Annotated in this window: 43 protein-coding genes; 25 read left to right on the top strand and 18 right to left on the bottom strand. The window is 61.5% G+C overall.

Translation table 11 applies throughout. The features are described 5' to 3' along the window. The 4 genes from F2S13_RS25780 to fhuF all read left to right on the top strand — a co-directional run. On the top strand, nt 1–994 hold a 994-nt coding region (locus F2S13_RS25780; protein ID WP_246238004.1), incomplete at its 5' end, for a thioesterase domain-containing protein. A gap of 575 nt (nt 995–1,569) precedes the next feature. Next, nucleotides 1,570–2,781 carry a sodium/glutamate symporter gene (gene gltS, locus F2S13_RS25775; protein WP_166366239.1) on the top strand — a complete coding sequence of 404 codons (1,212 nt, stop codon included), beginning with the start codon at nt 1,570–1,572 and terminating at the stop codon, nt 2,779–2,781. 411 nt (nt 2,782–3,192) lie between these two features. Continuing rightward, nucleotides 3,193–3,729: a sigma-70 family RNA polymerase sigma factor gene (locus F2S13_RS25770; protein ID WP_166366237.1), complete on the top strand. Its 537-nt coding sequence runs from the start codon at nt 3,193–3,195 to the stop codon at nt 3,727–3,729. A 37-nt stretch (nt 3,730–3,766) separates the two neighbouring features. Then, entirely contained in the window at nt 3,767–4,537 is a 771-nt protein-coding gene (gene fhuF, locus F2S13_RS25765; protein WP_166366235.1) for a siderophore-iron reductase FhuF, read from the top strand. 9 nt (nt 4,538–4,546) lie between these two features. On the opposite strand, the gene fhuB is transcribed toward fhuF, so the two are convergent. The 6 genes from fhuB to F2S13_RS25735 all read right to left on the bottom strand — a co-directional run bounded on the left by fhuB (nt 4,547) and on the right by F2S13_RS25735 (nt 12,074). Then, a complete protein-coding gene (gene fhuB, locus F2S13_RS25760; protein ID WP_166366233.1) occupies nt 4,547–6,526 on the bottom strand; it encodes a Fe(3+)-hydroxamate ABC transporter permease FhuB in 1,980 nt (659 codons plus the stop codon). Continuing rightward, entirely contained in the window at nt 6,523–7,434 is a 912-nt protein-coding gene (locus F2S13_RS25755; protein WP_166366231.1) for an ABC transporter substrate-binding protein, read from the bottom strand. Before F2S13_RS25755 ends, fhuB begins: the two co-directional genes overlap by 4 nt. A 15-nt stretch (nt 7,435–7,449) precedes the next feature. After that, nucleotides 7,450–8,217: an ATP-binding cassette domain-containing protein gene (locus F2S13_RS25750; RefSeq protein ID WP_166366229.1), complete on the bottom strand. Its 768-nt coding sequence runs from the start codon at nt 8,215–8,217 to the stop codon at nt 7,450–7,452. 152 nt (nt 8,218–8,369) lie between these two features. Next, nucleotides 8,370–9,449: an ABC transporter ATP-binding protein gene (locus tag F2S13_RS25745; protein WP_166366227.1), complete on the bottom strand. Its 1,080-nt coding sequence runs from the start codon at nt 9,447–9,449 to the stop codon at nt 8,370–8,372. Further along, entirely contained in the window at nt 9,446–11,041 is a 1,596-nt protein-coding gene (locus tag F2S13_RS25740) for an ABC transporter permease (protein ID WP_166366225.1), read from the bottom strand. Before F2S13_RS25740 ends, F2S13_RS25745 begins: the two co-directional genes overlap by 4 nt. Before the next feature lie 19 nt (nt 11,042–11,060). Next, nucleotides 11,061–12,074: an iron ABC transporter substrate-binding protein gene (locus F2S13_RS25735; protein ID WP_166366223.1), complete on the bottom strand. Its 1,014-nt coding sequence runs from the start codon at nt 12,072–12,074 to the stop codon at nt 11,061–11,063. A 323-nt stretch (nt 12,075–12,397) separates the two neighbouring features. On the opposite strand from F2S13_RS25735, the gene F2S13_RS25730 reads away from it, so the two are divergent. After that, nucleotides 12,398–12,748 carry a hypothetical protein gene (locus tag F2S13_RS25730; RefSeq protein WP_166366221.1) on the top strand — a complete coding sequence of 117 codons (351 nt, stop codon included), beginning with the start codon at nt 12,398–12,400 and terminating at the stop codon, nt 12,746–12,748. A 488-nt stretch (nt 12,749–13,236) separates the two neighbouring features. Here the strand turns inward: F2S13_RS25730 and F2S13_RS25725 are convergent, their stop codons facing one another. The 5 genes from F2S13_RS25725 to F2S13_RS25705 all read right to left on the bottom strand — a co-directional run bounded on the left by F2S13_RS25725 (nt 13,237) and on the right by F2S13_RS25705 (nt 18,405). Further along, on the bottom strand, nt 13,237–14,364 hold the full coding sequence (locus F2S13_RS25725; protein WP_166366219.1) for a polymorphic toxin type 44 domain-containing protein: 1,128 nt from the start codon (nt 14,362–14,364) through the stop codon (nt 13,237–13,239). A 266-nt stretch (nt 14,365–14,630) separates the two neighbouring features. Then, on the bottom strand, nt 14,631–14,837 hold the full coding sequence (locus F2S13_RS25720; protein WP_166366217.1) for a hypothetical protein: 207 nt from the start codon (nt 14,835–14,837) through the stop codon (nt 14,631–14,633). 41 nt (nt 14,838–14,878) lie between these two features. Next, complete coding sequence (locus F2S13_RS25715) at nt 14,879–15,757, bottom strand: helix-turn-helix transcriptional regulator (protein WP_166366216.1); 879 nt, start codon at nt 15,755–15,757, stop codon at nt 14,879–14,881. 86 nt (nt 15,758–15,843) lie between these two features. Beyond that, complete coding sequence (locus F2S13_RS25710; protein WP_166366214.1) at nt 15,844–17,262, bottom strand: aminotransferase; 1,419 nt, start codon at nt 17,260–17,262, stop codon at nt 15,844–15,846. A gap of 42 nt (nt 17,263–17,304) precedes the next feature. Then, nucleotides 17,305–18,405, bottom strand: a complete 1,101-nt coding sequence (locus F2S13_RS25705; RefSeq protein ID WP_166366212.1) for a polyamine ABC transporter substrate-binding protein — start codon at nt 18,403–18,405, stop codon at nt 17,305–17,307. 217 nt (nt 18,406–18,622) lie between these two features. On the opposite strand from F2S13_RS25705, the gene F2S13_RS25700 reads away from it, so the two are divergent. The 3 genes from F2S13_RS25700 to F2S13_RS25690 all read left to right on the top strand — a co-directional run bounded on the left by F2S13_RS25700 (nt 18,623) and on the right by F2S13_RS25690 (nt 20,160). Beyond that, on the top strand, nt 18,623–19,069 hold the full coding sequence (locus F2S13_RS25700) for a hypothetical protein (RefSeq protein WP_166366210.1): 447 nt from the start codon (nt 18,623–18,625) through the stop codon (nt 19,067–19,069). Nucleotides 19,070–19,195: 126 nt separating this feature from the next. Next, nucleotides 19,196–19,633: a hypothetical protein gene (locus tag F2S13_RS25695; RefSeq protein ID WP_166366208.1), complete on the top strand. Its 438-nt coding sequence runs from the start codon at nt 19,196–19,198 to the stop codon at nt 19,631–19,633. An 83-nt stretch (nt 19,634–19,716) separates the two neighbouring features. Further along, nucleotides 19,717–20,160: a hypothetical protein gene (locus F2S13_RS25690; protein WP_166366206.1), complete on the top strand. Its 444-nt coding sequence runs from the start codon at nt 19,717–19,719 to the stop codon at nt 20,158–20,160. Between the two features lie 133 nt (nt 20,161–20,293). Here F2S13_RS25690 and F2S13_RS25685 read toward each other — a convergent pair whose 3' ends face one another. Continuing rightward, complete coding sequence (locus tag F2S13_RS25685; RefSeq protein WP_166366204.1) at nt 20,294–21,046, bottom strand: enoyl-CoA hydratase-related protein; 753 nt, start codon at nt 21,044–21,046, stop codon at nt 20,294–20,296. A 166-nt stretch (nt 21,047–21,212) separates the two neighbouring features. Here F2S13_RS25685 and F2S13_RS25680 point away from each other — a divergent pair, with 166 nt between their 5' ends. From F2S13_RS25680 to F2S13_RS25670, 3 genes are read left to right on the top strand one after another with little or no spacing between them, the layout of a single operon-like run. Continuing rightward, nucleotides 21,213–21,671: a MarR family winged helix-turn-helix transcriptional regulator gene (locus F2S13_RS25680; RefSeq protein ID WP_246238003.1), complete on the top strand. Its 459-nt coding sequence runs from the start codon at nt 21,213–21,215 to the stop codon at nt 21,669–21,671. Next, nucleotides 21,664–22,848: an HlyD family secretion protein gene (locus F2S13_RS25675; protein WP_166366202.1), complete on the top strand. Its 1,185-nt coding sequence runs from the start codon at nt 21,664–21,666 to the stop codon at nt 22,846–22,848. Before F2S13_RS25680 ends, F2S13_RS25675 begins: the two co-directional genes overlap by 8 nt. Then, complete coding sequence (locus tag F2S13_RS25670; protein ID WP_166366200.1) at nt 22,841–24,367, top strand: MDR family MFS transporter; 1,527 nt, start codon at nt 22,841–22,843, stop codon at nt 24,365–24,367. Before F2S13_RS25675 ends, F2S13_RS25670 begins: the two co-directional genes overlap by 8 nt. Before the next feature lie 13 nt (nt 24,368–24,380). On the opposite strand, the gene F2S13_RS25665 is transcribed toward F2S13_RS25670, so the two are convergent. The 4 genes from F2S13_RS25665 to F2S13_RS25650 all read right to left on the bottom strand — a co-directional run bounded on the left by F2S13_RS25665 (nt 24,381) and on the right by F2S13_RS25650 (nt 28,497). Further along, nucleotides 24,381–25,322, bottom strand: a complete 942-nt coding sequence (locus tag F2S13_RS25665; protein WP_166366198.1) for a LysR family transcriptional regulator — start codon at nt 25,320–25,322, stop codon at nt 24,381–24,383. A 70-nt stretch (nt 25,323–25,392) separates the two neighbouring features. Then, nucleotides 25,393–26,916, bottom strand: a complete 1,524-nt coding sequence (locus F2S13_RS25660) for a tripartite tricarboxylate transporter permease (protein WP_166366196.1) — start codon at nt 26,914–26,916, stop codon at nt 25,393–25,395. After that, the gene (locus tag F2S13_RS25655) at nt 26,913–27,440 is read right to left on the bottom strand and encodes a tripartite tricarboxylate transporter TctB family protein (protein ID WP_166366194.1); all 528 of its coding nucleotides are present in this window, start codon (nt 27,438–27,440) and stop codon (nt 26,913–26,915) included. The genes F2S13_RS25660 and F2S13_RS25655 overlap by 4 nt, the downstream gene beginning before the upstream one ends. Before the next feature lie 46 nt (nt 27,441–27,486). Beyond that, the gene (locus F2S13_RS25650; RefSeq protein ID WP_166366192.1) at nt 27,487–28,497 is read right to left on the bottom strand and encodes a Bug family tripartite tricarboxylate transporter substrate binding protein; all 1,011 of its coding nucleotides are present in this window, start codon (nt 28,495–28,497) and stop codon (nt 27,487–27,489) included. A 269-nt stretch (nt 28,498–28,766) separates the two neighbouring features. On the opposite strand from F2S13_RS25650, the gene F2S13_RS25645 reads away from it, so the two are divergent. From F2S13_RS25645 to F2S13_RS25615, 7 genes are all read left to right on the top strand, one after another. Beyond that, complete coding sequence (locus tag F2S13_RS25645) at nt 28,767–30,098, top strand: MFS transporter (RefSeq protein WP_166366190.1); 1,332 nt, start codon at nt 28,767–28,769, stop codon at nt 30,096–30,098. Continuing rightward, complete coding sequence (locus F2S13_RS25640) at nt 30,091–31,053, top strand: amidohydrolase family protein (protein ID WP_166366188.1); 963 nt, start codon at nt 30,091–30,093, stop codon at nt 31,051–31,053. Before F2S13_RS25645 ends, F2S13_RS25640 begins: the two co-directional genes overlap by 8 nt. Then, nucleotides 31,050–32,060: a 4-hydroxythreonine-4-phosphate dehydrogenase PdxA gene (locus tag F2S13_RS25635; protein ID WP_166366186.1), complete on the top strand. Its 1,011-nt coding sequence runs from the start codon at nt 31,050–31,052 to the stop codon at nt 32,058–32,060. The genes F2S13_RS25640 and F2S13_RS25635 overlap by 4 nt, the downstream gene beginning before the upstream one ends. Before the next feature lie 377 nt (nt 32,061–32,437). Then, the gene (locus tag F2S13_RS25630; protein WP_166366184.1) at nt 32,438–33,763 is read left to right on the top strand and encodes an MFS transporter; all 1,326 of its coding nucleotides are present in this window, start codon (nt 32,438–32,440) and stop codon (nt 33,761–33,763) included. 26 nt (nt 33,764–33,789) lie between these two features. Next, nucleotides 33,790–34,965 carry an L-rhamnonate dehydratase gene (locus F2S13_RS25625; RefSeq protein WP_166366182.1) on the top strand — a complete coding sequence of 392 codons (1,176 nt, stop codon included), beginning with the start codon at nt 33,790–33,792 and terminating at the stop codon, nt 34,963–34,965. A gap of 57 nt (nt 34,966–35,022) precedes the next feature. Further along, on the top strand, nt 35,023–36,018 hold the full coding sequence (gene araD1, locus F2S13_RS25620) for an AraD1 family protein (protein WP_166366180.1): 996 nt from the start codon (nt 35,023–35,025) through the stop codon (nt 36,016–36,018). 35 nt (nt 36,019–36,053) lie between these two features. Further along, nucleotides 36,054–37,637, top strand: coding sequence for an aldehyde dehydrogenase (NADP(+)) (locus F2S13_RS25615; RefSeq protein WP_166366178.1), 1,584 nt, complete (start codon nt 36,054–36,056; stop codon nt 37,635–37,637). 1 nt (nt 37,638) lies between these two features. Here F2S13_RS25615 and F2S13_RS25610 read toward each other — a convergent pair whose 3' ends face one another. Next, the gene (locus F2S13_RS25610; protein ID WP_166366176.1) at nt 37,639–38,247 is read right to left on the bottom strand and encodes a cupin domain-containing protein; all 609 of its coding nucleotides are present in this window, start codon (nt 38,245–38,247) and stop codon (nt 37,639–37,641) included. Nucleotides 38,248–38,296: 49 nt separating this feature from the next. Next, complete coding sequence (locus tag F2S13_RS25605) at nt 38,297–40,255, bottom strand: oxidoreductase (protein WP_166366175.1); 1,959 nt, start codon at nt 40,253–40,255, stop codon at nt 38,297–38,299. 188 nt (nt 40,256–40,443) lie between these two features. Here F2S13_RS25605 and F2S13_RS25600 point away from each other — a divergent pair, with 188 nt between their 5' ends. The 7 genes from F2S13_RS25600 to F2S13_RS25570 all read left to right on the top strand — a co-directional run bounded on the left by F2S13_RS25600 (nt 40,444) and on the right by F2S13_RS25570 (nt 48,680). Next, nucleotides 40,444–41,493, top strand: coding sequence for an ABC transporter substrate-binding protein (locus F2S13_RS25600; protein ID WP_166366173.1), 1,050 nt, complete (start codon nt 40,444–40,446; stop codon nt 41,491–41,493). A 69-nt stretch (nt 41,494–41,562) separates the two neighbouring features. Further along, nucleotides 41,563–42,339: a class II aldolase/adducin family protein gene (locus tag F2S13_RS25595; protein ID WP_166366171.1), complete on the top strand. Its 777-nt coding sequence runs from the start codon at nt 41,563–41,565 to the stop codon at nt 42,337–42,339. A gap of 185 nt (nt 42,340–42,524) precedes the next feature. Then, nucleotides 42,525–43,172, top strand: a complete 648-nt coding sequence (locus F2S13_RS25590) for a TetR family transcriptional regulator C-terminal domain-containing protein (protein ID WP_166366169.1) — start codon at nt 42,525–42,527, stop codon at nt 43,170–43,172. Nucleotides 43,173–43,286: 114 nt separating this feature from the next. After that, nucleotides 43,287–44,009: a response regulator gene (locus F2S13_RS25585; RefSeq protein WP_166366167.1), complete on the top strand. Its 723-nt coding sequence runs from the start codon at nt 43,287–43,289 to the stop codon at nt 44,007–44,009. Nucleotides 44,010–44,027: 18 nt separating this feature from the next. Next, a complete protein-coding gene (locus F2S13_RS25580) occupies nt 44,028–44,801 on the top strand; it encodes a substrate-binding periplasmic protein (RefSeq protein ID WP_166366165.1) in 774 nt (257 codons plus the stop codon). Continuing rightward, complete coding sequence (locus F2S13_RS25575) at nt 44,798–47,050, top strand: ATP-binding protein (protein ID WP_166366163.1); 2,253 nt, start codon at nt 44,798–44,800, stop codon at nt 47,048–47,050. The genes F2S13_RS25580 and F2S13_RS25575 overlap by 4 nt, the downstream gene beginning before the upstream one ends. A gap of 220 nt (nt 47,051–47,270) precedes the next feature. Then, a complete protein-coding gene (locus tag F2S13_RS25570; RefSeq protein WP_166366161.1) occupies nt 47,271–48,680 on the top strand; it encodes an amino acid permease in 1,410 nt (469 codons plus the stop codon). The last annotated feature ends 355 nt before the right edge of the window (nt 48,681–49,035 follow it).

The raw sequence follows: 49,035 nt of genomic DNA, 5'->3' as shown, positions 1-49,035 counted from the left end.
CCTCGATGACCACTTCTTCGATCTGGGCGGTCATTCCCTGCTGGCCTTGACCTTGACCGCTGCACTGCAGGACCGGTTGGGCCTCAAGGTCCGCCTCGATCAACTGATGCAGTACCCGCGCTTGAGCGATCTGTTGCAACGGGTACAGGCTACGTCTGCCGAAGTGTCGCCACGGGTGCCGCTCAATCAGGCCGCTGCCGGTGCGCCTCGGCTGTTCTGCGTGCACCCGGGCGGCGGCACGCTGTTCGGTTACTACCCGCTGGCGCGGGCACTGGAAGCGACCTGGCAGGTCGATGGCTTGCTGTGCCGCAGCTTCATCGAGCCGACCTGGCGCGACAGCTCGCTGGCGCAGATGGCGCACGATTACGTGCAGTCGATTCGTCAGGCACAACCGCAGGGGCCCTATCACCTGTTGGGCTGGTCCCTGGGAGGCGCATTGGCAGTGGAGATGGCACGGCTGCTGCGCGAAGCCGGCGAATCCGTGGCATTCCTCGGCCTGGTCGACCCTTTCGTGCCCGGGCTGGGTGATGCCGCAGGTGATGCGGGTGAGACGGACCTGGACAGCGGCTTTGCCCGTTATCTGGCGGAGTTGTTTGGTGATGTACCGCTGACCGCCATCGAGGACAGGATTGCCGAGGAACGTCTGGGCGGATGCAGCGACGCCGGGTTGATCGAGGCCGTGCTGGCCTGGGCGGTCGCGCAATCGCGGGGGGATGCGCCGCGTATCGAGCAGTCGGATATCGCTCAAGGATTCGCGGTGATGCGCCACCTCAACGGCCTGACCACAACGTGCACGTTGCAGTCTTGCGACGTGGCGCCGCTGTGCTGGTGGTCGAGCGAAGTGGCAGACGTGTCTATAGAAGCACAGAAGGTCCTGGAGCAGGGAGTCGGCGTGAAGGTACAGGCGCGGCTGGAGATTGCCGGTAGCCATGCCGGCATCATTCGTGAACCCGCATTTCTGCACAGTCTCGCGCAGTGTTTGCCTCGATCCTGAATGAAATGAAGTGAAGAAAGCCACGCGCACGGATCTATCCGTACGCGTGGTTTTTTTTGGGTTCTTCACGCAATTGCGGGAAAAAGGTGGCCGGTAACTATCGCTCGAAAGATCGCGAGCCTGCTCTATAACGCCATGCGTTTGGGCATGAATGATCAAGATCCTGATGGCATAGCAATGTTTTGTTACTTCATGGATTCAATAATCGGCAGTCGGCGGTAGCGCTTGAAAAATGTTACATATTAAACGTTTAGAGCGTTTGGAGAATGCGTAGTGAGTCGGGTAAGGTGCTGCGCTTTAGTGGCGGGTATCATTTTGAAAAAGAAGGCTGTCTATAGTTAAGAGTTTGATCAAGGAAAGTTCAAGCGCCCCGATGTTGTGCCTTTAAGTCGATCCCATTTTCAATTGCCAAGATTGCAGTCTGGGATTTTGTGCGCAAAAAAACTGTGTTAAAAGTGTGCCTCCTGATAAAGCTATGCCCCCTAAATAAAGCAGGATTAAGTACACTCAATCCTATCCATATGGCGGGACCAAGGAACGAATCCGCTTCTTCATGAATACAGAGGGCTGTTCCGATGTTTCAACTCGATTTTTATTCAACTCTAGTTGCCGCCTCTTTAGTGCTTTTGCTGGGGCGCGGGCTGGTCGCTCGAATCGGGTTTTTACGCACCTATAATATTCCGGAGCCGGTTGCCGGTGGATTATTGGTCGCCGTGTTGCTCTTGGCGTTGCGAGTGTTCGCTGATGTCGAGGTCCGATTCGATTCTTCGCTGCAGACCCCTTTGATGTTGGCGTTTTTTGCCACTATTGGCTTGAATGCAGACTTCACCAGCCTTAAAAAAGGCGGGCGGGTACTGGGTATTTTCCTGCTTGTGGTGACGGCGCTTTTGCTGGTGCAAAATGCCATGGGTATCGGGTTGGCCACGGCATTGGGACTTGATCCGCTAATGGGGTTGCTGGCCGGCTCTATTACGTTGTCGGGTGGGCACGGTACTGGCGCTGCGTGGGGGGTGGTATTCAGTGAGAAATATGGAGTGGCCTCTGCGTCCGAACTGGCCATTGCCTCCGCGACCTTTGGTCTGGTGCTGGGTGGTTTGATTGGTGGCCCGGTCGCTCGCTTGCTCATCAAGCGCGTCCAGACACCGGGCGTCGGGCAAGTGGATCCGCGTCTGCCAAAGGGTTTTGAACAGCCTAACCACCAGCGCATGATTACCTCTTTTTCGTTTATCGAGACCCTGGCGTTGCTCGCAATAAGCCTGCAGGTGGGGACATTCCTGAATGGGATTATTCAAGGCACGGCATTTGAGTTGCCAACGTTCGTGTGTGTTTTGTTCGTCGGTGTGATGTTGCGCAATGGGCTATCGGCACTTGGCTGGCATCAGGTATTTGAGCGTGAAGTTTCAGTGCTGGGTAACGTCAGTTTGTCGTTGTTTTTGGCCATTGCTCTGATGTCGCTCAAACTCTGGGATCTGGCCGCACTGGCGTTACCCATTTTCATCCTCTTGGCTGCGCAAGCGTTGATGATGGCCCTGTTTGCTATTTTCGTGACGTTCCGTGTCATGGGGAGCAACTATGATTCGGCGGTTCTGGCAGCGGGGCACTGCGGTTTCGGGCTCGGTGCTACGCCAACCGCTATTGCCAATATGCAAGCGGTGACGCAGCGCTACGGACCTTCGCAGATTGCATTTTTGGTTGTCCCGATGGTGGGGGCTTTTTTCATTGATATCACTAACGCAATCGTCATCAAGTTGTATTTGGCACTCCCTTTCCTGGGTGTTGCGGGCTGACAGGTATCAACCTGCTGCGGATGATCGTATTCCTGACTGAGGCTGTCATATTCAGGCTTTCAACAGGTTTCTTTCATCCGTAGGATGATATGAGCCCCGTTAAACGCGCGAGTCCGATCGGAATGCTTATTGGCATCCCGTCAAGACGAGCGCGACCCGGTCCTTTCCTCGCCTGTTTTCGCCTTGATCTGATCGCTGCTCGGCGACTTTTCGTACAGGTCATAGCCCATTGTTCCTGCCTCGTCCCTTCCTCCATGGGCATCGCGCATGCCTGGATTAGTGGAGGAGCCTCTTATTTCACCTCAAAAAATCTGTAGTAACACTTTGTCATCAATTGCTAATGATAATGGTTTGTAATAGCATTACGTCGCTCGGGTTCACCCCTTCTTATTTGCCTGAAGGTGCTTCGCCTTGAAGACTCATGGAACGAAAAACAATCCGGATCTGTTGAAGACTTTCTTCGAAAATCGCCAAGCCTTGATCGACAGAGCACACGCCATCCTAGGATGTCGCCAACAAGCAGATGACGTAGCACAGGATATCTACCTCAAATTGCGCGAGCAGCCGGTCGACCAGCCCGTGGCGCATACGCTCGGTTATCTCTACCGGATGGTTCGCAACCTGTCGATCGACCGCCTGCGCCGTCAGCAATGGGAAAACTGTCACAGCGTGGGTGAAGAGCAGGCGCACGTGTTGCTGTGTTCCAAACCTTCACCGGAGGCGGCGGTCATTCACCGGGCGATGCTGGAACAGGTACACAAAGCCTTGTTGGAGTTGCCTGAACGAACCCGGCGCATTTTCGAGATGACGCAACTGCAGGGGCATACTCAACGCGAAGCCGCGCGCCAGATGGAAGCTTCGCCGACCTTGATCAATTTCCTGCTGCGCGATGCCCTGACCCATTGCCGTCGGCGCCTGGGCATACCTGCTGCAACCCGGGCACAATGAACGCCTTCGATTTGCCTCTCACACGGATGTACACGCTTTGATCGATGTATTGGCCCCGTTGTTTTCCGGAGAACTGGCGGTATACGCCGAAGGTTTGAGCCTGAGTGCCGGTAACAAACCGGTGGTACCTGGACGACGTTTTGTCGAAGCACAGCAGCTTGAACGGTGCCTGGACCTCTATGGTCAGGGCTATCCCGGGGCCGATCGCCGGGCTCTGGCTTCCTTGTGGTCCAAGGACTATTTCCTGACCTTGCTGCCCGCGGCGGTAGCCGCAAGCCTGGCGCTGGGGCGAACCCTGCCGATAACGCTGGACGACATCGACGTGGTCATCGACGCCCAAGGGCTGCCCAGCTGCCTGGTGTTGCCCAATCGCGGCGACCTGGTGGCCCCCGAGGATGCATGGCAGCGTTTCCAACCCTTGATCGAGGGCAACCTGGAGCCCTTCATCGACGCCCTGGCGCGGCTGGTCAAGCTATCGCCGCGGGTGCTGTGGAACAATGCCGGCAATTACGTGGAAACCATAGTCGGGGTGCTGGCCAAGCGTGGCCTGCCGGCCGAGATCCTGGCCCACGGTGAGGCGCTGATCGCCATTCGCGAACGGCCGGACGGCAAGCGCAACCGGCTTTTCGAACCGGTGCGCTATGTGCAGATGCAAGGGCCACAAGGCCCACTGGAGATCCGCCAGCGCCGTCAGTGCTGCTTGCGTGACGGGCTGCCCGGTTATGAGTGCTGTAGCGATTGCCCGCTGATCAGCGATGAGCTGCTGCTGCGTTATGCCCTGGCCGAGCGTGGGCTCAGCGTCGACTGAGCCCGGGCCTCAACGCCGCCACAACTGCATCATCAGATAGGGGCCGGCGATCAGCGCCGCCAGCAAGCCGGCGGGCATCTGATAAGGGTAAAGCACATTGCGCCCCAGCCAGTCCGCCGCGACCATGACCAGCGCCCCCAGCAAAATCGCTCCCGCCAGTTGTGCTCGTGCCCGCACCAGCCCGAGCATGCGGGTCAGGTGGGGGGCCAGCAGGCCGATGAAGCTCAAGGGGCCGATGACCACAGTGGCGCAGGCCGTCATCAACGCGCTGAGCCCCAGCAAGGCCAGGCGACTGCCACGCAGGCTGACACCGAAACCGCGAGTTGCCGCTTCGCCCAGCGGCAGAATGTCCAGCCAGCGATGCAGCATCAGGCACAAACCGCCGAACAGCATCAGCGTCACGCCAAGCAGCCACGATGTCTGCTCATTGGCGCGATAGGTGGAACCGGCCATCCAGTTGAGCATCTGTTGGGCGCGGGAGTCGCCGTTGGCCAGGAGGATCTGCAGCAGCGCGTCGAACAGCGCGCCGACAGCGATGCCCACGAGCAACAGTTGGGTCGGGGAGAAGTTGTCGCGTCGGCTCAAGGCCAGCAAGGCGGCAAAGGTAATCACCGCGCCGAGGGTGCTGGCGCCGATCAGTGCGCCATTGCTGGCAGCGGGCAACAGAATCAGCGCCAGCAACATGCCCATGGCCGCACCGGAACTGATGCCGAGCAGTTCGGGGCTCGCCAGCGGGTTGCCGGTCAGGCGCTGGATCAGGCAGCCGGCCAGCGCCAGCAAGGCGCCGCAACCGATGGCGGCCAACACCCGCGGCGCACGCCAGGCCAGCAGTTCGTCCAGCATCGCCCCCTGGCTCCAGGTCCAGCCGTGGGGGCCAGCGCCGAAGGCCAGGGCGACCAGTACGGTCGCGGCCAGCAACAGCGCAAGCCCCAGCAACAGTGTGCGGCTCGAATGCCGAGGCAGGGTGCTGTTGTCGCTCGAGCGGGGTGCCTCGCCACGCAGGCGCAGGCCTTGCACCAACCAGATCAACAGCGGGGCGCCGACCAGTGCCGTCGCCGCGCCGGTGGGCAGGAAACCGCCGTCGAACCCTTCCAGGCGTTGGACCAGCAGATCGGTGAGCCACAACAGCAGCGCACCGAGCAGTGGCGACCACAGCAGGCGGTCGCGCAGCCGACGCGCCCCGAGCATGCTGCACAGGCTGGGCGCCGTGAGGCCGATAAAGCCGATCATGCCGACACTGGCCACCACGCAGCCGCTCAGCCACAGGGCCAAAAGCAAGGCGATCAAGCGGCTGCGATTGAGTGACAGCCCCAGGGCCCGGGCGCCGGAGTCTTCCAGGCCCAGCAGGGTCAGCGGGCGGATCAACAGCAGTATTCCCAACGCCGGCAGCAGTCGCGGCAGCAGGAATTGCACTTGCTGCCAGTCCTGTTGCACCAGTGAGCCCGCACCCCAGATGAACAGCGGGCCCAGTTCCTGACCGTGCAGAATCATCAGCCCGGCATTGACCGCACCGAAGTACAACGACACCAGGATGCCGCCGAGGATCAGCGCCAACGGGCTGAATGCCTTGCGCCAGGCCAGGGCGAATACCAGCAGCAGCGCCACGCCACCGCCGGCCAGCGCCAGCCATTCGCGGCCGTTGACCAGCAACCACGGCGCCCACAACGTGGCCATGCTCAATGCCAGTTGCGCGCCGGAAGCGATGCCCAGGGTGGCGGGCTCGGCCAGCGGGTTGCGCAACGCCTGCTGCAACACGCAGCCGGTCAGGGCCAGGGTCGCGCCACACAGCCAGGCCATGGTCATGCGTGGCAGCCAGCTGTAATGCACGAGTAATTGGTCAAGCTGCTCGTCCTGAGGGGCGCTGATCGCTTGCCACCACAGGTCTACAGGCAGGTGTGTGGCCAGGTTGCTGGCAGCCAGGGCGATGGCGCCGATCAGCAGCATGATCAGCAGCGGCGCGGGACGACGGTTGATGACGTGCAAAATCATGGCTGGGCGCTCGGGGCAAAGCGTTGCTGCAGCAACAGGGCAAGGCGTTCGGCACTGCTGACGCCGCCGTAGGGCCAGACGGCGGGCAGGCTGTCGACCCGCTGTTCTCGTACGGCGCTCAGGGCTTTCCAGATCGGATTGCGGTCCAGGACGGCGCGGTCCGGCAAGGGTTCGAACAGCACCAGGCGCGCATCGGCCGGTGTTGCCAGAGCAGACAGGGTGATGGTGGCAAAGCCCCAGGAACTGGTGGGGCCTTGCCACGCGTTGCGCAGGCCGAGCTGGTCGAGCACCGCCTGGTACAGGCCCTGTCCGCCGTTGACGCGCAAGTGGCGCTCATCGAGGAAGGTCACCAGGTACAAGGGTTCGCGGGCTTGTCCGGCAAGGGCCGCCCGGGCTTCGGCGAAACGCTTGTCGACCCGTTTCAGCAGGGCATCGGCCTGTGCTTCGTGACCCAGCATGCGGCCAAGCAGTGTGGTGATGTGTCGTGAGCGTTGCAGCGGTTGGCCGTGGTCATCGAAGGTGGCCAGGAGCATGGTCGGCGCCACCGCGTTTAACAGGGGCAAGATCGATGTGTATTCCGGCGTCGCCAGAATCAGGTCCGGGCGCAACTGGCTCATGGCTTCGAGGTTGGGTTCGCGACGGGCACCGACATCGGCCACGCTGGCCGGCAGTTCCGGGATCGATACCCAGCGGCGGTAACCGTCCGGCTCGCCGACTCCGACGGGAGTGACGCCAATGGCCAGCAATTGTTCGACCAGCCCCCAGTCCAGGACCACCACACGACGCGGCGGATGCTCGAAGGTGACCGGGCCGAAATCATCGTTCCAGGTGACAGGTTGTGCGAAGGCGACGGGCGTCAGCAGGTACAGCAGTATCGATAGAGCGGCACGCAGCGCGATGGCAGGCAACAGGGAAACTCCAGGTCAGTAGACGAAGCTGATCGGCGAACCGCCTTGAGGGTGGGGCAGCACGCCCATGGCGATGCCATAAATGTCTTCCAGGGTTTCGCTGCACATCAGCTCGGCCGGGCTGCCTTGCGCCAGCAAACGGCCCTGGTGCAGGGCGATCAGATGATCGCAATAGCGGGCGGCCATGTTCACGTCATGGAGCACCACCAGCACGCCCAGCCCCAGTTGCGCGCTCAGGTCCTTGACCAGCGCGAGCACTTCCACCTGGTGGGCGATGTCCAGGGCGGAGGTGGGTTCGTCCAGTAGCAGATAGCGGCTGTTTTGCGCCAGCAGCATCGCCAGCCAGACCCGCTGGCGTTCACCGCCGGACAAGTGATCGACCAGGCGCTCGGCGAAATCCAGGGTGTGGGTCAGCTCAAGGGCACGCTGCACCTGCTGGCGATCCTGGTCGCCGAAACGGCCGAGGGCGCCATGCCAGGGATAGCGGCCAAAGCCGACCAGCTCGCGCACGGTAAGGTTGTCGGCCGGTGGCAACTGTTGTGGCAGGTAAGCCACGTGACGGGCGAATTCGCGGTTCTGCCAGGTGGACAGGGGTTTGTCGTCCAGGCTGATCTGGCCGCTGGCCGGCAGTTGTTGCCGGGCCAGCAGCTTGATCAGTGTCGACTTGCCCGAGCCATTGTGGCCGATCAGGCCGACCATGCGGCCGTGGGGGATTTTCAGGTCCAGGGGGTGCAGCAGGGTTCGTCCGGGAACGCTGAAGCTGACTGATTGCAGTTCAAACATCGTGTTTCCGCAAGGGCCCCGGCAGTCAGGGCGGAAGGAGTAGGGCTGGCGACCTTAACACGAATAAGAATGCGTATCAATTGATGCGCTTCTTCGACGGAATCCGGTGGCTGCGGGATCTTTGCGACCCCTTCGGGCTCGCAAGGCTTCCCTTAAACCTTGGCAGCCATCAAAACATGCGCATGGCCCACGGTGGAAATGTGCACCGTGCTGCCGGTCATTGGCGCATTGATACCGGGGCTCCGGACCAGCAATGATCGGTTCGAAGGCAGTCCGTTCCTGGCAGGTGAGGGCGTCTTCAACTCCACCGTCAACGTGCAGGTATTGCCGCCGAAATCGCACTCTGTCACCACCCCCAGGCACCCCTCCACGCGCTCCTGGGGCTGGCTGGACAGCTGAAGCTGTTCGGGTCGCAACATGATCTGCGCGGCGCCGCGGTGCGAGGTATTGTGGACGTTGATCCGTCCCAGTTCACAGGTCGCGATGCCACCTTCGACCCAGGCGGGAATCACCACGGCATCGCCCAGGAACAGTGCGGTTTCTTCGTCATGGGGCCGCAGGTAAAGATCCATCGGCTGCCCGGCCTGAACCAGGCGGCCCTGGCGCATGACCGCCAACTGATCAGCGAAAGACAGGGCTTCGGCCTGGTCATGGGTCACCAGAATAGTGGTGATACCGGCGTCCGCCAGCAGGCGTGCCACGGCCTTGCGCATGGACGCGCGCAGGCCGGTGTCGAGTGCGGAAAAGGGTTCGTCCAGCAGCATCAGCCGCGGTTTTTGCGCCAGGGCGCGGGCCAGGGCGACGCGCTGTTGCTGACCGCCGGACAGCTCATGGGGCCAACGGCGCTTCATGTGCGAGTCCAGGGCGACCATGTCCAGCAACTCCTCGATCCGGTGCTGTTTCGACGCCGTCTTGCCCGGTAGCCCGAAACCGATGTTGTCGGCCACTGTCATGTGCGGGAACAGGGCGCCGTCCTGCGGCACATAGCCGATCAGGCGCTGGTGGGCCGGCACTTCGGTCGAGCCGTTGACCAGGGTCTGGCCATTGAGCGTGATGCTGCCCCGGTCGGGAAATTCGAACCCTGCAATCATCCGCAGCAAGGTGGTCTTGCCCGACCCCGAAGGGCCGACGATGGCCGTACGGCTACCGCTGGGAACCGACAGGCTGACGTTTTCCAGGGCCGGTCGCGAGCCGAAGGATTTGTAGAGCGAATTCAATTCCAGAGCGTTCATCGGCCTGCCGTGCGTTTGGATTGATGGTAGAGAAGGCCGGTCAACGGCAGCGACAACAGAATCATCAGCAGCGCATAGGGGGCCGCCGCGGCGTAGTCGATCTCGCTGGTCATGGCCCAGAAGCCGGTGGCCAGTGTGCGGGTACCGTTGGGCGCGAGCAACAGGGTGGCGGTCAGCTCGTTGGTGATCGCCAGAAATACCAGGGCGGCACCTGCGGCGGCACCTGGCGCCGCCAGGCGCATGGTGATCAGCCACAGGGCGCGGCTGGGCGAGCGGCCCAGGCTGCGGGCCATGTTTTCCAGCTCCACCGGTGCCTGGGCGATGCCGGCACGCAAACTGACCAGCGCCCTGGGCAAGAACATCAACAGGTAGGCCAACAGCACGGTGAGGGTGGTCTGGTAGATGGGCCGGGCGAAATTGATGGTGATGGTCACCAGTGCCAGGGCCACGACAATGCCGGGCAGGGAGCTGGTGATGTAATTGCAGCTTTCCAGAATGCGGTGCAGGCGCCCCGGCGAACGGATCGACAGCCAGGCAACGGGGATCGCCGCACAGGTCGTGATGATCGCCCCGGCACTGGCCAGCAGCAGGGTCTGCTTCAGGGCCGGCAAGACGTCGCTCTGGCCCCAGACTTCCACGCCGCCGGCAATCAGCCAGTTGCCCAGGGTGATCAAGGGTACGCCAAGCGCCAGCACACTGGTGATGATCGGCAGTGGCAACGCGAGGGCTTTAACCTTGCGACTCAGTCGCACCATGCGCTGCAGGCGCGGGCTTCCGGAGCCGACCCGCGCATAGCGGGCATTGCCGCGACAGGCCGACTCGAAGGTCAACATCAGCAGGCAGCACAGCGCGAGCACGCCGGCCAGCATATTGGCCGCAGGGCCGTTGAAGGTGGATTTGAACTGGTCGAAGATCGCCGTGGTGAAGGTGTCGAAGCGGATCATTGCATACAGGCCGTATTCGGCCAACAGATGCAGCCCGACCAATAATGCGCCGCCACAAATGGCCAACCGCAGTTGGGGCACAACCACCCGGAAAAATACTGCCCAGGGCTTGAGACCCAGGGATTCGGCGACGTCCTCGATAGCCGGATCAAGGCGCCGCAGGGTTGCCGACACCGGCAAATAGAGGAACGGGAAATAGGCAATCACCGAGACCAGTACCCCGGCAAACAGCCCATGGATCGGTGGCACCAGGCTGACCCAGGCATAGCTGTGCACGAACGCCGGCACCGCCAGAGGCGCAACCGCCAGCAGTGACCACAGGCGCCGGCCGGGCAGGTCGCTGCGCTCGGTCAGCCAGGCCAGGGCCACCCCGAGTGCGATGCACAAGGGAATGGTGATCACAACCAGCAATACGGTGTTGACCAGCAGTTCGGCGACCCGGGGCCGGAACACCAGCGCCTCGATGGTCGCCCACCCGGTCTGCACCGAAACGCCGATCACGAAGGCGAGCGGCAACAGCGCCAGCAATGAGACCAGTACGGACAGCCCGACCACCCACGCGCTCACGCGCCCCTTCGAGGCGCGTGAGCGTTGGCGCAATGTCGCTGGAATCGCCGAATCGACCAGTTCAGTACGTTCCGGGACCATGATTGGCTCCGACATCAGATTAAAGCAGCCCGGCCTGGGTCATCAGCTCGACGGCCTTCTTGCTGTTGAGTTTGGACGCATCGATCACCGGTGCATCGAGTTCCTTGAGTGGCACCAGCTTCGGATTCGATTGTGCATTCACGCCCACGGCATATTCGAACGACTTGCCTTTCTCGAGGACTTCCTGACCCTCCTTGCCGGTGATCCACTTGAGGAACGCCTGGGCGTCTTCCTGGTGCTTGCTCGATTTCAGGACGCCGCCACCGGAGATGCTGACAAAGGCGCCTGGATCCTTGTGCTTGAAGTAGTACAGCTTGGTGTTCTTGCTGTTTTCGCCAGTCTTGGCCTGATCGACATAGGCGTAATAGTGGTAGATCACGCCGCTGTCGATCTGCCCGGCATTGACGGCCTTGAGCACCGAGCTGTTGCCACGGTAGGCGGTGAAGTTGGCTTTCATGCCCTTGAGCCATTCCAGGGTGGCGGCTTCGCCCTTGAGTTCCAGCACGGCGCTGACAATGGCCTGGAAGTCGGCACCAGCAGGGGACGCGCCCCAGCGGCCTTTCCAGCTTGGGCCGGCCAGGTCGAGCAGGGATTTTGGCAGGTCGGCCTCAGTCAGTTTGCTCGGGTTATAAACGAACACCGTGGAGCGCGCGGCGATGCCAACCCAGCGGCCATGGGCCGGACGATACGGCGCACCCACTTGCTCGAGGGTCGTTGGCGCCACCGGTGCCAACAGGCCGGCGTTGTCGACCAGCACCATGGCTGGAGAGTTCTCGGTCAGGAACACGTCGGCCGGGGATTTGTCGCCTTCCTGCACGATCTGGTTGCCCATTTCGGTGTCATCGCCGTTGCGCAGCGTGACCGGGATTCCGGTTTCCTGGGTGAAACCTTCGACCCAGGCCTTGGTCAGGCCTTCGTGTTGAGCGTTGTAAACCACAATGCCTTCGGGGTTGGCCGCATAAACAAGACCCGCGCTCATCAGCGCGGTTGTCAGCAATGCGGTTTTGAAAAACGAAGGGGTAAGAGAAATCATTCGTTGACAGCTCCTGCGGATATTCGAAGTCTTGTGGTCTGAGGTCTGGCGGGGGATCGATAAGATTATAGGCGCAGATCAACTGAACAATGCGAATCATTTGCATGCTTGAGGCGCAGGGAATGTAGAGAGGCAAATGCAAAAAAAATGTCAAAGAAACGCTGAATGGATGTGATTTCATTCAGATTGCTTCGCGTTCAGCCAGCCATTCGATTGCGTTGACGTCCTGCAACCGTTTGTCGCGAGCAAGGCACGATCCGAAATTGACCAACCTCCAAACAGTACGGCCCAGATTCACTGGACCCGAAGTTCAGAGGTGCATCATGGCTAACGAACAACGTCCACACAACGATCCGATGACCGATCCATCCCGCCAGAAAGGTACGAACAACCCTGGCATGACCCCCGACAAGCCCAATCAGGGCGGGCAGGGCAGTTCAGGCAGGCAAGGCGGTGGAGGCCAGCAGCAGCCTGGCGGCCAGGATCCGCAACGCAAAAACCCCGGCATCGACCCTAACGCTCCGACCAAAGGTGGCCAGGGCAGTTCAGGCAAGACCGGCGGCGGATGGCAGGGGCAAAATCAGGGCGGCAATCGTCCACCAGACTGGGATGAGCCCATGCAGGACAAGGGGACAACTGGTGTTGATCGGGATAAGCCTGATCAGAAGAGGTAATCTTGCAAGAGTCGCCGTTCATGGGCCCGCATTTTTGCGGGCCTTTTTGTTGATGTGGTGACTCGGACTCATTCTCCTGATTTCAGGGGGGCGAAATATCCGTTTCGCATTGCTTTAAACGGTCCGAATCCGTGCCGCTGCCTTCACTGTGATCAATGTCCCCGTTGGCATCAAGGTAGACGTGTGTCGTGAACCAAGTCGGAGTTATGTTGACGCAGTGTCGAAGACCGCTATCAGTCCACCATGAGAACTCCATGAAAAACTCTTCATCAGGAAATAGAAAACCGTCGTCACTAACCGCCCCTCCTGGGGTTAATCGGCCCTTATATATCCGGTGTTGCACGTTCCATATATATCGCAACTCTTCCACGCCATTCCTCGGGTAATGGATGGTTCCGGTGGGTAGTATGAGAGCGGTGATCAAGGTAAACAGTAGCAGCGCCTGCAACGGTAGCAGTATCGGTAGCAACGGAATCCATAGCCATTTATTAGCAGGAGTGGGCACGAATTCCTTCCCCCCAATTTTCTGGAGCAATCGCCAACACCTCATTCATGACTTTCTTCGCGGTTATCCCGCCACTGGGGTATTGGTTTGCGAGTTTCATACCGATGCTGATCGCTACTCTATCAGCCACATCATCCCATGATCGCAATTCTGTCCACGGGCTTGCGGTAGGACGGGGGCCGAGTAGCCTTCTTTCCTCTTCGGGTGTTTCCCATATTTCTTTGGCTTTCCGATACGAATCTGAAACGATCTGCTCAGCCCCAGCGCCATCCAGCAGCAGACTTTCTGAAAGTCCACCCGCAATGCCTATGTATCCATAGTGAATGTTCGACCAGATGTCGTAGTAGTATTCATATTTCCCTTGTTTGTGCCGGACAACACCGTTGTACATCGCTTGAAGTTTAGGCTTGTGATCCCACTCCATACCTTGACCCACTTGCTTAGTCCAGATCGCCATCGCTTCAACCTGTTTCCTCAAAGCGATTGCGTTAAAATTCGATCGTCCCACCAATCGGGCGTACCACGGTCGCACCAGGAATTTTTTGAGCGCTGAGCCGCTGTCGTAGCTAAGCAGCTCTTTCATTTTCAGCACGGCTGGATGCTTGATGTTGCGATTCATCTCGCCGGCAATGTAACTCGCCAGTTCTTCCATCTGGTCTGGGTGATTGCAGGTTGCGGGATCGACGAAAACAGTGGTCGTAGAATTTCCGCCAGACACCGGCTCCGCTCTTGGAGTTGTTGGTGAACCCGAAGGATTTATCGATTGAGCCGCCGTGTTGGAGGTTCGCGGCGCCACGCTTCGATTCGATGCACCATTGGCGCCGGGCTGTTCGAGCGGGGCAATCAGTTGATTGCGGCCTTCCGGACAACCGCAGCGCACTTCCGCGCCGTGCAGTACGGTGGGAATCCCATTGAATTTCATGGCGGGCAGACTTTCGACGATGACGCCTTCCTTGCCGCAAAGCTTGCAAGGGGTGGTCTTATCCCCGAGCCGCAATACCCCTCGGCCCCCATGCGCCGCATTGGGCAGGCTGCTGATACATACCGCGCCGGTGGTCGTCAGGTCACCATCCAGCCCTTGTCCTATTCCGTTGACAGCTCCACGTCCCATGATCAGGCCTCCCCGGACTGCAGATGATCCTCGGTCATCGGCGTGTATTCACGGGAGAGTGGTTGGGTGTGCGTCGAGTGAAAAACTGCATTCATTTCCATGCTCCTGATCTTTGAAGAAGATACAGGAACGCTAACAGGCCACAGCTCCAATGGCATGGCCGCTAGGAGTGCTTGGGAAATTTCGCAAAAAACTTAATCCTTTTCCCGCGACTAACTTCACCTTCCAGACACTGGGGTAGTCACCTCAACCTGATAGGCAGCAGTTCAATCATTCATCAACTCAGCAATCCCCCGTGTGATGTGCTCCAGATTGCCATCCAGCGTGCCCAAGGTTTCACGCACGCTCTCGGCCACGGCGGCGTGGCCTCGTTCGTCGACCCAGAGGGCGAGTTCTTCCACGGCGGCGGCGATGGCTAGCTGATTCTCGTTGAGGCGAAAGAGCAGGGAAGGAATGAGCTCGTTCGTTGGCATGGCGGGGTCCTCCTGGCGTGAGGAAAACGTAGCGACAGTCTTCAGGCTACTCCCGTATCGCGCCTCTGCGTCAACCAGTCGATGAACAGCGAAAACAGTTCCGCCTGGGAGCTGATGTCCAGTTTGGTATAGAGATTCTTGCGGTGCATGCGCACGGTTTCCGGCGAGATTTCCAGTACCTGGGCCGTGGATTTCACCGAGTGGCCGCGCAGGATCAGGTGCGCGATTTCCCGTTCACGAACGGTCAGCACATGGCTGCCGAAATTCATGAAGGCTGATTCGATCTGCTGGTTGAGGCTGGCCTGGGGTGCGTTGCCCACAGGTTCGCTGCCCGCAGCACCGAGCATCTGTGGCATGCCGCCGCTGGTGCCGAAGCGGCGCAGCAGTTCGCGCACGATGGGTTCCACGGCGCGCATCAAGGCCACTTGTTCGGGGCTGAAGTGGCCGGCGCTGAGGCCCTGAAAAAGGCTTACGGAGAGCTTGCTCTGGGGATTCAGGTCGACGATGTAGTAGCAATCCTGGACGGCGCCGATCTGCAGGTAGTAAGTCTTGTAGTACTCACTGCTGAAGAAGTCATCCGGCGCGATCTGGGCCAAGTCATAGAAGCCCTCGGCCAGGCCGCTGTCCACGGCCAGGCAGAAGGGGTCCAGCAGGTAGCCGCGGGAGAAATAGCGGTTGATGATATCGTCGCGGTATTCGCGCGGGATGCCCTGTTCGTACAGCAGGTGCGGCGGCAGGCCCTTGCGCTCGAGGCTGATCATCATCGATTCGATAGGCGTCAGGCTGCCGAGCGCGGCGGCCAGTTGCTCGAGGAAGTCGCTGCGCTCGATCGCCATGAAGGCCTGCGCCAGGCCCCCATGCCAGGCCTGCAGGGCCGGGAGCGGGAGCGTGGCGAGGGAATCGCTGTGAGAGTCGGTCATGCCCGGCAGTCTACCCGCCGGGCCCGTTGCAGGCAAAACACCGAGAAACCGCCGCGCATTCAGGCTGCGCGGCTGCTGCCGGGTGCTCATTGGCCCTGGTACTGACCGCTGCACTCGAGCTCCACAGCGGTCTCGAGGATGCACTCGCGCAGGATCTCCACCACTTCATCGACCTGGGCACGGGTGATGATCAATGGGGGCGACATCACGTTCAAATGGCCGATGGGGCGGACCATCAAGCCTTTGAGTTGGGCGCGCAGGTGGATCTTTTCGCCGATGTTCACCGCCTCCGGGAACAGGGCCTTGGTGCGCTTGTCGGCGACGAATTCGATGCAGGCCATCAGCCGTTTGCAGCGCACGCTGCCCACCAGGGGCAGGTCAGCCAGGGTCTGCAGGCGCTGCTCCAGGTAAGGGCCGACGTCTTCGACATGGGCCAGCAGGTTTTCCCGTTCGATGATCTCGATGTTCTTCAGCGCCGCGATGCAGCTCACCGGATGCCCGCTGTAGGTAAAGCCATGGGTGAAGCAGCGGCCCTTGCCCGGCTCGCCGATGACCTGCCAGATGCGGTCGGAAAAGATGCAGGCGCCCAGTGGCAGGTAGCCGGAGGTCAGGCCCTTGGCGGTGGTGATGATATCCGGCTGCATGCCGAACACCTCTTCGGAGGCGAAGAACTTGCCCAGCCGGCCAAACGAGGTCACCACTTCATCGGCGACATAGAGCATGTCGTAGCGCTGGCAGATTTCCCACATGCGGCGGTGGTAGCCCTCGGGCGGGATGATCACGCCTCCCGAGCCCATCACGGGCTCGGCGAAGAAGGCGGCGACCTTGTCGGCACCGATGGTCAGGATCTTGTCTTCGAATTCGTTGACCAGGTACTCGAGGAAGTCCGCCTCGCTCATGCCTTCCGGTGCGCGGTAATAGTTGGGGCAGGAGACGTGGTGGAACAGGTCGCTCATGAAGTCGAATTCAGGCGCGCGGTCGGCGGGCTTGTTGCCGATCGACATGGTCAGGAAGGTCGAGCCGTGATAGGCGTTGTGCCGCGAGATGATGTGTTTCTTCTCGTGCTTGCCGCGGCTGTTCTGATAGTACTGGACCAGGCGATAGGCCGTATCGACCGCAGTCGAGCCGCCGGTGGTGAGAAATACATGGTCGAGGTCGCCGGGGGCCAGGCTCGCGAGTTTCTCGCACAGTTGAATGGCCGTGACATTGGCCATGTCGCAGAACGGGTTGGAGTAGGCCAGTTGCCGTACCTGGTTGGCAATGGCGTCGGCCATTTCTTCGCGGCCCAGGCCGATATTGGTGCACCACATGCCGCCAACGGCGTCGAGGTAACGGGTGCCGCTGGTGTCATAGATATAGGCGCCATCGCCCGCGGCGATGTTCAGCGAACCCTGCTCGCGGTGTTCGTCGAACATGTGGAAGCCGTGCATGTAGTGGGCCTTGTCGGCGGCGACCAGTTTCTCCTGGTCGAATTGCGCAAAGAACGCTGGGGATTGTGTTGGCATGACTTCACCTTCCATAAAACTGTTGAGTCGAATTGCTGGATGTTATTTACCGGTCTTGACCGCGTTCCAGGTGCGGGTGATCAGGCGTACGCCTTCTTGTGACTGGGTCTTCTGGGTGAACAGGCGCTGCAGGGTGGCCTGGTCCGGGTAGATCGCCGGGTTGTCGCGTACATCGGCGCTGACCAGTGCGGTGGCGGCCTTGTTGCTGTTGGCATAGCGGATGTAGTCGCTGACTTCTGCGATCACCTGGGGCTGCAGCATGTATTCGATGAATTTGTGGGCGTTGGCCGCGTTGGGGGCATCGGCCGGGATGTAGAAGTCATCGAACCAGACCAGCGAGCCCTCCTTGGGGATGAAGTAGTTGAGCTCGATCTTGGCCCCGGCTTCCTGGGCGCGTGCCTGGGCAGTGGCGTAGTCGCCGGACCAGGTGGTGGACAGGCACAGCTCGCCGTTGGCCAGGCCATTGAGATAGCTGGTCGAGTCGAACTTGCGGATGTATGGACGCACGGCCATCAGCACATCCTGCGCGGCCTTGAGATCTTTCGGGTCGACGCTGTTCGGATCGCGCCCCAGATAGGTCAGCGCGAGCGGGATGACATCGGTCGGCGAGTCCTGCAGGGTCACGCCACAGTCGGCGAAGTGCGACACGACTTTGGGGTCGAAGATCATCGCCAGCGAGCCGATGGGCGCGTCCGGCATGCGCTCCTTGATCTTGCTGACGTTGTAGGTCACGCCGTTGCTGCCCCAGGTGTAGGGGGCCGAATAGGTGACGCCGGGGTCGTAGTTTTCCAGGCTCTTGAGCACGTGCGGGTCGAGGTTTTGCCAGCTCGGCAGCAGCGACTTGTCCAGCGGCTGGAACACCTTGGCCTTGATCAACAGCGGCACCAGGGCGGCGTTGAGCACCACCAGGTCATAACCCGAACGGCCCGGCAACAGCTTGCCCTGCACGGTTTCGTAGGAGTCGAAGGTGTCGTAGGTCACCTGGATGCCGGTGGCCTTCTCGAAATTGGCAATGGTGTGTTCACCGATGTAGTCCGCCCAGTTGTACAGCCGCAGTGTGTTGCTGGCTGTCTGCGCGCCATGACTGAGCGCCGGGAGGGCGGCAAGTGCTGCGCTGAGGAGTGCTGCGAGAGCTTTGTGCATGTCAGTCCTACCTTGTTGTTCTTATTGCATTCGGGCCGAGCGGCTGACACCACTCTCGTGCAAGCCCCGATTTAGCGCCATAACCCGATTGGGTAGGTGGTACATATCCAATCGCGATTAGACCGGCTATCCGAAGAAAGTCCTGATTTGTATAGACGACTAAAATTTAGATGTGGGGGATAACTTCAACGCGCCCTAATAAGGCGGGAGGTTTACGATGAAAGTCGTATCTTCGCTGGCGTTGATGGCAACGGTCGGGTGTATTTCCTTGGGTGCAGCAGCATCGGAGCAGATAGTCGCCGTTCCCCTTCACGCAACTATTTACAATGCCGGGCATATCGCCCAGGCAACTTTGACTCCCTTGAGCAGTAATCAGACGGAACTTAATTTGTACGTTAGTGATTTACCTGGCAACACCGCAATCCCCGCGCATTTGTACACCTATGTCTACTCGGGCACCTGTGCCAGTCATGGAACGAAAGCGGCTTATGAGTTGAATCAGTTCGTGAACACGGATTTCGATACCGTTGGTGTGGGATTCCGACTCTGGAAGAGCGTGCCTGTGTCGTACGACAAGCTGCGCTCGGGCGGTTATGCGCTGGTAGTGCGAGCAGCCCCGGCCGATGGTAATCGCGATCTTTTCTGCGGAAACCTGAGCAGCTGACACTCTGCTTTGGCGCTCTTGGCAATTGAACTCATGGGGGCGAGAAAGAAATTCGTATTTTTGGCGAAGGCTGAAATTCAGCCGGGGGATCACTTCAACGCATCGTTACTAGGCTGGAGGTTTTCGATGAAAGTCGTATCTTCGCTGGCGTTGGTGGTAGCGGTCGGGTGGGTCTCCATGGGTGTAGCAGCACCGAAGCAGATCGTCTCCATTCCCCTGCACGCGACGACCTACAACGCCGGGCATATCGCTCAAGCCACGCTGACCCCCCTGGGCAGCGATACAAAACTGGTGTTGTTTGTCGGTGGTGTCCCCATTGGCACCGCAATACCCGCGCATTTGTATACCTATATCTACTCGGGAAGCTGCGCCAGGCATGAGTCGAAACCGGCCTGGGAGCTGAACGAGTTCGTCACTGACTACTTCAATGAACAGGTGGGAATCAAGCTCTGGAAGAGTGTGCCCGTAGCTTACGATTCGCTGCGTTCCGGCGGTTATGCACTGGTGGTGCGGGCAAGCCCGGCCGATGGTAATCAAGACATTTTCTGCGGTGAACTTAGCTAGCAAACACCTCGCTCCCGCACAGAGTGTGGGAGCGAGGGAGGGGGAATCACTTCAACGCGTCATTACAAAGCGGGAGTTTCACGATGAATATCGTATCTGCGCTGGCGATGGTGGCAGTGGTCGGGTGGATCTCCGGGTGCTCAACTGTTCCCGAGAGTCAGATCTCCAACGTTAACCTGGACGCCACCCGATTCAATCCCGGGCAAATCGCTCAGGCGACCATGATGCCCAGTGATAAAGGCACGGATTTCTGGTTTGCCGTCAGTGGTGAACCGGTGGGCAATACCTTGCCGGGGCGTTTGACGGCTTACATCTATTCGGGAAGCTGTGCGAGCCTGGGTGCCAAACCTGCCTATGACTTGAATCACGGCCCGAATGCGCGGTTCTATTCCCAGGCATCGCTGCAGTATTTCTGGAAAAGTGCACCGGTACCGGTCGATACCCTTCGCAAGGGCGGTTATGTGTTGGTGGTGCGGGAAAGCCCGGCTTCCGGAGATCAGAATCTGTTCTGCGGTAGCTTGAGTTGATCTGCACCTTCCATCCCAGGTGCACTTACTCTGTGGGAGCTGGCTTGCCAGCGATGGCATCACCGCGGTGATTCATGCAGACCGCGTCGTCGGCATCGCTGGCAAGCCAGCTCCCACAGGGGGGAGAGGTGATTCAGCGTTTGCGCTGAACGAAACTCTCGAGCGCCTCGCGGCATTCCGGGCTCTGCAGCCTGGCGATGAAGTTGAGGTTTTCTTCGCGGATCATCGCCAGTGTGCTTTGCAGTTGCGGTGCCTTCATCAGACGCTTGCTGACTTGCGTCGCGGCAGGCGAAGCCTGGGCCAGGCGGGCGGCATAGTCCATGGCGAACGCCAGGCATTCCTTCCCTTCATCGAACAGGTGGGTGCACAAGCCCAGGGCGTGCGCCTGTTCGCCATCGATGGTTTCCCCACCCAGTAACAAGCGTGCGGCGTGACCGTGCCCGATCCGCTGTGGCAGCAGCAGACTGGCAGCGAATTCCTGGCAGAGCCCGAGCTTGACGAAAGGCGTGGCGAAGCGACTGTTACGGGTTGCCATCACCAGATCGCAATGGGGCAGCAAGGTCGTGCCGATGCCGATGGCCGCACCACACACGGCTGCGATCAGCGGTTTGTCCAGCGCTACTACAGCGGCCATGAAGCGAAAGGCCGGGGCCTCGAGATCGGCGGGCGGCGATTGCAGGAAATCCACCAGGTCGTTGCCGGCGGTGAAGCAATCCACGCCGCCAGTGATGACGATGACCCGCACATCCTCATCGGTGCCGGCCGCCCTGAGTGTTTCGCTCAGGCTGTCGTACATGGCGTTGGTCAGGGCGTTGTATTTGTCCGGGCGGTTCAGGGTGATCGCCAGGCAATGCTGATGGCGTTCGACCTGGATGTATTCACTCATGCGGGGAATTCCTTGTTGAAAGGGGACCAGCGACCCAAACCCCTATTAATGATCGATCGGCCCATGGCTGTCCATAGCTGTATCGACTAGTCCATTTAAACGATAGGCAGCAGAACACAAGTGTGCATATCATAAGCATGCTTATTAAATGTTTTGGGGTCTGTTGATGCGTCCTAGCGTTGGTTTTCTCTTGCATGATGTGGCGCGGCTGATGCGCAAGCGCTTCGAACAGCGCGCCCGTCACCTGGACCTGACCCGTTCCCAGTGGCAGGTGCTGGCCAAGCTGTCGGTCAACGAAGGCATTCACCAGAAAGGCCTGGCCGACCTGCTGGAAATCGAGTCGATCACCCTGGTGCGCCTGCTCGACAAGATGCAGGAGCGCGGCCTGATCGAGCGCCGTCGGCACCCGACCGACCGGCGTCTGTCCCTGTTGTATCTCACGCCGGCCGCCCATCCCTTGCTGGAGATCATGCGGGGGCTGGGTGAGCAGACACGCAACGACGCGATGGCCGATTTCAGCGATGCCGAACACGAACAATTGATGCAGATGCTGACGCGCATGCGCGAGCAACTGGTACATGCCTGCACGCTGCCGGTCGAATCAGAGGGGGAAAAACATGAGTGAAAAGATCCTCGAACGCGCCGAGACCCGGGCCGACAGCGGTCGTGTCGCACAGGCTCCCGACTCGGCCACAGCCGCCGCGTCCTCGTCACAACCTGAAACCAGCGCTGCGCCACCGCCGCGCGCAAGCAGGACCCGCACCGGGCTGTTCCTGCTGTTACCGCTGATAGTGATTGGTGTCGGCTGGGCCTACCTGGCCGGCGGGCGCTACATTGCCACCGACAGTGCTTATATCCAGGCCGAGCGGGTCGGGGTCGCCACCGATGTGTCGGGCCTGGTCGACTCGGTCGAGGTCCAAGACAACCAACAGGTCAGCAAGGGCCAGGTGCTGTTTCGCCTGCGCGCCGCCGCCTTCGAAACGGCCCTGGCCAGCGCTCGGGCGGAACTGGGCACGGTGCGCAACGAACTGATGAACCTCAAGGCCAGTTACGACCAGGCCCTGGCCGAGGTTGCCCAGGCCCAGACTGAATTGCCTTACCGTCAGGAGAACCTGCGTCGCCTGGAGCAACTGCTCAAGGTCTCGGCGGTGTCGAAAACCATTTACGACGATGCGCGCCACGAGCTCGACAGCAACCTGCAGCGCGTGGCGGTGGCCAAGGCCAAGGCCCAGGCGGTGCTGGCACAGCTGGGCGGTCAGGCGGGGTTGCCGGTCGACCGTTATCCCACCTACCAGAAAGCCCAGGCAGCGGTCGCCGATGCCGAGCGGATGCTCGCCGATTCGGTGGTCAGGGCGCCGTTCGACGGCATTGTCACCCAGGTCGACAGCCTGCAGGTCGGCTCGTATCTGCAGGCAGCCCAGGCCGGTGTCAGCCTGATTTCCAGCGACAGGTTGTGGGTGGCGGCTTCGCCTAAGGAAACCGAACTGACCCACGTGGTCGCAGGCCAACCGGTGGAATTCACCGTCGACAGCTACCCGGGGCAGGTCTGGCACGGCGTGGTCGAAAGCCTCAGCCCGGCGTCGGGCGCAAGCTTCGCCTTGTTGCCGGCGCAGAACACTACGGGTAACTGGGTCAAGGTGGTGCAGCGCATCCCGATCCGGATTCGCATCATTGATGCCGCCGGCAAGCCGGCCTTGCGTCATGGCATGAGTGTCGAAGCCGAGATCGATACCGGTCGCAGTCGCGGCTTGCCAGACGGCATTGCCCAATTGTTCGCGGGCAAGGCACCGGGCCATGAGTGAAGAGGGCGGCCTGGCCATCAACCGGCCGATGATCACCCTGTGCGTGATCCTCGCGGTGATCATGCAGGCCCTCGACACCACCATCGCCAACGTCGCCCTGCCGTATATGCAGGGCAGCATCTCGGCCAGCTCCGACCAGATCAACTGGGTGCTGACTTCCTATATCGTCGCCGCGGCCGTGATGACGCCACCTTCGGCGTTCCTGGCCCGGCGCTTCGGGCGCAAACGGGTATTGATCTGGGCGATATCGGGTTTCGTGTTGTCATCGGTGCTGTGCGGGATAGCCCAGTCCATCGGCGAGATCGTGGCCTTCCGCCTGTTCCAGGGCGTTGCCGGGGCGGCACTGGTGCCGCTGGCGCAGGGTATCCTGCTGGACATCTACAACGAGCGCGAGCGCGGTTCGGCCATGGCCATGTTCGGCGTTTCGGTCATGGTCGGCCCCGTGCTCGGGCCCATGCTGGGCGGGTGGCTGACCGATAACCTGAGCTGGCGCTGGGTGTTTTTCATCAACCTGCCCATCGGCCTGCTGGCGTTGGCGGGCATGCTCAAGTACGTGCGCGAAACCCCGCCGGAAAAACAGGCGCGTCTGGACTGGCTGGGTTTCGGCTCCCTGAGCGTGGCGATCCTGGCGTTCCAGCTGTTCCTCGACCGTGGCGAGCAACTGGACTGGTTCTCTTCCGGTGAAATCCTCATTGAAGCGGTGGTGGCCTTCGCCGCCAGCTATGTGTTTCTGGTGCACACCTTCACCGCAAAAAAGCCCTTCATCAGCCCCTTGCTGTTCAAGGACCGCAATTTCAGCGTCAGTGTCGTGTTTATCTTCACCATCGGCATTACCTACCTGTCGTCCCTGGCGCTGATGACGCCCTATCTGCAGAAGCTGATGAATTACCCGGTATTGACCGCCGGCATCGTCATGGGCCCGCGAGGCGTGGGCACCATGCTGTGCATGTTTCTGACCGGGCGCTTGATGGGACGAGTCGACACGCGCTGGTTGCTGCTGACGGGGTTGTTGCTCTCGGCGTTGTCGATGGAATTGATGACCGGCTGGACCCCGGATGTCTCGATGAGCACCATCGTTTACGTCGGCTTCATGCAAGGGGCCAGCCTGGGCTTCCTGTTCGTGCCCCTGAGCACCATGGCTTTTGCGACCTTGCCGGCAGATTTGCGCGGCGACGGTACCGGACTGTACAACCTGTCGCGCAATATCGGCTCCAGTGTCGGCATCTCGATCTGCAGCGTGTTGCTGGCGCAGAACATCCAGATCAATCACGCCGATATCGTCGGCTATGTCACCACCTTCAACCATGCTTTCCGTGAGGTGACGGTGCAAAGCCAGCTCAACCCCCTGACGGCTGGCGGGCGGGTGGCGCTGGACGCGCTCATCAACGAGCAGGCCAGCTGGATTGCCTATATGAATGACTTTCGCTTGTTGATGATTCTGTCGCTGGCGGCTGTGCCGTTGATTCTGCTGCTGCGCAAACCCAAGGCAATGACTCAGGCAGTGATTGAAATCGATTGAGACGTTGGCTACATCATGTCGTCGTCAGCTGTTCGGCCTTCACCGCATTCATGAAGGCCTGCATGGCTGACGAGTCGATCCGGTGCCGACGCGTGATCAGGCCGTAGGGTGGCAGGCGCGGCTCGAAAACCACCGGCAATTCCACCAACAGATGTTTGCCCGGGTAATCGGCAACCACCGAGCGAGGGGTCACGCCGATCATGTCAGTCTGCTGCAGCAGCGAGAGCAGGGTCATGATCGAGGTGGTTTCCACGACGCTGCTGGGGATATCGACCCGGGCATTGTGGAAGGCCTGGTTGACGATAGCGCGCATGGGGCTGGGGTGCTGCTGCAAGACCCAGGTCATCCCTTGCAGCTCGTCCCAGCTCAGGGATTTTGCTTTGGCGAAGGGGTTCTGTGCCCCGGCGATCACACAGAGTTCTTCCTCGCCGAGGCTGTCGAACAGCAGGTCGTCAGACCGCGCACCGGTTGGAATGCGTCCAAGCACCACATCCAGCTGATCCTGTTGCAGGGCCTGGACCAGGACGTCACTGGTGTCGACCTGAATGCTCATGGACAAGCGCGGATGGCTCTTTTTCAAGGTCGCAATGGTGCGCGTCAACAGTCCCGACGCCAGCGCCGGAATGGCGCCGACGGTAACTCGTCCAAGGTTGCCGGACTCCAGCGCAACCAGTTCTTCACGCATCCCCGACAACTCGGAAAAGACCATCCGTGCGTAATAGATCACGGTCTCGCCAAAGGGCGTGGCACGCATGCCGCGTGGCAGCCGTTCGAACAACTCGACGCCGAGCAGGCTCTCCGCCTCATGGAGCATTTTGGTGGCCGCCGGTTGCGTCATGCCGATCTCGTCGGCAGCCCGGCGCAACGAACCGAACTCCTTGAGGGTCAGCATCAGGCGCAGTTGGCGCAGGCGCAGGCGGCTGTGGATCAGGCTGGCTTCCGGGATACGCGACATGGGCAGGGCTCTACGAGAAAAAAGCAAACCGGACCTTACGCGGCCCGGCTTGCCAAAAGATACTACAGCTTCATGGCGCCGCGCGTTGCACGCGAGCTCCTTTGAGGTTGCCCAGGGCCTTGATGCCGCGTGCGATCAAGGGCCAGAACAGCATCAGCAATGCAGCGGTGGTCAGCCCGCCCACCAGTGGGTTGGACCAGAAGATGCCCAGCTCGCCGTTGGAGAACAGCATCGACTGGCGGAACGCATCTTCGGCCTTGTCGCCGAGCACGGCCGCCAGCACCAGCGGGGCGATCGGGTAACCGAGCTTCTTGAACAGGTAGCCCAGGGCGCCGAACACCAGCATCATGCCGACGTCGAACATCGAGTTGTGCACCGAGTAGGCACCGATGGCGCAGACCATGATGATGATCGGGGCGATGATCGAGAAGGGTATGCGCAGGATCGAAGCGAACAGCGGCACGGTGGCCAGGACCACGATCAGGCTGACGACGTTGCCCAGGTACATGCTGGCGATCAGGCCCCAGACAAAATCGTGCTGTTCGGTGAACAGTGTGGGCCCTGGGTGCAGGCCCCAGATCATCAAGCCGCCGAGCATCACCGCGGCGGTGGCCGAACCCGGAATACCCAGCGTCAGCATCGGCAGCAGGGCACTGGTGCCGGCCGAGTGGTCGGCGGTTTCCGGGGCGATCACCCCTTCGAGTTCACCCTTGCCGAAGTTCTCGCGGTTCTTCGAAAAGCGCCGCGCCAGGCTGTAGCTCATGAACGAGGCGGCAGTCGGGCCACCCGGGGTGATGCCCATCCAGCAACCGACCAGGGTACTGCGCAGCCAGGTCAGCCAGTAGCGCGGCATCTTTTTCCAGGTGCGCAGGATCACCATCGGCGTGATCTTGACGTGTTCGCCGCGGAACACCAGGCCTTCCTCGACCGTGCAGAGAATCTCGCCAATCCCGAACAGCCCGATCACCGCGACCTCGAAGCTCATGCCCGAGAGCAGCCAGGGCTGGTCGAAGGTCAGGCGCAAGTCACCGGACACGGTGTCCATGCCGATCGCGGCCATGGCGAAGCCGATCATCATCGACACCACGGTTTTCAGCGGCGGATTCTTGCTCATGCCGATAAAAGTACAGAACGCCAGCAGATAGACCGCGAAGAACTCCGGCGAGCTGAACTCCATGGCAAAGGCGGCGATGCGGCTGGACAGAAAAGTCAGCAGCAACACGCCTACCAGCGCACCGAGCAGGGCAGAGGTGAAGGCGGCAGTGAGGGCCTCGGCGGCCTTGCCCTGGCGCGCCATGGGGTAGCCGTCGAAGGTGGTGGCCACCGACGACGGCTCTCCGGGTATGTTGAACAGGATCGAGGTGATCGAACCGCCGAACAACGCCCCCCAATACATGCACGAGAGCAGGATGATCGCCGACACCGGCGACATGGTGAAGGTCAGGGGCAAGAGCAGGGCAACGCCGTTGGGTGCGCCGAGGCCCGGCAGCACGCCGACCAGGATGCCCAGCAGCACGCCGATCACCATCAGGCCGATATGGCCCGGGGTCATGATCAGACTCATGCCCTGCATCAGCGAATCGAATTCAGTCATTTCAGCATTCTCCGGGCCAGGGCTGCCAGGTCGCCCAGGGGGCCGGCATCGAGCGGCACCTTGAACCACAGCGCAAAGATCAGGTAGCTGGCCAGGGCCGCGCCGCCGGCAACGGCGACGATGGTCATCCAGCCGTAGGGTTGGGGACGCTGGCGATCACGCCACATGAACCAGGCAATGAACCCGGCCGAGGCCAGGTACAGGCCGATCAAGGGCATGCTCGCGACGAACAGCACAATCGGCACGAACACCTTCAGGACCCGGTTGAAGGCCTCCCGGCTGACGAAGGCTTCGCTCAGCCTGCGCCATTGCAGGAATGTGATCAGGACGGTGGTAAGGCTGGCGGCGCTCATCAGCAGGCCGATGTAGAAGGGGAAATAGCCGGCCTGGGGACCGGCGTCGTCCCAGCCGATGCCACTGCTCGCGCTGCCATACATGACGACGCCGCCCAGGGCTGCGGTGAACAGCGCCAGGCCAAGCTCGACCCAGCGGGTGCCGACCAGCGCGGATGTGGAAGTAGACATGTTCAACCCTCGGGTGTCGGGCGCCCGGGCGGGCGCCCTGTCGGAATCACTTGCGCAGCCAGCCCGCCTCGGTGAACACCGGTGTGACCCGGGCCGAGTCTTTCTCGATGTAGGTGACCAGGTCCTTGCCTTCAAGGAAGGTCGGCACCAGCGCATTGCGCGTGAGGTATTCCTTGAACTCCGGGGTCTGGCTGACCTTGCGCATCAGCTCGACATAAAAGGCTCGCTGCTCATCGCTGACACCGCCCGGCATGAACACGGTGCGCGGGAAACGATACTGCTCCACGCCCAGGCCTTGCTCCTTGCAGGTGGGGATATCGGCCCAGGATTTGTCTGCGGTGACTTTTTCCGGGTAGGCCATGCGTTCACGACTGAACACGCAGAGCGGCTGCAGTTGGTTGCCTTTCCATTGACTGAGGCTTTCGCTGGGGTTATTGACGTTGGAGGTGATGTGCTTGCCGGCCAGTTGAATCGCCGCTTCGCTGCCGCTCTTGAAAGGGATGTAGACCAGCTTGCTGCCGGTAGTCTGGTTCAGCAGCAGGGTCAGGGTCTGGTCGACATCCTTGGACTGGCTGCCGCCCATGCGCATGTTCGAGGCATCGGCCTTGACCGCCTCGTAATAAGACTTGGCGTCTTTCCAGGGCGCATCCTGGTAGGTCCAGAGAATGAAGTCATCTTCGGCCACGGCGGCAACCGGAGTGAGGTCCGACCATTGATAGCCCAGCTTGGCCACCAGAGGCAGCAGGTAGACGTTGTTGGTACCGATGACCAGGCGTTCGGCATCGCCCTGGGTCAGCTTCATGTCGAGGAAAGCTTCGGCGCCATTGCCCCCACCCTTGTTCATGACCACAGTGCTGACGTTGAGCAGGTTGTGCTGGGTGATGATCGACTGGATAAGGCGCCCCAGCTGATCAGTACCGCCGCCAGGGCCGCCAGCGACGAGGATCTCGACATTCTTGTCCGGCTGCCAGGCGGCCAGGGCGGGGAGGGCGCTCGCGCAGAACAAAGTGCAAGCGGCGAACAGATGCGTCAGACGACGCCCGTAGACGTTTCGCATGGGACCTACCTCTTTTTATGCTTGTTATGGTGGGGTCGAGTGTGGGAACGAGAGCGATACGTGTCTAGTCAAAATATTACATACACCGATAACCCCAGGTTATTCGTGCTCGATTCAGTTCTCCGATAACCACGGGTGATAGGCGTATGAAGAGGTTTGATTAGACGGTTATATCAAGGAGCTGGGTATAGTTGCCCCATAGGTCGGAGGCACAAGCCCGGATCTCCGACTGCCTTGACTACAAGAACGATAAATCAGAGGTCAGTTCCATGGCTCATTCCAATGCCCTGCGCACGGAGTCGGCGGCGCCGATTGCCACGCCAACGACGGTACGCGCAAGCCGAGTTCGTTGGCGGATCTTCGCTATCGTGTTTGCCTTGACCGTGATCAACCTGATCGACCGGGTTTCGCTGTCGATTGCCATGCCGACCATTGCCGGCGAGTTCCAACTAACGCCCAGTCTGCAGGGGCTGATACTCAGCAGCTTCTTCTGGGCCTATGCCTTGCTGCAGATCCCGGGCGGCTGGCTGATCGATCGCTACGGTCCGCGCCGCGTCATCAGTTGGTCCACCGGTTTGTGGGGCGCCTTTCAGACCCTGGCGGCATTCGCCACCGGCGGTGCTTCGTTGTTGCTGGCCAGGGTTGCCCTGGGCGCCGCTGAAGCGCCCTTGTTTCCCTCTGGCGGCAAGCTCAATTCGCTTTGGCTGGCGCCGAGTGAGCGCAGCCGCGGGGCAGTGCTGATGGACTGCGGCAGCCCTGTCGGCATCGCATTGGGCGGTTTGATCATTGCCTACCTGATCGCCGTGCTCGGCTCCTGGCGCATTGCATTTTTTGTCGCCGGTATCGTCACCCTGGCCATGACCGGGCTGGCCTGGTACTACCTGCGTGACGACCCGGCCAGGCACCCGGGGGTCAATGAACGCGAGCTGGACAAGATCAATGCAGGCCGAGCCACCTCGGCGGCTGCAGCGGCCAAAGTGCCGGTCAAGGGGCTGGGCATCGCCAGACGGTCGCTGGCCGGGATCCTGCTGGGGCGTGCCAGTTGGGCCATGGTGTTCTTCGGCTTGCTGACCTGGGGGCCGAGTTATCTGGCCAATGCCAGGGGCTTCGACATCAAGGGCATTGGCGCCGCGACCTTCGTGATCTTCATCAGCGGTGCGCTGGGGTCGATCTGCGGCGGCTTTTTGTGCGACACCCTGATTCGCAAGGGCATGCGCCGGGGCCTGGCGGCCAAGGGACTGTTGAGCGTCTCGGGCATCGTCGCCCTGGTGGCCTTTATGCTGCTGCCGACCCTGCAGGACCCGCACGCCGCCGTGGCCCTGCTGGCCATGACCGCGTTCTTCCTGATGTGGGGCAGCCTGTACTGGAGTTTTCCGGCACTGCTGGCCGCCCCGTCTCGCGTCGGCCTGGTCGGAGGCGTGATGAACATGGCCGGTAGCGTGGGTGGCATTGCCGTGCCGATTCTGGTCGGTGTGATCCTGCAGTACTTCGGCGGCTATGGCGGGGTGCTCGGCTTCTTCGCGCTCTGCTCGGGTGTGTTCATTCTCGGCACCTTGCTGATTGCCCTGGACCCGATCAAGGAGCGTGAGAACCATGCCTGACAACCTCTACGACGGCCCGATCGTCGATGCGCATCATCATTTCTGGGACCCGCAGAATAATTTCCATCCGTGGCTGGAGGAGGGTGCCAACATCCCCTTTCGCTATGGCGATTACTCGGCGATCAAGCGGCGCTACTTTCCCCAGGACTACAGCGCCGACACCGGCCAGCACCGCGTCGTGGAAAGCGTCTATGTGGAGACTGAGTGGGACCCCACCGACCCCATTGGCGAAACCCGTTTCATTCATCAGCTGGCCGCGCGTTATGGCCTGCCCAACGCCGTGGTCGCCCAGGCCTGGCTGGATGCCGACGACGCGATTGAAGTGCTGGCGGCCCAGGCCGGTTTCGCGCGGGTACGCAGCGTTCGCCACAAGCCCGGTGGCCCTATCGATCCGCTGGAGGTGGGGCGCCGCCGCAGTTTGATGAGCGACGAGCGCTGGCGCCGTGGTTATGCGCAGCTGGAACGGCACGGGCTGCATTTCGATCTGCAGACGCCCTGGTGGAACCTGCCGGAAGCCGAGCGCCTGGCGCAGGACTTCCCCAATACCCGGATCATTCTCAACCATGCCGGCTTGCCCTCGGACCGAAGCCCGGAAGCCTTGCGCGCCTGGTGCGCGGCGATGGAGCGTTTTGCCGAATGCCCGAACGTTGCCGTGAAAATTTCCGGCATCGGCCAGGCCGGCAAGCGCTGGACGGTCACGGACAACGCCTGGATCGTGCGCCAGTGCATCGAGCTGTTCGGCACCGACCGCGCGATGTTTGCCAGCAATTTTCCGGTCGACAGCCTGTGTGGTTCGTTCGATGACATTTATGGCGGTTTCAAGCAGATCGTCGCCGACCTGCCGTATGAGCAGCAGGCTCAACTGTTTTGCGGCAATGCCCGGCGAATTTACCGCACGATTCCCGACGAGATCCGCCTCACGGATGCGTCCTTTGATAGGAGGTCACTTGCATGACGACTGTTATTCCCCGTATTGCCCTGGTGCTTGGCGATCCAGCCGGTATCGGCCCGGAACTGATCGCGCGCCTGTTGGCTGAAGCGGATGTGCGCAGCAAGGCCCGCTTCGTGCTGATCGCCGATGAAGTCGAAACGCGCCGTGGCATGCAGATCGCGGGTTGCGAGTTTCCCTATCGCATCGTCCACAGCCTCGATGAACTGGATTTCAACGACGACGTGCCGTTGCTCTTCAATTTCCGCGGCCAGGCCCAAGGGGAGTTCCCGCGCAGCGAAGCCAGTGTGATCGGCGGGCGCTACAGCCTCGACACACTGGAAAAAGCCCTGCGCCTGACCGCCGATGGGCAGACTGACGCACTGATCTTTGGCCCGTTGAACAAGACCTCGCTGCACATGGCCGGTATGGCCCACAGCGATGAGCTGCACTGGTTCGCCGAATACCTGGATTTCCACGGGCCGTTCTGTGAGTTCAACGTGCTCGATGATCTATGGACCTCCCGAGCAACTTCCCATGTGGCCCTGGCCGAGGTACCGGCCATGATCACCCATCAGCGGGTGCTCGAAGCCATCCAGTTGATCGACAACGAACTTAAGCGCAGCGGCCTGAGCTCGCCGCGTATCGGCGTTTGTGGGTTGAACCCGCACAACGGCGACAACGGCAGTTTCGGTCGCGAAGAGCTCGACGTCATCGGCCCGGCCATCGAGCACGCACGCGAACTGGGCATCGCGGCCGATGGCCCCTATCCGGCCGACACCATCTTTCTCAAGGTCCAGGGCGACACCCGGGCTTTCGATGCGGTGGTGACCATGTACCACGACCAGGGCCAGATCGCGATCAAGCTGATGGGCTTTTCTCGAGGGGTGACAGTGCAGGGCGGCCTGCCGATCCCGATCACCACGCCGGCCCATGGAACGGCCTTCGACATCGCAGGGCAGGGCAAGGCCAACCTCGGCGCCATGCGCCAGGCCTTCGAGATCGCCTGCCGGATGGGCGCCAAGCGGCGCTGAATTTCCCCTCTTTAAACCTTCCCCCACATCCCCATGCACCCGCATGGGGATGCTTTTTATGGTCAAAGCAAAACCCTCTTAACTCGTTCCCACGCTCCGCGTGGGAATGCCGTGCCAGATGCTCTGCGTCGACCTGCGCGAGCGCGACGCAGAGCGTCTCCGGATGCATTCCTTTGCTGCGCGTGGGAACGAGGTAAACATCCGATTCAACTCGATCGCAAGCTATCACCCAGGGTTATCACTGAATGCCCATAAGTGATTAGCTGGATATCACCCGTCTCGCTACAGTCAGCCCATCGAGTTCACCTCGATCCCAATGACAAAAAGCCGGTTCTGTTGCTGCGGCAGAACCCTCGAAGGCAAAGCGGAGACTCACAATGACAATAATCGACACCAGCACCTCGCACCTCGCCGAGGCGATCTCGAAAAGCCGTCGGCGGCTTCTGCCCTTTCTCATCCTGATGTACGTGCTGGCCTTCATCGATCGGGCCAACGTCGGTTATGCACGCTCCTTCCTGCAGGCCGACACCGGGCTTGGCGACGCCGCTTTCGCCTTTGGCGCCAGTATCTTTTTCATCGGTTACGCTTTCTTCGAAGTCCCCAGCAACCTGATGCTGCACCGCCTCGGCGCCAAGGTCTGGCTGTGCCGGATCATGGTCACCTGGGGCCTGGTCTCGGCAGGGATGATGTTTGCCCACGATGCCCAGACCTTCTACGTATTGCGCTTCCTGCTGGGGGTTGCCGAAGCCGGCTTCTTCCCGGGGATCATTCTTTACCTCACCTACTGGTTCCCGTCGCAAAGCCGCGGCCAGGCACTGGGCCTGTTCTACTTCGGCCTGCCGCTGGCGCTGGTGCTGGGTGGCCCGTTGTCCGGCTGGCTGCTGGAGTTCCAGGGCGTGTTCGGCCTGCGCAATTGGCAGTGGCTGTTCGTGGTCGAAGGGATCATGGCGTCGACTGTCGGCATCGCTGCTTACTTCTATCTGGTCAACCGTCCGCGCAATGCCACCTGGCTCAGTGACGAAGAGAAGGCCGCGCTTGAACAGCGCCTGGCGCTGGAGGATTCGCAAAAGCAGGGCCACAGTCCCACGGGCTTTTTCAATGCACTGCGCAACGCCCAGGTCATGAAGTTCTGCCTGGTTTACTTCACGGTGCAGATGAGCGTGTACGGTGTGGTCTTCTACCTGCCTACCCGCATCGCCAGCTTCCTCGACGGCAAGGTCGGCCTGAGCGTGGGCCTGCTGACAGCCATTCCCTGGCTCTGCGCCCTGGTGGTGACCCGCCTGGTGACCCGCTACGCCGACCGAACCGGCGAGCACCGACGCATGGCGGTGTGCATGCTGAGCATGGCCGCAGCCGGTATCGCCGCCTCGGCGCTGGGCTCGAGCCTGGTGCCGGTGGTCGTTGCCTTCTGCTTTGCCGCGGCCGGATTCGTCGCGGTGCAACCGCTGTTCTGGACCATCCCCACCAGCTACCTGAGCGGTGCCGCCGCCGCCGGGGGCATTGCCCTGATCAACTCGCTGGGCAACCTCGGTGGCTTCGTCGCACCGAACCTGAAAACCCTGATGGAAAGCCAATTCGGTGACCCGCGTGCCGGCATGTTCGCCCTGGCCTGTGTCGCCGTGATCGGTGCCCTGATGATTTGCCGCTTGAACAAACAAACCACCGACAAGCCGCAGCCGGTAGCACCGGCACGCGCCCACTGATCGACGCCTCGATAGGAGCTGTACACATGAAAATCAAATCCATCCGTACCCGTGTCTTCGAATGGAAAGGCAAGGTCGTGCCGCCCCAGGCGCACTTCTGCACCAACGCCAGCGACATCCTGTTCGAACGCGGTGACGCCATGGGCTCGTTCCGCTTCCACGGCTGGCTGGTGGTTGAAGTGGAAACCGACACCGGCATCGTCGGTATCGGCAACTGCGCCCTGGCGCCGCGCGTGGCCAAGGAAATCATCGACACCTACCTGGCCCCGATCGCCATCGGTGAAGACCCCTTCGACAACGAATATATCTGGCAGAAAATGTACCGCCAGAGCCACGCCTGGGGTCGCAAGGGCATCGGCATGGCGGCGATCTCGGCGATCGACATCGCCATCTGGGACATCATGGGCAAGGCGGTGAACAAACCGGTGTTCAAGCTGCTCGGAGGCCGGACCAAGGAAAAGATCTGGACCTACGCCTCCAAGCTCTACGCCAACGACAACCTCGACCTGTTTCTGGAAGAGGCCCAGGGTTACCTCAACCAGGGTTTCACCGCGCTGAAAATGCGCTTCGGCTACGGGCCCAAAGATGGCCCGGCGGGCATGCGCCGCAATATCGAACAGGTGCGTGCCTTGCGCGAACTGGCCGGCCCCGACGTCGACATCATGCTCGAATGCTACATGGGCTGGACCCTGGAATACGCCCGCCGGATGCTGCCCAAACTGGCCGAATTCGAACCGCGCTGGCTGGAAGAACCAGTAATTGCCGACGACATCGAAGGCTACATCGAGCTGAAGAAGATGGGCATCATGCCGATCTCCGGCGGCGAGCACGAGTTCACCTCCTATGGCTTCAAGGACCTGCTCGAGCGCCGCGCCGTGGACGTCATCCAGTACGACACCAATCGCGTGGGCGGTATCACGGCGGCGCGCAAGATCAACGCCATGGCCGAAGCCTGGTCGGTGCCGGTGATCCCTCACGCCGGGCAGATGCACAACTACCACCTGACCATGTCCACCACGGCCTCGCCCATGGCCGAGTTCTTCCCGGTGTTCGACGTCGAAGTCGGCAACGAATTGTTCTACTACGTGTTCAAGGGCGAGCCGCAACCGGTCAAGGGCTACATTCAGCTCGACGACGACAAGCCAGGCCTGGGCCTGGAAATCAGCGACGAGTACCTCGGCGACTTCAACATCATCGAGTGACCACTTCAGGCGCCGCTCCGCGAGCGGTGCCTTGCCTGACTATCGGGAGCAGATTCCATGAGGTTGATTCAGTTTGAAAACGTGGCCGGCCAGCGTCAGGTTGGTCTTGTCGAAGGCGAGCGGGTGCACGTCGTGAATGCCACCGTCAGTACCCGCGAACTGGCCCTGGCCGCCATCCGTGCCAGGCGCACCCTGACCGATGAAGTCGCCTTGCGCGGCAGCGAAGTCGGCCCGCTTTACCCAGACCTGCTGCGCAGCGGCAGCGTGCTGGCACCCCTGGACCACGAAGACCCGGCGCACTGCCTGATCAGTGGCACCGGCCTGACCCATCTGGGCAGCGCTTCGACGCGCGACAAGATGCACCAGCAGGCCGATCAGGGCGAAGCCGCGCTGACCGACACCATGCGCATCTTCAAGTGGGGCGTGGAGGGCGGCAAGCCCGAGCCCGGCAAGGTCGGCGCCCAGCCCGAGTGGTTCTACAAGGGCGATGGCAGCATTGTCGTGCGCCCCGGCGCTGCGTTTCCTGTACCGCCGTTCGCCGAGGATGCCGGCGAGGAACCCGAATTGACGGGTCTCTACGTGATCGGCGACGACGGCCAGCCCTATCGCCTGGGCTTCGCCCTCGGCAACGAGTTTTCCGACCATGTCACCGAGCGACGCAATTACCTGTACCTGGCCCATTCCAAGTTGCGCTTCTGCGCCTACGGTCCGGAACTGCGCACCGGCGAGTTGCCGCGTCACCTGGCGGGCATGAGCCGCATTCGCCGCAACGGCGAAGTGGTCTGGGAGAAGGAGTTTCTAAGCGGCGAAGACAACATGTGCCACAGCCTGGAAAACCTTGAATATCACCACTTCAAGTACGCCCAGTTCCTGCGCCCCGGTGACGTGCACATTCATTACTTCGGCACGGCGACCCTGTCCTTTGCCGATGGCATCAAGACCCGGCCGGGTGACAGTTTCGAGATCAGCGTCGATGCGTTCGGCGCGCCACTGATCAACCCCATCGGCGAAAGTGCCGCACCCCTGCAACCGGGCGGCGTGCGAGCGCTGTGAGCGCTCATCCCCCAATCACCTTCAAGGAGGCCAATATGGTGACTCTCACCGGGCAGAACTTCATTGCGGGCGCTCGCAGCGGCCAGGGTGATGTGCTGCTGCAAAGCCGCGACGCCACCACGGGTAAGGCACTGCCTGTTCAATTCATCCAGGCGACCCGTGAAGAGGTCGATGCTGCGGCCCAGGCAGCGGCGCAAGCCTATCCGCTTTATCGCCAGGTGACCGCGGTGCGGCGCGGCGAGTTTCTCGAGGCCATTGCCGATGAGCTGGATGCCTTGGGCGATGACTTCATCGCCACGGTCTGCCAGGAAACCGCGCTGCCCACAGCGCGTATCCAGGGCGAACAGGCGCGCACCAGCGGGCAACTGCGGCTGTTCGCCCAGGTGTTGCGTCGGGGCGATTTTTACGGGGCGCGGATCGACACTGCCATGCCTGAACGCAAGCCCTTGCCGCGCGCGGACCTGCGCCAGTACCGCATCGGCGTCGGCCCGGTGGCGGTGTTCGGGGCGAGCAATTTTCCGCTGGCGTTTTCCACCGCCGGCGGCGATACCGCTGCCGCGCTGGCTGCCGGATGTCCGGTGGTGTTCAAGGCCCATAGTGGGCACATGACGACATCCGAGTGGGTGGCCAGTGCAATCGTCCGCGCAGCTGAGCGCACGGGCATGCCAGGCGGCGTGTTCAACATGATTTACGGTGGCGGCGTCGGCGAGTGGCTGGTCAAGCACCCGGCGATCCAGGCGGTCGGTTTTACCGGATCGCTCAAAGGTGGCCGTGCCCTGTGCGACATGGCCGCGGCACGGCCGCAACCGATCCCGGTGTTCGCCGAGATGTCGAGCATCAACCCGGTATTGTTGCTGCCCCAGGCGCTGGAGCAGCGGGGCGAGGCCATCGCCGCTGAACTGGCGGCATCGGTGGTGATAGGCTGCGGGCAGTTCTGCACCAACCCGGGGTTGATCCTCGGGGTGCGCTCACCGGCCTTCAGCCGTTTCCAACAACAGTTCGCCGCGAACATGGCCGATCAACCGGCACAGACCATGCTCAACGCCGGCACGCTTGGCAGTTACGCCCAAGGCATCGCGCGCTTGCAGGCTCACCCCGGCACGGAACTGCTGGCCGGGCAATGGCAGTCGGACTATCAGGCCCAGCCACACCTGTTCAAGGCCCAGGCCAGCCTGTTGCTTGAAGGCGATGAGGTCTTGCAGGAAGAAGTGTTCGGGCCGGCCACGGTGCTGGTCGAACTGGCCGATGACGCGCAGCTGGAGCAAGCGGTGGCAAGTCTGCACGGTCAATTGACCGTGACGCTGATTGCCGAAGCCGCCGACTTGCAGGACCGTGCCGGCCTGATTGCGTTGCTCGAGCAGAAGGCCGGGCGCCTATTGCTCAATGGTTACCCGACCGGTGTCGAGGTCTGCGAGGCGATGGTGCACGGCGGCCCGTATCCGGCGACCTCCGATGCACGCGGTACTTCGGTCGGCACCCTGGCGATCGACCGTTTCTTGCGGCCGGTGTGTTTCCAGAACTATCCCGATGCATTGCTGCCCGAGGCGTTGCGCGACAGCAACCCGCTGGGGATCCAACGCCTGGTCAACGGCAAGGCGACCGTCGCCGCTTTGACCTAGTTCAAAACGTCGGCGGTGTAATCACCCAGATGACCACCGCATCCACCTCGCCAGGATTGCCGTAGCGATGCGGCTCCTGGCTGGAGAAGCTGAAGCTGTCGCCTTCATTGAGCTGGAAGTAGCGTTCTCCGACCCACAACTCGAAGCTGCCGGACAACAGGAAGCCGGCCTCTTCGCCTTCATGGCTGTAGCTTTCCTGGCTGTAGGTGCCCGGCGGGAAGCGTGAATGGAGAATCTCCAGTTGCCGGTTCGGTTGCGGAGTGAGCAGCTGGTCGACGATACCGTCTTCGTAATGCACGCTCAGGCGACTGTTCTTGCGCACTACGTAGCCGGCATCTTCCGGGTCGGTGTTGGCTTCGCTGGCGAAGAACCACTGGATGGTCACGCCCAGGCTGCGGGCGATGTTGAACAGCGCGGGGATCGACGGGTAGGCGAGGTTGCGTTCCAGCTGGCTGATGTAGCCGGCGGTCAATTCGCTCATCTCGGCCAGTGCGGCCAGGGTCATGCCCCGGCGCTTGCGCAGGCCGCGGATTCGCGTGCCGAGAAAATGCGTCTCTGCCGCGCCGCTGGGCGCGGCGCTGGCAGAAGGCGTTTGGCTGCTGTTGCTCATTGCAGGCTCCAGGCCTCTGGCGGACAAAGAGCCGGAGTATAAAGCAGCATCAGATCTCCCAGGCGACTTTCAAGCCTTCGAAGATGGCTTCCTCGGCCGTGCGCGGCGCCAGGCAGTCACCGATGCGCTTGATTTCCACCAATCCCTTGAGCTCATCAGCCAGGGTGTCCACCGGCTGATGCCCCTGGCACAGCACCAGGGTATCGATGTTCTCGAACAGCATCGGCTCGCCGCTGGCGGTGTGTTGCAGGTACACGGTGCTGTCGTCGCAGCCGTACAGGCGTGCATAAGGGGTGATGGGCACACCCAGGCGATGCAGTTCGCCGACCAGGTGGTCGCGCACGTACAGCGGCAGGCTTTCCCCGCAGTGGGTGCCGTTGACGGCCAGGTGCACCTGGTGACCGGCGCGGATCAGGCGTTCGGCAATGCCCGGTCCGATCCAGTCGCAGCGCCAGTCCACCACCATCACCGAACGCCCCGGCTTGACCTCGTCACGCAGGATTTGCCAGGCGTCCACCACCTGCAGTTCACCGCCACGTTCGAAGGTTGGCCAGTAAGGCTCGGCGCCCGTGGCGACGATCACCATATCCGGGCGTTCGCGTTCGACCAGGGTGCGGTCGACCCGGGTATTGCGCACCACCCGCACCCCGGCCAGTTCCATCTCTCGTTGCAGGTTGGTGCTGGCGCCACCGAACTCGGCACGGCGGGGTAGCAGTTGGGCAAGCAACACCTGGCCACCGAGCTGCGCGCTGGCTTCGTAAAGCGTCACGTCATGACCACGCCGCGCCGCGACGGCAGCCGCCTTCATACCGGCCGGACCGCCGCCGGCGATCATGATGCGCTTGCGCGTGGCCGCCGGTTGCAGTTGGCCGTAGCGCAGTTCGCGGCCGGTTTCCGGGTGCTGGATGCAGGAAATCGGCAAGCCCTTGTGGAAGTGCCCGATGCAGGCCTGGTTGCAGGCGATGCAGGCGCGCACGTCTTCGGCACGGCCGCTGTCGGTCTTGTTCGGCATCTGCGGATCGCAGATCAGCGCGCGGGTCATGCCGCAGACATCGGCCTGGCCGCGGGCGATGATCAGCTCGGCTTCCTGGGGTTGGTTGATGCGCCCGGTGACGAACACCGGTACGGCCAGGCTGGCCTTGAACGTGGCGGCATCCTTGGCCAGGTAAGCCGCTTCGATGGCCATGGGCGGCACGATATGGATGGCACCGCCCAGCGACGCCGAGGTACCGGCGACCAGATGCACGTAGTCCAGTTGTTGCTGCAGGGCCTGCACCGCTGCCAGGGATTCGTCTTCGGTCAGGCCTTCGGGGTCGCGCTCATCGGCAGAGATGCGCAGGCCAATGATGAACTGCTCATCGGTGGCGGCGCGTACGGCGGCGATGACCTCGCGCAGGAAGCGCAGGCGCTGGGGCAGCTCGCCGTTGTAGTCGTCGGTACGGCGATTGACCCGTGGATTGATGAATTGCGCGGGCAGGTAACCATGGCTGGCGACGATCTCCACGCCATCCAGGCCGGCCGCATGCAAGCGCCGGGCGGCAGCGCCATAGCCGGCGACGATCTCATCGATCATTGCCTGGTCGAGCGCACGGGGCATGACCCGGAAGCGTTCATTGGGTACCGCGGAAGGGGAGTAGGCGACGGCCAGCAGACCATCGCTGGACTCCATGATTTCCCGTCCCGGGTGGAAGATCTGCGACAGCACGACGGTGCCGTGGGCATGGCAGGTTTCGGCCAGGCGCCGGTAGCCTTCGATGCATTCGTCGTCGGTGGCCATCAGCACGTGGGAGGTGTAGCGCGCACTGTCGTGCACGCCCGCCACTTGCAGGATGATCAGGCCGGCGCCGCCTTCGGCACGGGCGCGGTGGTAGGCGATCAGTTGCTCGTTGACCAGGTTGTCGGTCGGCATCGAGGTGTCGTGGCCGCTGGACATGATCCGGTTCTTCAGGCGTTTGCCGCGGATCTGCAGGGGTTCGAACAGGTGTGAAAAGGCTTGGTTGGTCGGCATGGCGCAGCTCCTCGATACCCATCGTTCGGGCTTTTTATTTTGCCTATAGAAATTTACCACCAGTAAAAAATCAACTTGTTTTTTTAAAATCGATTGCGTAGCTTCAATGGACGCCCAGCCTGGGCGCAGCCTCACAAAACAAAAAAACGGACGACGCCCCTCGCGTCATACCTGCTAGAGGAACCCCGATGAAAGCGAACACGCTCAAGACAGTTTTTCGTCCATTGCTGATGTGCCTGGCCATTGGCGCAGCGGCTGCCCAGGCCGCGCCTGGCATGGTCGTCGTCAGCTATGGCGGCGCCGGGCAAAAAGCCCTGGACGAGGCATTTTTCAAACCTTTCGGCGTCAAGGACGGCAGCCCGCTGATGCAGTCGGAGTACAACGGCGAGATGGCGCGGATCAAGGTCATGGTCGACAGCGGCAACGTCGATTGGGACGTGGTGCAGATCGAAGGGCCTGACCTGTTGCGCGGCTGCGACGAGGGCATGTACGAGCACCTGGACTGGAAAAGCATCATCCCGACCGACCAACTGATTGCCGATGCGGCCCAGGAATGTGGTTCGGCGGCGATGGTGTGGAGCGTGGCCATTGCCTACGACCGTAGCAAACTGGCCCAGGCACCCACCTCATGGGCCGACTTCTGGGATGTGCAGAAGACCCCCGGCAAACGCGGCCTGCGCAAGCGTGCGGTGTACAACCTTGAATTCGCCCTGATGGCCGACGGGGTCAAGGTCGAGGATGTCTACAAGGTCTTGAGCACCCCGGCCGGGGTCGACCGCGCCTTTGCCAAGCTCACTGAGCTCAAGCCTTACATCCAGTGGTGGGAAGCCGGCGCGCAGCCGCCGCAGTGGCTGGCGGCAGGCGATGTGGTGATGACCTCCACTTACAGCGGCCGTGTCGCCTCTGTGGCCCAGACCGGAGGCTCGTTGGCCCTGGTATGGCCGGGCAGCCTGTATGGTATGGATTACTGGGCCATCATCAAGGGCTCCAAGCACGTCGACCAGGCCAAGCGTTTTATCGCCTACACCAACCAGGCCGATCCCCAGGTCGATTTCGCCACCCGTATTCCTTATGGACCGACCAACAAACAGGCTGCCGGGAGCCTGGACCCGAAACTGGCGCCATGGATCCCGACTTCGCCGCAGAACCTCAACGGCGCGCTGTCGATGGACGTGGCGTTCTGGGTCGATCACGGCGAGGAACTCGAAGAGCGTTTCAACGCCTGGGCCAGTAAGTAACCATGATGGCTGGCGCCTTGCGGGCGCCAGCCATAAGCTTTAGCGCAAACAACATTGGGAGCCATGAGGATGAATGACGTTGCAGGACTCAACGCCGTGACCGAACAGCAACTGCGCCAGGAGCTGGCGGCCTGCTATCGGTTGATTGCGCACTTTCGCATGACCGATCTGATCTTCACCCATATTTCGGTGCGCCTGCCCGGGCCTGAGCATCATTTCCTGATCAACCCCTATGGCTTGATGTTCGAAGAAATCACGGCCTCGAACCTGGTCAAGATCGACCTTCACGGGCGGGCTGTCGAGCCTTCGCCGTATCCTGTGAACCCGGCCGGTTTTGTGATCCACAGCGCCATTCATGGTGCACGCGAAGATGCCCAATGCGTGCTGCACACCCACACGAAAGCCGGTTGTGCCGTGGCGGCGCTCGAGTGCGGGCTGTTGCCGGTCAATCAGATTTCCATGGAATTCCATGGTCGGGTGGCTTACCACGACTATGAAGGCATCGCCCTGGACATGGACGAGCAGCAGCGCCTGGTGCGTGACCTGGGCGACAAGTCGGTATTGATGCTGCGTAACCACGGTTTGCTGACCGTGGGTGAGACGGTGTCCCAGGCGTTCCTGCGCATGTATTACCTGGAAAAGGCCTGCGAAATTCAATTGGCGGCGCAAGCGGCGGGCAAACTGGTGCTGCCGCCGGCGGCGGTGTGCGAGCACACCGAGCGCCAGTTCAACGAGCCGGGCCGGCCGTTGGCCGAGGGCGAGCTGAGCGATCCGGACGGGATGGCGCTGGCGTGGGCGGCGTTGTTGCGGTTGTTGGATCGGGTGTCGCCGGGATATCGGGATTGATTTCTCGTTCCCACGCTCTGCGTGGGAATGCATCCAGAGACGCTCCGCGTCGACATCGGCAAACGCGACACGGAGCGTCTGACACGGCATTCCCACGCAGAGCGTGGGAACGAGGAGTGCTGTGCAAACCTCCGACTTGCTGTACATTCGTTCAATTCAAGAGCGATCACCGGAGATGCGCCAGGATGTCCCAGGAAGCCCGTTTTTCCCGTCTGGAGCCCGAACTGCGCAAGGCCAACCTGATCGAGGCGACCCTGGTCTGCCTCAAGCGTCATGGTTTCCAGGGCGCTTCGATCCGCAAGATCTGCGCTGAGGCGGGCGTCTCGGTCGGGCTGATCAACCACCATTACTCGGGCAAGGACGAACTGGTCGCCGAAGCCTACATGGCCATCACCGGCCGGGTCATGGGCATGCTGCGCGAGGCCATGGACCAGGCGGCACCAAGCGCCCGGGCACGGCTCTCGGCGTTTTTCCGCGGCTCGTTCTCCCCCGAACTGCTCGACCCGGCGCTGCTCGATGCCTGGCTGGCGTTCTGGGGCGCGGTCAAGACCGCCGAGGCCATCAACCAGGTTCACGAGCATTCCTATGGCGAGTACCGCGCCGTGCTGCGCAAGGTGCTGTGCGAGCTGGCGGAGGAGGAGGGCTGGACCGATTTCGATGCGGACCTGGCGGCCATCAGCCTCAGTGCATTGCTCGATGGCTTGTGGCTGGAGTCGGGGCTGAACCCCGGGACCTTTACCCCTGAGCAAGGCATCCAGATCTGCGAGGCCTGGGTCGACGGCGTGCAGGCTGGAGGGCGCGAGCGTTTCAAGCGCTCGGTCGAGAACTGTTGATCACTTGTTCAGCAATGGCTACTCTGCGCCTTGGCTGACGCCAGCCTGATGCAACAACTCTAATAAAAAGCTTGCCCCGAACGCGATTTGGCGGCACTTGCAGGACACCAAGCGATGACTCCTCGGGTATTGATCGTCGATGACGATCCGTTGATACGCGATTTGCTGCAAGCCTATCTCTCCCAGGAAGGCTACGACGTCCACTGCGCGGCTACGGCGGAGCTTGCCGAGGCGCACCTGGCTACCTCGCCAGTCGACCTGGTGATGCTCGATATCCGCCTGCCCGGCAAGGACGGCCTGACCCTGACCCGTGAGCTGCGGGTGCGATCGGAGGTAGGCATCATCCTGATCACCGGCCGCAATGACGAGATCGACCGTATCGTCGGCCTTGAATGCGGCGCCGATGACTATGTGATCAAACCGCTCAACCCGCGCGAGCTGGTCTCGCGGGCCAAGAACCTGATTCGCCGGGTGCGCCATGCGCAAACCCAGGCCGCTCCGGCCCCGGCACCTCGCCAACAGATCAAACAGTTCGCTGCCTGGGCGCTGGACACCGACCGGCGCCGGCTGATCGATCGCGATGGCACGGAAACGCTGTTGACCCATGGCGAGTACCAACTGCTGTGTGTGTTCCTGCGCAACAGCGGGCACACCCTCAGTCGCGACCAATTGATGGACCAGATCCGCAACCGCGAATGGGTCCCGAACGACCGCTCCATCGATGTGCTGGTCGGCCGCTTGCGGCGCAAGCTGCGCGATGACCCGGCCGAACCGCAGTTGATCATCACCATCCATGGCGCCGGCTACCTGTTCACCGCCAGCGTCGTGGCCGCCTGACTTTCCATGAAGAGCGTCATGACGCGTCTGCTTTGTCTGTTGCTGATATTGCTAGGCGGCCAGGCGTGTGCCAACGAGCGCATCCGTTATTGCGACTACCCCGTCTACCCGCCGATCTCCTGGAGCGATGGCAAGCAGGTGCGCGGCCTGGCGCCAACCGTGGTCAAGGCGGTGCTGGGCAAGCTGGGTTATGACGTGGACATCATCGTGCTCGGCAACTGGAAGCGTTGCCTGCTCGATGCCGCCGAAGGGCGGGTGGACGTGGTGTTGGCCTATAGTTCCGAACAGCGCGAGCAAAGCATGCGTTTCTCCGAAGTGCCGGTGCTGCGCGAGGAGGTCGCAGTGTTTTTCAATCGCAAGCATCCGGTGCAGTTCGAGCGCATCGAAGACCTGGCCCGCTACCGCGGCGGCCTGCTGTTCGGGGAAAGCTATGGCCCTGCGTTCGACCGCTTCGTCGCACGCCACGGCAATATCGAATGGGTCTCGGACAGCCAGCAGAATTTCGGCAAGCTGGTGCGCGGTCGGATCGATTTCATCACCCATGAACGCCGCACCGGCCAGCTCTATATCGAACACTTGCAGGGCGGCGGCGATATTCAGGCGCTGCCCAATTCCCTGAGCGTGGATTACCTGCGCCTGGCGGTATCAAAGCGTTCTGCACTGGCCGAGCACATGCCGCAGATCGATGCCGAACTGCAGCGCCTGGTGGATGCCGGAATGATCGAGCGCTGGCTGGGCGAGAGCGAGGCGACCTACCGCGACATGATCAACCTGCCGGCGAATGCGCGATGAGTACCCGTTCGGGTGGATTGCTGCGGCGCCTGCTGCTGTTCATTCTGTTGTTCAGTCTGTGCTTCACGGTACTGGCCAGCACCGTGCAGTTGTATATCGAATACCGCCGGGAAATGCGCGATATCGAAGCGCGTCTGCAACTGATCCGCGACGGTTACCTGGCCAGCCTGGACCGCAGCCTCTGGGACCTCAACCAGGAGCAGTTGAATGTACAGCTGCGCGGCCTGGTGGACTTTCCCGATGTGGCGCGGGTGCGCCTGGACAGCAGCGATTTCCAGCTGCAGCAGGGTGTCGATGCACCGGCCGGCCCCTTGCGTACCGAACGTTTCGACTTGCGCTACCAGACACCCCAGGGCGACGTGCGACCGCTGGGTACCCTGGAAGTCAGCATCGATCTGGGCGCGGTCTACCGGCGACTGTTCGCCACCGGCCTGACCAACCTGCTGTGGATGGCAGTGTTCCTGTGCGGCCTGGCGATTGCACTGTCGTGGCTGTTCTATCGATTGGTGACGCGCCACCTGCAAGTCATGGCCGATTTTGCCGGCAGGATCGCGGCCGGTGACTGGCATGAACCCTTGAAGCTGCACAAGCGCAGCGGTCCGTCCGAGGACGAGATCGACACGGTGGCCCATGCCTTGGATGACATGCGCCGGGCCATTCTCAGCGACATTCATCGACGCGAGGTCGATCGCCTGGCCCTGCAGGACAAGCGTGACGAACTGCAGAAAATGGTCGAGCGGCGCACCGCCAGCCTCATGCGCGCCAAGGAAGATGCGGAAGCGGCGAACCTGGCCAAGTCGCGTTTTCTCGCCACCATGAGCCATGAATTGCGCACCCCGCTCAACGGTATTCTCGGCATGGCGCAGTTGCTGCGTGGCGCCGGCTTGAACGCGCGCGATGGCAAGCGCCTGGAGGCGTTGTACAAGGCCGGCGAAGGCTTGCTGGCGATTCTCAACGAGGTGCTGTATTTCGCCAAGCTGCAGGAAGGTGCCAGCGATCCGGAGCGGGTCGAATTCTCCTTGCGCCAGTTGGTCGATGAAGTCGTCACGCTGTTGGAGCCCAAGGCGCAGGACAACCGCACGGAACTGCTCTGTCACATCGATGAGCAGGTGCAGGACAGGTACCAGGGCGCCGAGCAGTTTCTGCGGCAGGTGCTGAGCAATCTGCTGGCCAATGCGATCAAGTTCACCGAGCACGGCCTGATCGAGGTCGAGGTACGGGCATTGGGCGAAGATGAGCAGGGCCAGCGTGTGCAGGTGAGCGTGACGGACAATGGCATCGGCATCGCGCCGTCGTTGCAGGAAAAGATCTTCGAGCGCTTCACCCAGGCCAGTGATGAAGTCGCGCAGCGCTATGGCGGTACCGGGCTGGGCCTGGCGATCTGCAAGCATCTGATCCAGCGTCTTGGCGGACGCATTGGCGTACAGAGCGAGGAAGGGCAGGGCAGCTGTTTCTGGTTTGAACTGACCCTGCAGGCAGCAACGGGCAATGTGGCTGCGCTGCCTGTCAGTACGACGATACCTTCGCTCGATATCCTGGTGGTCGAAGACGTGGCGTTGAACCGGGAAGTGGTCAGCGGTCTTCTGGAGCGCGACGGTCACAGAGTCAGCCTGGCAGAAGATGCCGAGCAAGCGTTGCAGCTTACGCGGGCCGAACGCTTCGATCTGATTTTGCTTGACGTGCATCTGCCGGGGCGTTCCGGCGTCGAATTATGCCGTTCGATCCGCAGCGAGACCGGCCCCAACCAGCACGCCCGGATCCTCGCGCTGACCGCCAGCGTGCAGCCATCGGTGGTGCGCGGCTACCTGGATGCCGGCATGCAGGGCGTGCTGGCCAAGCCCTTGAAGCTGGAACACTTGCGCCAGGCCCTGGCTGGCGAGACGCCTGTGCCGGCAGCCGACATCGACGATACGCTGGTGGACTGGCAACTGCTGCGCACGCACCGCGAACTGCTCGGCGAGTCGAAGGTCAACGGGCTGCTGGAGACGTTGCGCAGCACCCTTGACCAGCATCAGGTGGCATTGCTCGAGGCCTTGCAGGCCAATGATTGCACCGAGGTGGCGAACCTGGCCCACCGCCTGGCGGGCAGCTGCGCTTCATTGGGTTTCTGCGCCCTGGCGGACAGCCTGCGGGCGCTGGAGGACGCGGCACTGGCTGCAGATCAATCGACCTTGCAACGCCTGGAAGCACCTTTTCTGGTGCTCCTACAGCGCTCGTGCGCCCTGTTGCAGACCTTGATCGCAGGCTGATCCGAGGCTCGCACAAACTTGTTACAACTCATTACATCTTTGATCTTCGCGTACAACCGGACCTTACATGGCTTTCCAATAATCGATGGCATCCGTGCACGACGCGGTCTTCGAGGCTTATTGGAGATAATAATAATGAATTGCCGTAAAGCTGATCCTTCCCTGCGCGATGACGTCCTGTCGTGCGCTTCGCTCCTCATCCGATCCTGAGGCGCGCGCCATGACCGACACCAAAGAAAAAATCACCCTTACGCGGGCCCTGAAAAGCCGGCACATTTTCATGCTCTCCCTCGGCGGAGTCATCGGCACCGGGCTGTTCATGGGCTCGGGCGTGACCATCAACCAGGGCGGCCCGTTCGGCGCGATCCTGGCGTACCTGGTCGCCGGCCTGCTGATGTACCTGGTCATGGTCTGCCTGGGCGAGCTCTCGGTGCAGATGCCGGTGTCCGGCTCGTTCCAGGCCCACGCCACCCGTTACATCGGCCCGGCCACCGGGTTCATGATCGGCTGGGTCTACTGGATGAGCTGGGCCACCACCGTCGGCCTGGAATTCACCGCCGCCGGCATGCTGATGGAGCGTTGGTTCCCGGGCGTGCCGATCTGGTACTGGTCGGCGTTCTTCGTTGCGGTGCTGTTCTCCCTCAATGCTCTGGCCACCCGTGCCTTCGGTGAGGCCGAGTACTGGTTCTCGGGGATCAAGGTCGCGGCGATCCTGGGCTTTATCGTGGTCGGCCTGATGGTGATCTTCGGCGGCATTTCGCTGAAAAGCGGAGCACCGGCACCGTTGATGTCCAACCTGATCGGCGATTCGCTGTTCCCCAACGGCTTCTCGGCGGTGTTCGCGGTGATGATGACCGTGGTCTATGCCTTCCAGGGCTGCGAAATCATGGGCGTTGCCGCAGGCGAGACCGACCAGCCGGAGAAGAGCATTCCCCAGGCCGTGCGCAACGTGGTGTTCCGTGTGCTGATTTTCTACGTGCTGGCGATTGTCGTGCTGTCGGCCATCGTGCCGTGGCAGCAGGCCGGCCTGATGGAAAGCCCGTTCGTGCAGGTGTTTGACATGGTCGGCATTCCGTACGCGGCCGACCTGATGAACTTCGTCATCCTGACCGCGATCCTCTCGGTGGGTAACTCCGGCCTGTATGCCTCGACGCGTATTCTCTGGGCCATGTCCAAGTCCGGCATGGCACCGAAAAGCCTGTCGACGCTGAGTTCCCGTCGCGTGCCGTTGCGCGCACTGAGCATCACATTGTTGTTTGCCCTGGTGTCCTTGCTGACCAGCTTCATCGCCGCCGACACGCTGTTCATGGTGTTGATGGCGGTCAGCGGCATGGCTGGCACCGTGACCTGGATCGTCATCGCCCTGGCGCAATACCGCTTCCGCCGTGAGTTCATCCAGCAAGGCGGCAAGGTCAGTGACCTGAAGTACTCGGCGCCGTGGTTCCCCTTCCTGCCGTTGCTGTGCATTGCGCTGTGCTGCTCGTTGTTCGTGTTCCTGGCCATCGATCCGACCCAGCGGCCTTCGCTGTACTGGGGTTCGGGGTTCATTGCGATCTGTTATGCGGCGTACTTCGTGATCAAGAGCAAGCGTCAGGGGGCTGGGGAGGTGGTGTCGGTTCCGACTGTTTGAGGGTGGGTGTTTGACGGGAAAAGACGGCAGCTTCGGCTGCCGTTTCTCGTTCCCACGCTCTGCGTGGGAATGCAGTGGCAGACGCTCCGCGTCCAGACGCAGAGCGTCAGGAGAGGCATTCCCACGCGGAGCGTGGGAATGCCTCTCCTGACGCTCAGCGTCGCGACGCGGTGCGTCTGTCACTGCATTCCCACGCAGAGCGCGGGAACGAGAATAGGCGGTCGCAAACCCTCACAACGACCGCCCGATCCGCCCCAACGTCTCCATCGCCTTCTCAGACTTCCCCGTCCACGGGCTACCGTAATTCAACCGAGTAACGTTTCGAAACCGCTGGGTGTGGTGCCGATACTGTTCG

Source organism: Pseudomonas akapageensis (genome assembly GCF_011355085.1).
GTDB lineage: Bacteria > Pseudomonadota > Gammaproteobacteria > Pseudomonadales > Pseudomonadaceae > Aquipseudomonas > Aquipseudomonas akapageensis.
Note: the sequence above shows the minus strand (reverse complement) of the source record. Positions and strands in the feature narration are given on the sequence as shown.

Excerpts from the sequence above, each read along its gene's own strand:
- gltS (WP_166366239.1), top strand. The coding sequence starts at position 1,570 with ATGTTTCAACTCGATTTTTATTCAACTCTAGTTGCCGCCTCTTTAGTG.
- fhuB (WP_166366233.1), bottom strand. The coding sequence starts at position 6,526 with ATGATTTTGCACGTCATCAACCGTCGTCCCGCGCCGCTGCTGATCATG.
- F2S13_RS25750 (WP_166366229.1), bottom strand. The coding sequence starts at position 8,217 with ATGTTTGAACTGCAATCAGTCAGCTTCAGCGTTCCCGGACGAACCCTG.
- F2S13_RS25745 (WP_166366227.1), bottom strand. The coding sequence starts at position 9,449 with ATGAACGCTCTGGAATTGAATTCGCTCTACAAATCCTTCGGCTCGCGA.
- F2S13_RS25740 (WP_166366225.1), bottom strand. The coding sequence starts at position 11,041 with ATGGTCCCGGAACGTACTGAACTGGTCGATTCGGCGATTCCAGCGACA.
- F2S13_RS25735 (WP_166366223.1), bottom strand. The coding sequence starts at position 12,074 with ATGATTTCTCTTACCCCTTCGTTTTTCAAAACCGCATTGCTGACAACC.
- F2S13_RS25730 (WP_166366221.1), top strand. The coding sequence starts at position 12,398 with ATGGCTAACGAACAACGTCCACACAACGATCCGATGACCGATCCATCC.
- F2S13_RS25725 (WP_166366219.1), bottom strand. The coding sequence starts at position 14,364 with ATGGGACGTGGAGCTGTCAACGGAATAGGACAAGGGCTGGATGGTGAC.
- F2S13_RS25720 (WP_166366217.1), bottom strand. The coding sequence starts at position 14,837 with ATGCCAACGAACGAGCTCATTCCTTCCCTGCTCTTTCGCCTCAACGAG.
- F2S13_RS25715 (WP_166366216.1), bottom strand. The coding sequence starts at position 15,757 with ATGACCGACTCTCACAGCGATTCCCTCGCCACGCTCCCGCTCCCGGCC.
- F2S13_RS25710 (WP_166366214.1), bottom strand. The coding sequence starts at position 17,262 with ATGCCAACACAATCCCCAGCGTTCTTTGCGCAATTCGACCAGGAGAAA.
- F2S13_RS25705 (WP_166366212.1), bottom strand. The coding sequence starts at position 18,405 with ATGCACAAAGCTCTCGCAGCACTCCTCAGCGCAGCACTTGCCGCCCTC.
- F2S13_RS25700 (WP_166366210.1), top strand. The coding sequence starts at position 18,623 with ATGAAAGTCGTATCTTCGCTGGCGTTGATGGCAACGGTCGGGTGTATT.
- F2S13_RS25695 (WP_166366208.1), top strand. The coding sequence starts at position 19,196 with ATGAAAGTCGTATCTTCGCTGGCGTTGGTGGTAGCGGTCGGGTGGGTC.
- F2S13_RS25690 (WP_166366206.1), top strand. The coding sequence starts at position 19,717 with ATGAATATCGTATCTGCGCTGGCGATGGTGGCAGTGGTCGGGTGGATC.
- F2S13_RS25685 (WP_166366204.1), bottom strand. The coding sequence starts at position 21,046 with ATGAGTGAATACATCCAGGTCGAACGCCATCAGCATTGCCTGGCGATC.
- F2S13_RS25680 (WP_246238003.1), top strand. The coding sequence starts at position 21,213 with ATGCGTCCTAGCGTTGGTTTTCTCTTGCATGATGTGGCGCGGCTGATG.
- F2S13_RS25675 (WP_166366202.1), top strand. The coding sequence starts at position 21,664 with ATGAGTGAAAAGATCCTCGAACGCGCCGAGACCCGGGCCGACAGCGGT.
- F2S13_RS25670 (WP_166366200.1), top strand. The coding sequence starts at position 22,841 with ATGAGTGAAGAGGGCGGCCTGGCCATCAACCGGCCGATGATCACCCTG.
- F2S13_RS25665 (WP_166366198.1), bottom strand. The coding sequence starts at position 25,322 with ATGTCGCGTATCCCGGAAGCCAGCCTGATCCACAGCCGCCTGCGCCTG.
- F2S13_RS25660 (WP_166366196.1), bottom strand. The coding sequence starts at position 26,916 with ATGACTGAATTCGATTCGCTGATGCAGGGCATGAGTCTGATCATGACC.
- F2S13_RS25655 (WP_166366194.1), bottom strand. The coding sequence starts at position 27,440 with ATGTCTACTTCCACATCCGCGCTGGTCGGCACCCGCTGGGTCGAGCTT.
- F2S13_RS25650 (WP_166366192.1), bottom strand. The coding sequence starts at position 28,497 with ATGCGAAACGTCTACGGGCGTCGTCTGACGCATCTGTTCGCCGCTTGC.
- F2S13_RS25645 (WP_166366190.1), top strand. The coding sequence starts at position 28,767 with ATGGCTCATTCCAATGCCCTGCGCACGGAGTCGGCGGCGCCGATTGCC.
- F2S13_RS25640 (WP_166366188.1), top strand. The coding sequence starts at position 30,091 with ATGCCTGACAACCTCTACGACGGCCCGATCGTCGATGCGCATCATCAT.
- F2S13_RS25635 (WP_166366186.1), top strand. The coding sequence starts at position 31,050 with ATGACGACTGTTATTCCCCGTATTGCCCTGGTGCTTGGCGATCCAGCC.
- F2S13_RS25630 (WP_166366184.1), top strand. The coding sequence starts at position 32,438 with ATGACAATAATCGACACCAGCACCTCGCACCTCGCCGAGGCGATCTCG.
- F2S13_RS25625 (WP_166366182.1), top strand. The coding sequence starts at position 33,790 with ATGAAAATCAAATCCATCCGTACCCGTGTCTTCGAATGGAAAGGCAAG.
- araD1 (WP_166366180.1), top strand. The coding sequence starts at position 35,023 with ATGAGGTTGATTCAGTTTGAAAACGTGGCCGGCCAGCGTCAGGTTGGT.
- F2S13_RS25615 (WP_166366178.1), top strand. The coding sequence starts at position 36,054 with ATGGTGACTCTCACCGGGCAGAACTTCATTGCGGGCGCTCGCAGCGGC.
- F2S13_RS25610 (WP_166366176.1), bottom strand. The coding sequence starts at position 38,247 with ATGAGCAACAGCAGCCAAACGCCTTCTGCCAGCGCCGCGCCCAGCGGC.
- F2S13_RS25605 (WP_166366175.1), bottom strand. The coding sequence starts at position 40,255 with ATGCCGACCAACCAAGCCTTTTCACACCTGTTCGAACCCCTGCAGATC.
- F2S13_RS25600 (WP_166366173.1), top strand. The coding sequence starts at position 40,444 with ATGAAAGCGAACACGCTCAAGACAGTTTTTCGTCCATTGCTGATGTGC.
- F2S13_RS25595 (WP_166366171.1), top strand. The coding sequence starts at position 41,563 with ATGAATGACGTTGCAGGACTCAACGCCGTGACCGAACAGCAACTGCGC.
- F2S13_RS25590 (WP_166366169.1), top strand. The coding sequence starts at position 42,525 with ATGTCCCAGGAAGCCCGTTTTTCCCGTCTGGAGCCCGAACTGCGCAAG.
- F2S13_RS25585 (WP_166366167.1), top strand. The coding sequence starts at position 43,287 with ATGACTCCTCGGGTATTGATCGTCGATGACGATCCGTTGATACGCGAT.
- F2S13_RS25580 (WP_166366165.1), top strand. The coding sequence starts at position 44,028 with ATGACGCGTCTGCTTTGTCTGTTGCTGATATTGCTAGGCGGCCAGGCG.
- F2S13_RS25575 (WP_166366163.1), top strand. The coding sequence starts at position 44,798 with ATGAGTACCCGTTCGGGTGGATTGCTGCGGCGCCTGCTGCTGTTCATT.
- F2S13_RS25570 (WP_166366161.1), top strand. The coding sequence starts at position 47,271 with ATGACCGACACCAAAGAAAAAATCACCCTTACGCGGGCCCTGAAAAGC.